Below are 57,671 nucleotides of genomic sequence, written 5' to 3'. Positions count from 1 at the left end.
ACTGTTAATCAGGGGGTGACAATCGGCGATAATACCGTGATTGGCTCGGGGAGTGTTGTCACAAAAGATCTCCCTGCCAACGTTGTGGCGGCTGGTGTCCCCTGCAAAGTAATACGTGAGATTACAGAGCAAGATAAAACAGACTATTTAAGTAGTGGGCTCCTTCATTAATCAGCTGTCTAGCGGAGGAAAGGCGATTGATCGGCAGGTGAGTGCGTTGAATGAAGGGATTCTTTGGGGGATGGTTACTTTTCCAGAGAATCGTCAAGGGCTTGCGTTTATTATGAGCGTGATTGTTTTCAAGGGGGAAATGGAGGTGAAAGGATGACCCAACTGCGTCACTTACAAAAAGAAGTTTTTCGGAATAAATGCGCCAAAGGTTTTAATACGAGCAATGTTGAAAAAGAATTATGTCTGATCCAAGGGGAGCTAGCGGAAGTTTATCAAGCTTACTTAAAAAAGGATGGGACGCTTGGGGAAGAACTAGCCGATGTTGCGATCTATCTGCTAGGATTATCTGAGATGCTTAAGATTGATTTACAAAAGGAAATTGAACAAAAAATTAGCATCAACGATCAGCGGCAATATGAGGTGATTGAGGGGGTGCTAACCCGAACCTATGAGCCAAAGCGATAATATTCTTTCCTATTTTAGGTATTGTAAGCTATAATAATTTTAGCGTATTATTTTAGAAAGTAAGAGGGAAGTCTGTGAAAAAACCAAGGAGAGTGTCATTATCGACTCAGATAGTTGAAGAGTTAATCAAGAAAATTGAGACAGGGGATTGGCCACTTCAAACTAAAATCCCAACGGAAGCTCAGCTGACGGAGCAGTTTGAAGTTAGTCGTAATACCGTCAGGGAAGCTCTTCAATCGTTAATTCAAGCGGGGTTATTAGAATCAAAAGCTGGCGATGGAACCTACGTGATTGCCACCAATAAATTTGAAGCGAACATGTATCACGAACTGGACAAGGTTGAGTATCAGGAAATTGCTGAGGCTCGTCAATTACTTGAAAAAAACTTAGCTTTTTTAGCCGCTAAAAAACGTACGGATGCTGATTTAGTCGCGATTGAAGCGGCACTCAACACGCGTAATAATCCTGAGTTTACTTTGGCTGAATTGGCATTGAAAGACATTGATTATCACATTGAAATTGCCAAAGCTGCTCATAATTCAATTATGTTGGATGTTTATCAGAGTATTTCGACTTACTTGTTTCAATTGATTTTTGATCATATGCAGCAAGATGTTACCTTTAACCACGATGATTCACAGCAACTTCACAGCGAGCTATTTGAGGCGATAAAAGCCCAAGACAGCCAGTTGGCAGAAGCAATTGTTGCTCGAATAAGTTCATACTAGTTAAAAAAGAGGCCCTAGCTTCTTTTTTTTGTCCGGAAAAGTGATAACTGAGTGAAAGATTTCTGAAAAAGGGTTTGACAAGCGGGGAGATTAGCAGTATCATTTAATTGTCCAATTGTCCTACAATTAACTTTAAAGGAGCTTTTTAAATGAATCAACAATCACGATCGAAAAAACAGTCTTGGTTATTAGTTTTAGGTGTTTTAATAATGGCGGCCAATTTACGGGCCCCTTTAACCTCGATCAGTCCTTTAGTCGGCCTTATTGGCAATGATTTAGGTTTGAGTTTAGGGACTACCGGCATGATTACCACGACGCCGTTGCTGGCTTTCGCAATTTTTTCGACGATTGCTCCAATGACTGAACGAAGATTTGGGATGGAACGCGTGATTTTCGCCTCATTAATCCTGTTAGCAAGTGGTATTTTTTTACGGTCTCAAGGAAGTCAGTGGACGCTTTTTACTGGCACGATTATTATTGGTATTGGGATTGCCCATTGTAATGTCTTGGTTCCTAGTTTAGTTAAACGTGATTTTAAACAGAATCCTGGCTTATTGACGGGGCTCTATTCTGTCACCATGAACACCTTTGGCGCGTTAGCATCTGGTATTAGTTTGCCGTTGGTGACAACTTTTGGGTTGACTTGGCAGAGCTCTCTGAGAATCTGGGGGATCTTAACTATTTTGGCATTAGCCATTTGGTCACCGCAATTGAAAAGTCATTCAACGATCAAAATTGAAACGGGATTTAAGGAAAAAAATAACTTGCTGACATCAGTTTTAGCTTGGAAAATCAGTATTTTTATGGGATTACAATCACTGTTCTTTTATGTGACCATCGCCTGGTTGCCGCAAATATTGTTGTCCAAAGGAATTGGGGAAGAAGTCTCCGGGGTTATGTTGGCGGTTATGCAGTTATTTTTAGTTCCCACGACCTTCGTTGTGTCGATTATCGCTGGCAGAGTAAAAGAGCAGGTTAACTTAACGCTTTTAGGGATCGGTATCTTGCTTACAGGGGTTTTAGGGATTAGTTTTTTTCATAGTGTGGCACTTAATTTTGTGGCAGTGAGCTTAATTGGTGCAGGTTGCGGTTTTTGTTTTAGTTTGGCCATGATGTTTTTTAATTTAAGAACGCGCACTGCTTCAGAGGCGGCTCAACTGTCTGGGATGGCCCAATCAATTGGCTATTTTTTGGCGAGTATCGGCCCTTTTCTTTTTGGGGTCATGTATGAAAAGAGTCAATCTTGGACCTCTACTTATGTGTCGTTGATTGGTTTATGCTTGATCTTATTGCTCGTCGGGATAGCCTCTGCCAAAGAGGGGAAAGTATCATAAGAAGAGGCACAGGCAGTTAAGAAACTGCCGATGCCTCTTTTTGAGCTGTCATTTAAGCGAGATGATCGTTTTTTATTTTGTTTAACACCTTAACAAATTTTTCCCGTTCTTCGATGATCGGTGTGTGTGCTGAGTGTTCAAAGGTGAAAAACGCCTTTTTAGGGGCTGACAAGGTGTCGACATAATCGCGGGCTAGTTCATAGGAAACTTGCATGTCATATTTGCCGTGGGTCACATAGACAGGGAGCGCAAAAGTCCGTGTGGTGACAGTCAAATCATCCTCGATGGTGTAAGGGAAAAGATGTTTCAGTGAAAATAGTGAGCCTCGTAAATAATTGATTTTTTCTCCCAAGGTATATCCCTTAAAGAAAAGCAGCTGTTTGAGGATCGTCATCATCGAAAAATTCTTGTGAGTAATGCCAATCCCATAACGATTCATCGCAGAACTTCGAATGCTCATGACGTAATTGAGAGAAGGGAAAGAAGGGGCACTAGGGTCAAATTTTTTTAATGCCTTCACGGTTTTGTTATCTTGAATGTTCGTTGCCTGGTCTAACAGATAGTCATAAGCCAGTCGTTCGGATAGTTTTTGCTGGCTCAATTGTCCCATGCCGATATAGGCTGCATAGTGTTCAGGCGCTTGCGCAACCGTCTTGATGCCTAAATAACTGCCCCACGAATGGCCCATTAGAAATAGTTTATCTTGGTTAAAACGTTTCTTTAAATAGTCAGTGACTTCCAGTGTATCTGCCACCAGTTGTTCCAAAGACATGGAAGCTTCTGGTGTGTGTTTAAGAGACATGCCTGCGCCTCGTTGATCCCAGTAGCAAACAGTAAAGTCTTTTTCAAGTCGGTTTGGCTCGTTTTTGGCGTAGACTAGGGGCAATTCTGGGCTTCCAGGACCACCGTGTAAAAATAATAAGACAGGGTTTTCGATGTTTTCACTGAGAATGAAAAGACCTTGTTGATGGCCGCCGATTGAAAGGAAGCATTTTTCTGATAAGCTCTTAGGGTAAGGTTTCCCTGTGGTCGTCACTAGTGGTGGTAGCTTACCGGGACTGTTGATTAACAGAAATAGGATAAAAAAGCTTAGTAGTAAAATGATGCTTAACAATAGAGTCATTCGTGTCCTCCTGGTTCTTGAGCTGGTAATAGGATGTTGGTTAATAGTTGCTGGCATTGGTATGAATGGTTATCGCTAATGGTTAAAGTGCAGGTTAATAACTGATTAAAAGCCGCAATTTTTCTGACTATCTGTTGTTTTTTCGTTGAGCTATCAGCTTGCTTTAAATCAGCAACGGAATAAAATAAGTGTTCACCAGCTTGATAGAGCACGAAAGCCAGCTCTTCTGGATAGTCTGTTTGAAAGACATTATCTGCTATCCCCCATTCTAAAATCTTTTGTAAGTAAGGGATGCCAAAACTTGCCGAAATATCTTTAATTCGGTAAGTCACAATGGAGCTCTCGGGATGCCGTTTAAACTGCGTAAATTTCTGTAAGTACTCAGAATAGTTAAGGGATGAGTTATCCAAATAAAGTGCCAATTTAGCGAAAACTGTCGGAGCGGCCATTAACTTAGCATCAAAATCTTTTAGCTCTTCTGTTAAGGCAAACTCAATGACGCCATCCAAGATCGCTTCCTTTGATTCGAAATAGTGATACATGCCACCTTTAGAAAGATTGGTGGCTTTTAAAATATGGCTAATTTTGGTCTGTTCATACCCTTGTTCGAGAAATAGGTCCAGCGCACATTTGATAATTTCCAGACGCTTGATGGGGAAGTTGGTATTTGGTCGCATGTTAAGGTTCCTTTCGTAGTTATTAGACCGTGGTCGGTTAACTAACTTTATCATTGATTATTTGAAATGTCAAAGGTTTTTAGGAGAATTTTTTTGAAGTGTGGAAAGGAGATTTTATTATGTTGAAAGATCGAAAAGCGACGGTGAATCAAGACAAAAAATAAACCGCAGGCAATAATCGCCGCCGTTTTTTGTTCAATCGTATTTAACTGCTCATTTTGGTTTATTGCCTTCTGAGCCTAGCAAGACCTAACTTGCTTACAAGGAAAATTAGTCAGTCGGTTCAGGTGTTTTTTATGGGGAACGTCAATTTCGTTATGCTAAAAATATCATTCCTCAACTGATGAGTGATGGCATCACTCATTAAATAACGCAAATTTGTTGATTATCTTCCCCTTTTTCAAAAAGGGGGGACTGTTAAAATAACGAACAAGCAGATGAGTGATCGTGTCACTCATTTGGCCATTTAATTGTCACGGCTTGTTATACATTAAACGGCTCTCTCATTGGACCTTGAACTCGAGCCGTTTATTGTCAAAATCCGTTATGCTAAAAAATATCATCCCTCAATCGCTGAGTGATGGCTTCACTCATTAAATAACTCAGATTCATTGATTAACTTTCGCTTGTTCAAGGGGTGGGAGCTGTTAAGGTAACAAACAGGCAAATGAGTGATCGTGTCACTCATTTGGCCATTTAGTTGCCACGGCTTGTTATGAATTAAGCGGTTCTCTCTTTGAAACCTGAACTCGGCACTTTTATTGTTAAAAATCCGTTATGCTAAAAATATCATTCCTCAACTGATGAGTGATGGCATCACTCATTAAATAACGTTGATCCGTTGGTTAAATTTTACTTATTCAGGGGTTGAGAATTGTTAAGGTAACGAATATACAAATGAGTGACCGTGTCACTCATTTGGCCGTTTAGTTGCTACAGCTTGTTATGGATTAAGCAGCTCTCTCATTGGACCTTGAACTCGAGCCTTTCATTGTCAAAATCCGTTATGCTAAAAAATATCATTCCTCAACTGATGAGTGATGGCATCACTCATTAAATAACATTGATCCGTTGGTTAAATTTTACTTATTCAAGGTTTGAGAGTTGTTAAGGTAACGAATATACAAATGAGTGACCGTGTCACTCATTTAGCCGTTTAGTTGCCACAGCTTGTTATGGATTAAGCAGCTCTCTCATTGGAACTTGGACTCGAATCTTTTATTGTTAAACATTCGTTATGCTAAAAAATATCATTCCTCAACTGATGAGTGATGGCATCACTCATTAAATAACGTTGATCCGTTGGTTAAATTTTACTTATTCAAGGGTTGAGAGTTGTTAAGGTAACGAATATACAAATGAGTGATCGTGTCACTCATTTGGTCATTTAGTTGCCACAGCTTGTTATGGATTAAGCAGCTCTCTCATTGGACCTTGAACTCGAGCCTTTCATTGTCAAAATCCGTTATGCTAAAAAATATCATTCCTCAACTGATGAGTGATGGCATCACTCATTAAATAACGCTAATTAGTTGGTTAGATTTCGCTTATTCAAAGGTTGAGAGTTGTTAAGGTAACAAGTATGTAAATGAGTGATGGTGTCACTTATTTAGCCATTTAATTATCACGGCTTGTTATACATTAAACGGCCCTCTCTGGGTCTTGAAGTCGAGCCTTTTATTGTCAAAAATCCGTTATGCTAAAAAATATCATTCCTCAACCGCTGAGTGATGGCATCACTCATTAAATAACTCGGATTCATTGATTAACTTTCGCTTGTTCAAGCGGTAGGAGCTGTTAAGGTAACAAACAGGCAAATGAGTGATCGTGTCACTCATTTGGTCATTTAGTTGCCACAGCTTGTTATGGATTAAGCAGCTCTCTCATTGGACCTTGAACTCGAGCCTTTTATTGTCAAAATCCGTTATGCTAAAAAATACCATTCCTCAATCGATGAGTGATAGCAAGTAATACCGACTTATTTTAATTGGTCTGTCATCTTATTTTATCTGCAGTCTCAAATCAGTGTTCTTGGCCACTGTTTTTATCAGAGTCTGATATTCTCGTATCAATCATTCGAGGATAAGCAACTTTACCAAATAAGGGCTAGGCTACTGGCAGACCTGATCAAGTGTTAAGCGCTTTCTAAGTTACCGGCTGATTGGCTCAAAAATAGCCATTAAAAGGCCACACTTTAAGATTTTATACTTTGAACATACCATACTTTAGAGGTAAAGTCAATAGTTAATTTATTGGTGAGTAGGAGTGTGGCAACTCTCAGTTTTTTCGTTGACAAATCTTGATTTATAGGGAGTTTGTTGAAAGATATGCCATGATAAACGCTCAAAATATAGAGAAATGACTATTTTAAGTGTTTAGCTAAAGACTGCTAGATAGTTCCCATTAAATAATCATCCAATGGAACTATCTGTTTGATTATTTAACAGGATGTAGATATCTCAAAAAAATCCCTTGGACTGCTAACAAGTAGCAATCAGATTAATGCAGGTATTTATCTTTGGAAGAATAAATGAGTGTATTAATTTAAAGTGGGCCCTTGATTATACTTAAGTTATCACAAGTAGGGAGGAAGACATGCATGACAAAGAGTTGGTTAAATCTGAAAGGAAAAGTGCTGATAGTCACAGGAGGATCTTCGGGAATTGGCGCTGCTGTTGTCGCCAGTCTGCTAGATCAAGGAGCGAAAGTTGTTAACGCTGATTTAAACAAGAGCGGTGAGGCGAGCGAAAATTTGCTTTTTGTGGAAACGGATATTTCTTCACCATCAGCAGTTGATCGGGCTGTGGCGGCAAGTTTATCTCATTTTGGGACGATTGATGGGTTGGTAAATAACGCCGGAATTAATTTGCCACGTTTATTAGTGGATGCTAAAGGCAGTGACAGCCATTATGAATTATCCAGTGAAACCTTTGATAAAATGGTTGGCATCAACCAAAAGGGTGTTTATCTGATGTCACAGGCTGTTGGCAGGGTCTTGGCGGCCCAAAAATCCGGTGTTATCATTAACATGTCCTCAGAAAGCGGTTTAGAAGGATCAGAAGGTCAAAGCTGTTATGCAGCGACTAAAGCTGCACTCAATAGTTTTACGCGTTCTTGGGCGAAGGAGTTAGGAAAATACAATGTCCGAGTCGTAGGAGTTGCTCCTGGCATTATGGAAGAAACAGGTTTGAGAACTGAAGCATATGAAACGGCCTTGGCGTATACGCGGGACATTACCATCGACAAACTCAGAAGTGGTTACAGCAGTACGTCAACAATTCCCTTAGGAAGGAGTGGCAAATTAACAGAGGTGGCTGATTTTGTTTGTTACTTATTATCAGAGCGGGCTAGTTATATAACTGGCGTAACATGTAATGTGGCAGGGGGGAAAACTCGCGGATAAGGACAAGACTTAAGGGGGAGTAAGATTGTCATTAGCGAATAAGTGGTATCAAATACTAAATATTTTATTGCTAAAACGCTGCATTTCTTTGGCGGAGTTAAGCAGACTGACGGGAACATCAACCCAAACATTAAAAAAGAATATTGACTTGTTAAACGAACAACTGGCAGGAACGGCGATCATTAACCTCGAAAACAAAGGGGCCGAGTTAATCATTCATCGGTTAATTGATTTTCAGGAAATTATGACCGGAAAATTAAAGCAAGATCGTGATTTTAATTCGTCAGGTAAGCGCATGGCTTATATTTTAAGAGCACTTCTGGCTCAAGCAGACTTTTTGTTAATTGACGACTTGGCGGAAGCATTGCTTGTGAGTCGGGGGACGGTCAATAAAGACATTAAATTGATTAAAGCACAACTGCTAGATTACGGCGTTAGTTTACAAGGAATTCCTAACAAGGGGTTGCAGATCGTTGGGGCAGAATATAAATTACGACTGATTATTTTGAACGCTGTCTTTGATTACTACAGTGACGACTATCAACTCAAGCAGGAAACATTGCTGGTCATAGACAAGCTAGCCAAGCATTACAAATTGGATCAGTCGACCGTCGTTTTACTAAAAAAAGTTGTGGCGGTGACCATTGGTCGAATCTTAGCTAAAAAGCCCATGAGGCAAGGAATAGCCTATTATAAAAATTTTGAATCACAGGCCCCCTTAATCGAAGAATTTATCGTGCATCTAGAAAGGGTTTACCAGTTGACATTGGGGCAATACGACCAAGATTTTATTTCTTTTCCAATCAACACGCGGACGACTGCCATGGTCTCCGATGACATGGGCCAGTTTGAACAGGGTGTGCGACTGATTTTTGATGACATGATGGAAGAGGTTGGCAATAATTTTGTGACAGAGTTTGACAGTGAGGAATTGTTTGACTTAATGAAATATCATCTAATGTTTATGTTAAATCGGGTTATTTTTCACATTGAACTGGTTGATTTATTTATGGATGAAATTCAAATGAAGTATCCTTTTTCTTACGAAGTAGCCAAAGTAGCTATTAGTGTTATTGAAACCAAGTTATTATTACCGATTAATGAAATTGAAATTAGTTATTTAACGATTTATTTTGAATTGGTGCTAAATAAGAAAAAAGGGGATGTTAAGCATCGTCAAGTCGCGATTGTCTGCAGCTCTGGACGAGGAACTGCGACGTTAATCAAACGGCAACTAGCAGAAGTCTTGGGACCGGACATCGAGCTCGTTCAGTATTCTGAACTGGAGTATCAGGATATTGATTTAGCAAATTATTTGGCGGTTTTTAGTACATTGCCACTCCCTGCTAAAGCGGGCAAACCGATCATTCAAATTACCAATCTATTCGATAATCAGCTTTTGCTTCAGGAATGGAAGCGAGTCGATGAGCCCAATATTTTAACCAGTCCGTTGCTGGATTTTTCGTTTAGTGTGTTAGACGACCAGCTGAGCTATTTGGAAAACGTCAAAGAGATGGTGACGGGATTAATCGCTAATCAGAAATTGTCTGCCAGTTTTTTGTCACTTTGGGAAGAACGAGAAAAACGACAAACGACTATCTTTGATCAGGGAATTGGTTTCCCTCATACGATTAATCAAGGTGCCAGTAAGATTGTCTTGTCCATCGGGGTTTTTAGAGAGCCGAAACAAGAGGAGCATCAGTACGTTCAATTGGTCTTTTTGGTGGGGATTCCTGAAATTATTGCAGACCCGATTGAACAGGTGTTGATGGACGTTTATGATTTTATCTTTTCAATTGGTGGCAATGAGCACTCGATTGCCGAGGTCAGTCAATTTTCTGATCGGGAGCAGATGATTGCTTTTGTCAGCAACTTAAAAAAATAGGAAGGAGCAAAAAGATGCCAATTGTATATTTATTAGGGATCCTTGCAGTTGTGGCGTATCTGATTCAAGGCCTGTTAGGGTTTAGACAAATTAAACATTTTACGGCGATTTATGGGGAAATGAAAGCCAAAGGCAGAGTGGCCATCGGTCGCAAATCAGGCAAATTTAGAGCAGGGACAATCGTCATGTTTACCATTGACGAAGGAGGTGTGATAATTGATAGCCGCAAGATTCAAGGAACCACTGTCTTAGCTAAATTTAAAGAACTAGCCGGTTTTACCGGCATTAGAATCACTGATGTGTCTGATCGAAGTCACTGTGTTCTCAAGGAAAATCGTTTGACGCAACAAACAATTTTGGATGCGGTTTCCGTCTATCAACGAGTCGCCAATGGTGAGGAAATCAAGGTGAACCAACCTCCGTTCCAATCGTTTTACGAGCAAGTTAAACTAGGTAGTTCGATTATTCAAGCAAAAATGAAAAGGAGTGTTAATAAATGAACGTCATTACAAAATTTGCTGAAGGATTTATGAATTTATTTCAAACGGGTGCTGATACGTTTATCAGTTGGGTCACTGGAATCGTACCGGTTGTCTTAATGCTGCTGGTGTTGATGAACACGTTGATCATGATGTTAGGTGAAGAACGGGTTAATAAAATCGCTCATGCCTCATCTAAAAATATTTTTACCCGCTATTTAATCTTGCCCTTTGTGGCCACCTTTATGCTGGGAAATCCAATGTCGTTTACGTTAGGCCGCTTTTTGCCTGAATATTATAAACCGAGTTTTTACGCAGTGGTCGGTCAGGCTTGTCACACGAGTAATGGTTTATTTCCACATATTAATCCTGGCGAATTATTTATCTATTTAGGTGTGGCTCAAGGGATCACTGCTTTAGGATTAAATCAGATGGATCTAGCCATTCGTTATTTGTTGGTCGGATTAGTGATGAATTTTATCGGTGGTGTGGTCACGGATTATACGACCAAATTCGTCTGCAAGCAACAAGGCATTACCTTAAGCAAAGAAGCTAAGCTAGTCGGCTAGCTAATAGTTAATTGAAAGGATGGGAGAATGATGACTAATTACCGAAGCATCACGATAAAAAAAGGATCTGGTGGTTATGGTGGACCGTTGACGATTACGCCAACCCCTGAGAAACATAAATTTATCTATGTCACAGGCGGAGGCGAGCGCCCTGAAATTGTTGATAAGATCGAAGAACTGACAGGAATGGAGTCTGTCAATGGCTTTAAAACATCCATTCCAGATGAAGAGATCGCCTTGGCGATTATCGATTGTGGGGGAACTTTACGCTGCGGTATTTACCCTCAAAAAGGCATTTACACGGTCAATATTGTGCCGACTGGCAAAAGTGGCCCATTGGCGAAATACATCAATGAAGAAATTTATGTTTCTGCCGTTGGACTTAATCAAATTCAGCTGGCAAGTGAAACGGAAGCCAACCAACCACCAGCAACAGAGCCAGTCAAAGAATTTAAGTACAGTACAGATAAAAAGATAACTGAAACAGTTGGTAAACAAAGTGTTATTGCTCGGATCGGCATGGGCGCTGGGAAAGTCGTGGCGACCTTTAATCAGGCAGCCCGTGAAGCGGTTCAAACCGTCATAACGACCATTTTGCCCTTTATGGCATTTGTAGCCTTGTTGATTGGGATTATTCAAGGGTCTGGAATCGGCGATCTCTTTGCTAAAGTCATGGCTCCCTTGGCGGGAAATATTTGGGGGCTAATCATTATCGGGTTTATTTGTTCACTGCCATTTCTATCTCCCCTTTTAGGACCAGGGGCAGTTATCGGCCAAGTGATTGGCACCTTGATCGGAGTGGAAATTGGCAAAGGGAATATTCCCCCACAGCTTGCGTTGCCGGCCCTCTTTGCTATAAATACGCAAAATGCCTGTGATTTTATTCCAGTGGGCTTAGGTTTGGAAGAAGCCGAGGCTGAAACAGTAGAGGTAGGCGTCCCTTCCGTCTTATACTCTCGCTTCTTAAATGGGGTGCCGAGAGTTATCGTGGCTTGGATTGCTAGTTTTGGATTGTATAGTTAAAATGACACGTGGAAAGTTGAGAGGATAGATGAGTATGTATCAAACAGTTGTAAAGGCAATTGGTTCAGAAGCAGGTTTGTTTAAAGAAGAGCAAATGTTAATACTATTTGGCGAAAATGCGCCAGAAACATTAAAAAATTATTGTTACAATATAGAAGTTCTGCCTGTTGAACGACCAATTGAGAAAAATATGACGTTACGTATTGGGGATGATCAGTACCGAATTACCGCAGTAGGGAATGTGGTCACCAAAAATTTACATGACTTAGGTCATCTGACCATCAAGTTTGATGGGGCGGAACAAGCTGATTTACCAGGTTCCCTTCATGTGGCCTTAGGTGAATACCCTGACATCCAATTAAATACTAAAATTACCATCAATTAAGAGCGATAACATCTCTAACATAATCCGATCAGCTAGTTCTGCTGGCTTATTCAGCTAATAACTAATCGTGATTATTTACTTGGTCCTCTATAACAGATTACTGATGAGGATGCGACGCATCAGCAAACTATTTGATTCAGTCGCTTGATCATCAAAACGAGCGAAGTCTCAGCTATATAGTTCCCATTAATTAATCATCCTTTACCGTTAAACTTTCAACCAGAAAAAAGCTGAAAGTACCACTCTTGACAGATGATTATGTGAATTAACCAATGGAACTATCTGTTTAATTATTTAACAGGATGTATATACTAAGTTAAACTGAAGATAAATGATTTGGGGGAAACGTTAAGACGTAGCAGCAAGTGGTTGAGTAAAATGAAGGAGCTAACATATGGACGCATTAATTTTTGATATGGATGGAGTGATTGTTGATTCGGAACCAATCTGGATCGCCTCTAAGCAAAAAACGTTACAAGAGCTAGGAATTAAGGTGGCGGATTCTTATCACTATCAGTTATTTGGAACAACCTTGGAACACATGTGGACTCGCATGAAAAAGGACTTTAATTTGCCTTTGAGTGTGGATCAATGTATTGCCAAAGGTGAAAAAATCCGTGGCGAGATGTTACGAACAGAACCGACTAAGGCCATCCCCGGCGCTGTTCCATTGATTAAACGGTTAAGTCAAGCAGGTGTGCCTTTAGCGATTGCTTCTTCCTCTTCCGTTGAAGATATCGAAAAAGCAGTAACGTCTTTGAAGCTGCAACCTTATTTTCAGGCGCTTGTTTCTGGGGAGACCTGTGAGCGGTCAAAACCTTTTCCAGATGTTTTCTTAAAGGCGGCTCAATCATTAGCAATTGAACCTGACAAGTGTTTGGTGATTGAAGATTCTGTCAGTGGTGTAAAGGCCGCTAAGGCGGCGGGGATGGTGTGTTTAGGTTTTGAGAATCCAGCATTTCCTAAACAGGATCTAGGTCAGGCTGACGGGCTTATTCAAGATTTTTCAACGGTGACGCTGGAAAGTTGTCACAGTTATTTTTATTCATAGTGAGGCAAGAGAGTTGGCGAATGGCTAACTCTCTTTTTGAGTGTGTTGAACATCGCTGATGCTTAGGTCCAGGGGAGATGGATGGTAAGTCAAGCAAGGCGCGCTGATCGATTTGGACATAGTCCTGTAAATTTTTGCGACCCCACAACTAATCGTGGGGCCGTCCTGATCACTATGATTGTGGATTGTCCAATAACGTGTTATTCTAATAATAAAAATGGGGGGATTTGAATAACGGTTGTTGTTATTTATCATAATCAAAATGAGCTGAAGAACGAGGTAAAACAGTAAAAAATGGCAAGAATTAGGAGTGATAGAGATGACTAAATTTTCAGCATGTTTATGGGTAGATGGGCAGATTGAAGAAATGATCGCTGTGTATCAAGAGGTGTTTGCTTCGGTTAAGCGCAAGGTCACTAATTTTTATTTAACAGATGATCATGGTGTGGTGGGAGATATTTTAACCGTGTCAATTGAGATTGATAATCAGGAATTTTTGCTTTTAAACGGTGGACCTGAATTTACCATGACTCCCGCAATTTCCTATGTAGTGGAGGCGCGAACGGCGACTGAGGCGCAAGCAATTTGGGATCGCTTAGCCCCTAAAGGGGAGGTCTTAATGGCGTTGGAAGATCAAACTATGGGTAAGTTGTTTGGTTGGCTTAATGATGAGTTTGGCGTCTCTTGGCAAATTACCGTCGGTGAGGGGCAAGAAACCATTACGCCTTGCGTGATGTTTATCCATCAATACTTTGGTATGGCTGAGGAAGCCATTGAGACTTGGGGCAACTATTTCGGTCAGTTAGAGCGCGAGGTGCTCATTAATAATCCTGATGGCACTGTTCAATTTGCTAAGTTTACCCTTGATGGTCAACCGTTTATTGTTATGGACAATGATTATGATCATCAGTTTGCGGTCACCATGGGGAATTCATTTTGTTTTTATTGTGACAATCAAGCGGAAATTGATCGTGTTTGGGAGCTAGTTACCAAAGAAGGGGCAGAAAGCCAATGCGGCTGGATGGTTGATAAATTTGGTGTTTCGTGGCAGACAACGACTCGAGATATGGATACCTTGCTTCGTTCAACCAACCCTAAAGCAGTGGAACTGACAAAAGCATTGTACAACATGAAGAAACTCGATATTAATTATTTAAGGGAGTTATCCAACAGTTAGTCTGGAAAGCCCAATAATGAGCTCTCAAAAACAGCTAGATAGTTCCCATTAAATAATCATCCAATGGAACTATCTGTTTGATTATTAAACATGAGGTATATAGCTACATCCTGTTACGATTGTTCGGAGATATTTTGAGAAAGAGAAACGTTATTTTATGGACAATAACGTTTCTCTTTTTTTATGTTGGAAGAAAGTGTCCCGGTTTTTTAAAACGATCTATTTGTGAATAGGGCAGGTTGCTTGAACCAAGCAAAGCTGCCTCGTGAAGTTGGAGCCAAATGACGATCTAGAGAACGTTTTAGATTTTCCGGTAAAATAAAAAAGCCATTGGGGAATGGCTAAAACAATTAAATCAACTTCTAGTTAACCGCTCAAATAGTGGTCCCCATAGAAATAGCAATCCGATTCCAGGCATTGATTTGGGAAATCGCTAAAACTAAATCACAATAGTCTTTTTCATCAAAATAGCGACGGACCTCATGATATAATTCGTTGGAAATGGGGTTATTTGAAATGAGGGTCATTTTTTCTGCCAATCGCAGGGCGCTTTTTTCTTTATCTGAATAAAAGCCACATTCCTCAAAGGCGCTAACGCAATTGATCCGTTGTGCTGTTTCACCAAGCTTTTGAGCGTCAGTGGTGTGCATATTTAAACAATAGGCGCAACCGTTAATTTGCGAGACTCTAATTTTAATCAGTTCTTTTAGCAAGGGATCAAGGGTCGTCTGTTCTCCGAGGTATTTTTCCATCGCCAATAAAGGCTTTAAGCCATCTGTTGCTACTTTATAATAATCAATTCGCTGTGTCATCTGCCAATCATTCCTTTCATTTGCTGACTTTTTTGAGTATACCAAGAACGTACGTTTGGTGTCAAGTGAATAACTCGCGTTTAAGCAAATTAGGAGCAACTGTTAATGGCGGGAAGTAGGATTAAAATGTTTGTCCAACTATGATGGACAAAGTTACATTTTCATATAGTTGAGTTTCCGCTTACAAACAGTATACAATAAGGATGACAACAAGTGGTTGTCCTGATAAATTGATTTGCGCAAATCAAGCCTTCACAAAGTTTTTATCACGCTAAGGCTGACGAAAAGGTCAGCAGGCAAACATGCTTGTTCTCGGAAGTCATGCGAGAAACGAGAATCAGGAGGAAATACAAATGGAGAAAAAGTCTGGAGCTAAAGTAAAGATTCAGCAATTTGGTAGTTTTCTAAGTGGGATGATTATGCCTAATATTGGCGCATTTATTGCTTGGGGGATAATCACAGCCCTCTTTATTCCCACTGGCTGGGCACCAAATGAAGCTTTGGGGTCAATGGTAGACCCGACGATTAAGTATTTATTACCAATTTTAATTGGGTTTACTGGTGGTAGTCTGATTTATGATAAACGCGGTGGTGTCGTGGGAGCGATGGTTACCATGGGTGTGATTGTTGGAACGGATATTCCGATGTTTTTAGGCGCGATGATGGTCGGACCATTAGGCGCTTGGTTGATGAAAAAATTTGATGAAGCGATTGACGGCAAAGTTCCTGCCGGTTTTGAAATGTTAGTCAATAATTTTTCTGCTGGGATTTTGAGTGCTATTTTAGCCATCTTATCTTTTTGGGCCATTGGTCCAGCAGTTGAAGCGTTAAACGGTTTCTTAGCAGCGGGAGTCGCCTTTTTAGTCGATCATTCACTGTTGCCATTGGTAAGTGTTTTTGTTGAACCAGCCAAAGTTCTGTTTCTAAATAATGCCATTAATCATGGGGTTATTGGGCCGATTGCGATTGAGCAGGCCACACAGGTGGGCAAATCAATTTTATTTTTAGTTGAAGCAAACCCTGGACCTGGTCTGGGAATATTATTAGCTTATTCACTATTCGGCAAAGGGTCTTCCAAACAGACTGCGCCTGGAGCGATCATCATTCATTTCTTCGGGGGGATTCACGAAATATATTTCCCTTATATTTTGATGAAACCAGCGTTGTTGTTAGCGGCTATTGCAGGTGGCATGACAGGGATTTTTACTTTCTCTCTGTTTAACGTCGGACTAGTTGCCCCAGCCTCACCGGGCAGTATTTTTGCTATTTTAGCAATGGCTCCAAGAGGCAATTATCTAGGATTATTTGCCGGCATTATTGCGGCAACGGCGGTTTCCTTCGTGGTTTCAGCATTGATTTTGAGGACCTCTAAAGAACCGGCAACTTCTCTAGAAGAGGCGGCTAATCAGGCTTCTTCCCTCAAAGGGAAAAAGACAATGGCCCCAACTGGTCTAGCGAGTACAGTGGCAAATGATCAGTCGTTGGCACTTGCTCAAAAAATCGTGTTTGCTTGTGATGCTGGCATGGGATCCAGTGCGATGGGCGCCTCTGTTTTACGAAATAAGGTGAAACATGCTGGTTTAGGTTTAACGGTGATTAACACGGCGATCTCGCAATTACCAGCTGATGCGGATATTATCGTCACCCATAAAGATTTAACGGATCGAGCGAAGGAAAAATTACCGAATGCTTACCATGTTTCCGTAGAGAATTTTTTAAATAGCGATCAATACGATGCGCTGGTGGAAAAGTTAGTCGTCATCAAAGGTTAATGAATCAAAAATAACTGACAAGGAGGTCTGAACAGGTATGTATTTGAGTGCACGTCCCAGATTGATTTTAGAACAACTAATGATGGCACCGCAACCGCTGCACCTAGCAGATGTGGCGGAGGAATTTGAAGTAAGTGAGCGAACCATTAGACGAGATTTGAAAGAAGTCAAGGCGACTTTGGCAACATTTAACTTGAAACTGACAAAGGAAAAGCACTATTTATCTGTTCAGGGCTCTGAAGATGATAAACAGCGATTTAAGTGGCAGTTATTAGATCTGACCTATAATGATTTTTCGCCAGAAGAACGGCAACAATATATTTTGAAGGAGCTACTAAAAACTGATGGCACCCTGAAGTTAATTGGCTTAGCCAATGATCTGAATGTGACCGTCTCAACCATCAGCAATGATTTAACTAAAATTGAAGAAGACTACTTAAATTCTAGTTTAATCAGCCGTAAAAAGGGGATGGGCATTAGTTTAAATGCTAGCGAGATGGAAAAGCGAGGAATGTTAAGTGATCTTTTTTGGAAAAAATATCCAAAGCAGCAATTTATGCGGGTGTTATTTAATCAGTTTGCTGATGAGGTTACAGAAGGTCGCTTGAACTATATTACCCAACAGGGGCATATTGAAGTGGTCGAACAAAGTTTGCGTAACATCCGGGATAGTCTAGCTTATGATATCACCGATGAATCTTATATAAATTTGGTGATTCACGTGGCCATTTCGGTTCAACGGATAACCGAAGGCAATGGCATGAAGGAGACCTTAATTAATCCTGAGGTGGTTCATTATCCAGAATTTCATTTTGCCCAGGAGTTACTGGTGACTAGTTTAGGCTTGTCCCTAGCTGAGGTGCCAATCGGCGAAGTCGAATTTGTGACCATGCACCTACGAGGAGCTAAAGCCCAAAACTATGTTGGCGACTTTAATAGCAATGAACAAGTTCAAGCGGTGACAATCGCCACCCAGTTAATCGCGAAAGTAAGTGAAAAAACTGGCAGTTCGTTGACCTCGGATTCACTGCTAAAAAGTTTAACAGCTCACCTACGGCCAGCCTTGCGCCGCTTAAATGCGGACATGAGTATTACGAATCCTTTAATTCACTCAATTAAACGGGATTATGAAGAACTCTTTGGCATTGTCCAAGCTAGCATGAAAGAAATCTACCATTATCAGCCAGTTCCAGAAGAAGAAATTGGCTATCTGGTCTTGCATTTCGGGGCAGCGCTGTTACAACAAGAAGAACAGGTGGCACTATCAGCCTTAGTAGTATGTGCCAGCGGTATTGGAACGTCGCGCATGTTAGTGACACGACTCAAACAGGCCATCCCGCAATTAAAAACCTTAAAAACGATTTCGTTGTTTGAATTGACCAAAGAGATGGAGAGTCATCCATACGATTTGCTGGTCTCAACCATTGATTTAGGCCAGGTGGATTATGAGTATTTTCATGTGACACCGATCCTAAGTGAGCGAGAAATTTCACAGATAGAAGTTTATTTGCAAAATAAACGGTCTCATTATCGCCGCAAACAAAATCGTGAAGAAAAAGAACAACAATTAACCAAGTTAGAAGCGATTCATCTGCTTGAAAATCGCCAGTTGTATACTGAGACAGTTGTCACTTTGTTGAGCAATTTCCAAGTAGTGAGAATTGATAATTCTTTGACAACTATTGAAGATACCTTGCGAGCTATTTGTACAACCTTGCTGGAACAGGATCGACGTTTGGATGTGGAAGGTTTGCTACAAAGTTTATTAGTCAGAGAAAAATGGAGTGGTTTTGGGATTGCTGAAACGGAATTGGCTTTATTTCATGCGCGGAATGCCAGTATTAGACAACCGATTTTTCAGTTATTTCCTTTAACCAATCCGATAATGATGCCGGCTATGGGAGGCGGCGAGGTTCAGGTTGCCACAATCGTCTTGCTGTTAGCTCCGGAAAAACTGGAGCAGCAAGGATTAGAGTTGATGAGTCAAATCAGTTCTTTGTTAATCGAAAGTGAGGCAACCACGGCTTGCTTGCAATCAGGTGACAGTCGGCGGATCACTCAATTTGTCGTGGAGCGATTACTGGCCTTCGCCAACAGCTATACCTAAGAAAGTGGCCAACTATCGCCCCTACTAAATAATCCCGCAGAACGCGCTAATCGGATTATTTACGGGAAACAGATTGATGGATCAGTTTTAATGATAACCTCTAGCAGAAAGTAAGTGCCTAGCAGCTAGAGAAGGATGACTAAGAAGTCGTTAACCAAGGAGGAATTAATGTGGAACATTTACAAACAAAGGCCATTTTATTAAATCAGGAATTCGCGACAAAAAAAGAAGCGATTGAAGCAACGGGACAAGCGTTACTCGAGTGCGGTTATATTCAGCCAGAATATATTGCGACAATGCATGAGAGGGATCAGTTAACGTCGACATTTATCGGGAATATGGTAGCAATTCCTCATGGAACAGACGGCTCGCAACAGTTTATTAATCAGTCAGGGCTTGTGGTGTTACAAGCACCAGCAGGCGTTAGTTTTGATGGCAATCCGGTGAAGCTATTGATCGGGATTGCGGGCGTCGATGGGCAACATTTGGCATTATTATCTAAAATCGCCATCGTTTGTTCCGAGCTGACCAATGTGGAAGCCATGGTAAAAGCGACTTCTCCTGCTGAGATAATCGCCTTATTTGAAGGAGTGGAAGAGAATGTCTAACGAAATTGCCGTACATTTTGGTGCCGGAAACATCGGTCGCGGCTTTATTGGCTGGTTGTTGGCTCAATCCGGTTATCAAGTCGTTTTTGCAGATGTTAATGATGATCTTGTCAATGAAATAAATGAAAAAGGCCGTTATCAGGTGATTTTAGCTAATGAAGAACAAGCCTCATTTTGGGTAGAAGGCGTGACCGCTTTACATAATGTCAAAGAAGAACGAGCTTTGATTGAAATGATTGGCAAGGCGGCGATTGTGACGACGGCGGTCGGGCCGACAGTCTTACCTTTATTGGCTAAAATTATCGCTGAAGGAATGGAACAGAGAGTCAGATCGAAAGAAACTTTAACGGTTATTGCCTGTGAAAATATGATTGGTGGTTCCACTATTTTACAAGAGGCAGTTTGGCCACTATTATCGGCTGAGGCCAGACTTTATGGTGAACAGTATGTGACATTTCCCAATGCGGCGGTTGATCGAATCGTCCCAAATCAAGTTCATCAGGACAAACTGACCGTCATGGTTGAACCGTTTTGTGAGTGGGTAGTGGAAATGCCTCAAGGGGCGCAATTACCAAAAGTGGCAGGGATGTTAACCGTTGCTAACTTGACACCTTATATTGAGCGGAAGTTGTTCACGGTCAATACGGGTCATGCGGTGACGGCCTACCTTGGGTATATGAAGGAGATCTCCTCAATTGAAGACGCCATCCACAACGAGCGCATTTTATTTGCCGTTAGAAGTGCCTTGGAAGAAACGGGTGCCCTATTAGAGAAAAAATTTGATTTTTCACATGAAGAACATCAAATTTACATTGATAAGATTATTGAGCGTTTTAAGAATCCTTATATTTCAGATTATGTGACGCGGGTAGGTCGCTCACCGATCCGCAAAATTGGTGAAAACGATCGTTTTGTCCAACCAGCCCGTCAGTTTGTGGAAGCCTTTAATGAAACCCCTAAAGCTCTTTCTCAGGCCATTGCCGCTGCGTTGAAGTTTAATGACCCAGAGGACGCAGAGGCCCGCCAATTACAAGCAGCCATCTTGCGAGATGGTTTAGATCAAGCTATTGAAGACTACACTGGAATTAAACCTTATACCATGTTATTTCAGCGAATTAAAGACTCGTATTACAGTCTTGTCTGATTGTTATGCTATAAAATGTCAGATAGCTGTTTTAAGCTAAAAGGGGTTCAGCGGGGTCGAGCAAACGTTTATATCGGTTATTGAAACAAGCAGCAGCTAGGTATTTTCTACCTGCTGCTTTTTTTACGTAAAAAAAACCAATCATTTACGGAGAATTTACAGGATATTTACATCTATCTTTTACAATCAACTTGTAACATACTAACTGACGAGGTGAAGAGATGAAAAGCTTTAAGAAGGTAGTAGTTGGAAGTTTATTAAGTGTGGTTGCTGTTGCAACGTTAGCTGGTTGTTCAAGTGAAAATACTGCAAAAGCGGAAAAGAACGACTCACCAGAAACCTTGGAAACAATCATCGAAGAAGCTAAAAAAGAAGGAGAAGTAGCCAGTGTAGGAATGCCTGATACTTGGGCAAACTGGGTTGGTACTTGGACTGATTTAACAAAAGAATATGGACTTAAACATCAAGATACTGATATGTCCAGTGCGGAAGAGTTAGCTAAATTTGAGTCAGAAGGTAAAAATGGCACAGCGGACATTGGGGATGTTGGGATTAGCTTTGGGCCATTAGCTGTAAGTAAGGATCTGACCTTGCCCTATAAAACAAGTTACTGGGATGAGATTCCTGAATGGGCCAAGGATCAAGACGGTCATTGGTTATTGAGTTACACGGGAACGATTGCCTTTATGACCGATAGTGACAATGTGAAAGACGCTCCCACCAGTTGGGCGGATCTTGCCAAAGGGGACTATCAGGTAGCGGTTGGCGATGTTACCAAAGCCAATCAAGCCCAATTTGCAGTTTTGGCGGCGGCCATTGCGAATGGCGGCGATGAAGGGGACATTCAACCAGGTTTGACTTATTTTAAAGACCTAGCAAAAGCAGGTAGAATCTCATCAGTTGACGCCTCTCTGGCAAATATTGAAAAAGGTGAGGTAGATGTGACCATTTTATGGGATTTTAATGCTTTGAATTACCGAGATCAACTTGATAGTGAGCGGTTTAAAGTGACTATTCCAACAGATGGATCGGTAATGAGCGGTTATACGACACTGATTAATAAAAATGCGCCACATCCCAATGCGGCTAAATTGACCCGAGAGTATATTCTATCGGATGAGGGGCAAATTAACCTAGCTAAAGGGTATGCTCGTCCCATCCGTGAAAAGGTTAAATTGCCAGCCGAGGTTGCCGACAAGCTATTGTCTGAGGATCAGTACCAAGCAGCACAACCTGTCAAATCAAATGACACCTGGGACCAAACTGCGATTGAATTACCAGAGAAATGGCAGAGTGAGGTATTGGTCAATGTTAAAAAATAAAGTCATACTGGTGATCCTTGATGGCTGTCGTTATGACACGGCAAAAGAGCAGATGGGGTTTTTGAATAGTTTGGTCACCCATCAAAAAGCTCAGCTGGCCAAGGTGATTGCGGAGATGCCCAGTAATTCAAGACCTCTTTATGAGGTCTTGATGACGGGGACGCCCATGCATCAAAATCAAATTTATACGAACTTAGCTGTGCAACGGTCGAAGGAAGTTTCACTTTTTGAGCTGGTAAAAAAGGCTGGCGGCCTCACCGCAGTGGCGGGCTATTATTGGTTAAGTGAATTATACAATCAAGCACCGTATAATATTATGACCGATCGCATTCAACATGACCAAGATAAGCTGATTCAACACGGGATTTTTTACAGTGAGGATCATTACCCTGACAGTCATGTTTTTGCTGATGGCAATGCCTTAATCAATGAGTATCAGCCTGATTTTATGGTGGTTCATTCGATGAATATTGACGATGTTGGTCATAAATATACGGCTAATTCAAAAGAGTATCTGACAGCTGTTAATTACGCTGATATTATTTTAGGTTATTTTATTCCTATTTGGCAAAAGCTAGGGTATCAACTTATTGTGACGGCGGATCACGGTATGGACCAATTTGGTCTTCATGGTGGCAGTCTTAACGAGCATCGAGAAGTTCCTTTGTTTTATTTAGGAAACGATCTTGAGCTTGGGACTGAGGACATCCCTCAGCTTAAGGTAATGCCGTTGGTTTGTGATTTATTGGGGATTCAGCAGGTGGGTCAATGAAACGAAAAAGTGGCTATCTCTTAATACCGTTAGGGTTAGTGGTCGGCTTGTTTCTCGTGATTCCTTTGCTGTACATGCTAATTGCCAGTTTTCAATTAGATGGCAGTGGTCAATGGAGTCTGGCCAACTATAGTCAAAGTTTAACCAATCCCTATTACTACCAAAGTTTTGTTAATAGCGGCATGATTGCTTTTTTTTCCAGTATGTTCGGTTTGGTGGGCGCGCTAATTTTTTGCCAAGCGCTGTTAGCTTTACCTAAGAAAGCCCAAGAGCGTTTCACTTTATTTTCTAATTTAGCCGCGAATTTCGCTGGCGTTCCTTTGGCTTTTGGATTTATTATTATGTTGGGCAATGCAGGTGTTTTGAAATTGTTATTTCCGATCTTCGCCAATTTTGATTTATATTCATGGCAAGGATTGGTTGTGACTTACGTTTATTTCCAAATTCCTTTAGCGACACTACTGCTTTATCCTGTTATAAAAAAAGTCAAGGTAGAGTGGCAAGAGAGTGCGGCGCTATTTGGGGCAAGCCCTTTTTATTATTGGCGGCGGGTAGTCCTCCCTTTTATGGCACCTAGTTTAACTGGGACGTTTGTTATTTTATTTGCTAATGGCATGGGGACTTATGAAACGGCTTATGCCTTAGTTGGTAGCAATATCAATTTAGTCACAACACGGATATCCGCGTTAGTGGCTGGCGATGTCTATGCCAAGCCTAATGTTGGCAGCGCCTTAGCTGTATTGTTTGCTTTAAGCATGATTGTTGTCATCAGTTTGTCTCAAAAAATTATGGGACGAGTGTCTCAGGAAGGAGCTTGAGCGTGAAAAACAAGAAGCTCGTCGCAAAACTTATTTTGAGTTTATTCGCCCTTTTTTATCTTTCGCCTTTTTTGATGACGGCGGTTTACGCCTTTAGTCGTGAATGGGGGAAGACGATCTTGCCTAAAGGTTGGACTGTTCATTGGTTCCAAACTCTTTTTCAAGACCCAGCATTTGCCCAAGCTGTTTTACGTTCTTTATTGTTGGCGCTGACAGTGCTAGTGATGGTGTTAATGGTGATGATTCCCAGCGTATTAGTCATCATTCTGCATTTTCCCAAACTGGATGCCTATATGCGAGGCATGTCTTTAATGCCATATGCGATTCCCGGGGTGATTTTGGTCACCGCCTTGCTTAAAACCTATGCTAAACTGGGCCTGTCAATGCTAATAGTTTTAGGTGGTGCCTTATTTATTGGCGCCTTGCCGATTATGTATCTTGGCATTCGCAACAGTCTGCTGGCGATTAATACCAAAGGGTTGATCGAAGCGGGTCAAACGTTAGGAGCAAGTCCTTTTACAATTGTTAAATTTGTTATTTTACCGAATATTCGCATCGGTGTGGTTTTATCCAGTGTGATGATTTTTTCTGGCTTGTTTGGAGAATATGTTTTAACCAACTTATTACTTGGCGGTCGTTTTGAAACACTTAGAATTTACATGTTGCGTCGAATGAATGAAAATGGTCATTTAGCAAGTGCTGTGATGGTTTTTTATTTCATGTGCATCATGTTGATTGGCCTGTTGATCAATCATCTGTCTCACCGTCAGAGACAAGGAATGTCCTTCCAGAAAAAAGGGCGCCCTCAGGCACAGGAGCAATCAATCAGTTCGACCATCAAAGAGGAGGTTGTTGAATGGCGTATTTAGAAGTTGAGAATTTGCGCGTGGCGTTCGGTCAAAAAGAGGTGTTAAAAGGCGTGTCATTAGCTGTTGAGAAAGGGGAGTTAGTGACGTTGTTAGGACCCAGCGGTTGCGGAAAATCGACGTTGTTGCGCACGATTGCGGGCTTGGAACACCCCAACTCAGGTAAGTTATTGCTAGACGGTCAAGAAATTCAGGATCGAGCAGTGAAAGAACGACAGATTGGCATGGTGTTTCAATCCTACGCCTTATTTCCCAATATGACAACTTACGAAAATATTGCATTTGGGTTACGGGTAAAAAAAATAGCCAAAAAAGAAATTGAAGAAAAAGTTCAGCAGATGTTGGCTCTGGTTGAATTGACTGAATGTCAGCATCAACTGGTGACGAGCCTGTCAGGTGGTCAACAGCAGCGAGTGGCGCTTGCCAGAGCGTTGATCATTGAACCAAAATTATTGCTATTAGATGAGCCTTTAAGTGCCCTTGATGCGCGGATTCGTAAGCAACTGCAAATTAAACTCCGACAAATTCAACAGGAATTGGGGATGACCATGATTTTTGTGACTCACGATCAGGAAGAGGCCATGCGGATTAGTGATCGTGTGCATGTGTTATCTGCTGGTGAGTTAGCCCAGGTGTCGACGCCTTATGAGCTGTATACTCAACCTCATAATCAATTTGTGGCGGAATTTATCGGCGACTATAATCGAATAGATGGACTTGAATTAAATGTGCCCCTTAATACAAAGGGAAACATGAGCTATTTTGTCAGGCCTGAGGTGATCAAATTTGTGCCAATGCCAAATAGTGTGGCCTTGGCGGTGACCTACCAAACTAAACAAGTGTTGGGCAATACCGTTCGCTATCACCTTCGAACGAAAAAGCATCAATTAATTTATGTGGACGTGTTAAACGATGGCAAGTTCATTCAATTAGCAAATCATGTGACGCTTTACATTCAGCCGACTGATATTATTGCAGTGGAAACATAGCTTTGCCCCAAAAGAATCCCCTTTAAACTAATAACGTGAACGTCTTTTAAGTCGTTTGAGTTATTAGTTTTTTTGGTGCAGCGGATTTCCTTCAAGGGTTTGGCTGTTTTTTCAAATAATGTCAAAAAATGAGGTTGTTTTCTGAAAACTTGAGACCGGTCTCCGTCCTTTTCTTTGTATACTCTAAGAGAAGTGATAAATAAACTGTCAAAACCAAAGGAGCTTGATTATGTATAAGTCATTAACTTATGGAAATGTGATTAAAGAATTACGAACAAACCGTTTTTTATCCCAAGGTGAACTGGCGGAAGATATTTGTTCTCAAGGCATGCTTAGTCGGATTGAAAATAATGACGTTGTCCCAAATGTCTTGGTTATGCAAAAAATCTGCGAAAAGTTAAACGTCTCTATTCATTATGTCTTGACTCGTGAAGAAGCGATTAAAGCACCCGTCAATCAGTGGTTGGAAAAATTAAAGCAAGACATGCATGGGAAACGATTTGATCTAATCAGAGAAACGATCGCTAAAATTGAGCAGCTAGCAGACCCTGTCTTTGTCACTAAATTGGAATTACAGGAGTATGCCTATTACCATGGGTGTGCTAAAAGTGAGGCAAACGACCAGCTAGGTGCTCTTGCCATCCTTCAAAAGGGCTTAAATTATACCTATAACCGTCAGAGTCAAACAGTCACCGATTTAGAAATCTTACTGCTAAGTGAAATTGGCTTGGTGTATTATATTCAAGGAAACTTTGAAAAAGGTTTATCATTTTTGAGGCGGAGTATTTCCCAATTTTATGCCAGCAATAAGCGAAGAACAGTTGACTTAAGTAAAATATTTTATAATATTGCCACCGTTTTTATCGATTTAAAGGCCTATAATGAAGCGCTTGAGTATCTTGAATATGGTATTTTATGGTGTCAAAAACAAAAAAGTTTTTATCGGTTAGATGATCTCTATTTGCTAAAGGCCTTGGTATTTCAAGATACCGATCGATTTGAAGAAGCAATTGAAACGGTGGAGATTGCTGAAACCTTAGAAAAATTAGTGGCCGATGCGAGTTAATTAATGAGGAAGTTAAAGGTAAGCCGACGAGTTATTTTATCTGGATTTACTAATAGTTTGAAAGACTGAAGGTCGCATCAGATTTTCAGTCTTTTTCGTTATTGAATCAATTAAAGGAGTAGGAGCATCTCATGTAGCAAAGAATTTAAACTCCGGTACAGTCACTATATTTGTAGTTAAAAAGGACACTATATACATCCTGTTAAATAATCAAACATATAGTTCCATTGGATGATTATTTAATGGGAACTATATATTAAACTTATTGCACATTATCTTGATTTATCAATCAGTAAAAAGCACTAAACTAAAATCGGTCTCAGGTCCAATAAAAAATGACCGACCAAGCCCCATAATTAAAAGAGTAGTCAGGGATACTTAAGTTATGATTCTTTTAAAAAATGGAGGAAGAATATGTCGATTATTGAGGTTAGAGATTTAAAACGGAGTTATGGCAAACAAGCCACACGTTTTGATGCCCTGAAGGGGGTTAGTTTTAGTATTGAGGAAGGGGAGTCGGTGGCGATTATTGGCAAAAGTGGTTCTGGCAAGTCCACATTGATGCATATTTTGGCATTGCTAGATCAACCAACTTCTGGCGAAGTGATTTTAAATGGTGAGAAAGCCAGCGCGATTAAGGGGCGTCGCTTGGATCAAGTTAGAAATAAAACTTTTGGCTTTGTTTTTCAGCAGTTTTTTATGAATGCTAAAGACAGTGTGATGACCAATGTGTTATTGCCGCTAAAAATAGCCGGTATCTCATCAAAAGAGCGTCGTAAAATGGCTTTAGACGCCTTAAAGGCCGTTGAATTAGATGATAAGTTAGCTAATAAAGCCAGTGATTTATCAGGAGGCCAAAAGCAGCGGGTTTGTATTGCGAGAGCTCTTGTTAACAATCCCAAAATTATTTTTGCTGACGAACCGACGGGGAACTTGGACACAGCCACTGGTGAAAAGATTGAGAAATTATTGTTTGATTTAAATCGGGATAAAGGCATCACGTTAATCATTGTGACCCATGATGACGAATTAGCCTCGCGCTGTAGTCGGCAAATTCGCATTAAAGACGGTTTGTTGATCGAAGAGGTGGCATAAGATGAAATTAAAAGATTTGTTAGTCTCTGCTTGTAGCAATTTAGGGCGGAGTAAAGGGCGAACTGCCTTAACGATTGTGGCAATAGTGATCGGGGCTTTTACGATTGCTTTGACGACGGGCATTAATATCGGGGTTAATGATTACATTGACAAGCAAATTAACGGTGTCGGTGGTGAAAGGCAGTTGATCATCTATCCCAAACAAGAGCAGTTCGGCAGCGATGATGGACCTGCTGTTTATCAAGAAGGCAAGTCAAATGCCGCTTCGACTGAACAAGCAACTTTGACGGATACTGATATTACGGCTTTAAAGGATGTAAAGGGAATAAAAAATGTCAAACCACTTATTTATGTGTCAACGGATTATATTTCTGGAGCCGCTGCAGATAAATATGTCTTTAGTTCGGCCCCTAATATGGATCAGATGAAGATTGATATCGATCAAGGGCGTCAAGCTTCTGATAAGTCGGCTGAGTATGAGGTTACCTTAGCGCCAGAATATGTCAAAGCCCTAGGCTATCACTCTAGTAAAGAGGCGGTTGGGAAACAAGTTGAGATTGGCGTAACATCTCCTGCGACTCAGGAGCAACAAGTGGTTAAGGCCACCGTCGTCGGGGTCGCTAACGACAGTTTAATCCAAGGAGGGCGTTCGTTGATAAATGTAGCCCTAGCGGATAAGTTATTGTCGATTAATCAAGCAGGTATGCCTGACACGATGAAGACGGAATACATGGCGGCCGTATCGGAGATGACAGGTGAGTTAAGTGAAGAAAGAATTGGCTCATTAAAGAAGCGAATAGACAAGATCGGCTACCAAGGTCAAACGGTTGATGATGAAATCGGGATGATCCGCAGTGTCATCAATGCCATTACAAGTGTCTTAACGATGTTTGGCGCCATCGCTTTATTTGCTGCTAGCTTCGGCATTATTAACACGCTGTATATGTCTGTGCAGGAACGAACCCGTGAAATTGGCTTGATGAAAGCCATGGGCTTAAGCGGAGGCAAAATTTTTACGATGTTTAGTTTTGAAGCCACTTTAATCGGATTATTGGGCTCTTTATTTGGGATTGGCTTAGCCGTGATGGCGGGCGGTCTGATCAATCAAATTGCCATGGAGTCGTTTTTGAGTAGTTTGACTGGTTTTACCCTGATTCAGTTTTCACTGCCAACATCCGGTGTGATTATTTTAATCATCAGCGGGATTGCGTTTCTCTCAGGAACCTTGCCAGCTAGTCGGGCTGCGAAACAAGATCCTATTGAAGCGTTGCGTTATGAATAAGCCATAAACTAAAAGACTGCTTAACTTGATTGGAAGTTGAGCAGTCTTTTGGATTTGGTGTTTGAGCTAAAACTAGCAGTGCTAAAATAACTCAAAAGGAGGAATCAAGAGAAGTTGCCTGATGTTTTTTTTCGCCGAGATAGGCAGCGCCGATCGCACCGGCGAACTGAGCGTCCGGATGGCTGCGAACGCCTACGCCAGTGTGCTGACTCAATAGCTGGCGAATAACTGAGCTTTGGGATAAGCCGCCTGAGAGAAAGAGGTCGTGGCTAGCTTTCGGTCGCACCTTTGAAAATTGATTGCTCACACGGCTGATAATCGAGTGGAGAACCCCTAGAGCAATATCTTGTCTGGCGACCCCTTGTGCAATCAGGCCAATGACTTCCGATTCGGCAAAGACCGTGCACATGCTGTTGATTTTGACGGCTGTTGCACCGGCGACAAATTGGTCCATATTTGCGATATCTTCACCTAAAATGCCCATCATCACATCGACAAAGCGACCCGTACCCGCAGCGCATTTGTCATTCATATTAAAGTCTAAAACTTTTCCTTTGCTGCTCATTTTAATCGCCTTACAATCTTGTCCACCGATATCAATCATCTGCTCAATCTCAGGGTCAAGGCGACGGACGCCTTCGGCATGACAAGTGATTTCCGTAATGACATAGTCTGCTGTTACTAAGTTTCGTCCATAACCAGTTGAAGTCAGCAGCATTTCTTGAGGGTCATAGGCCAAATTCAGCAGAATATCAGCGATCGCCTCTTGAGGGTTTCCTTTGGTCTGAATCAATTTTTTGGCGATTAGCTGACCGTCGTCAATCAGGACGCCTTTGGTTGTTGTTGAGCCGCTATCCATGCCGATTATCTTCATTCTTAAGCTCCGATCATTTCAATGAATGCGGTTACCCGAGTGTTAATTTGTTCAATGTCAGAGGTTGAATAATCGGTCTCCAAATAGATGTAAGGAATTTCTTTTTCATCTTGACAGAAGGTGCGAATTTTATTTGACTCAACGGCAAAAGGGATACAAGCTTGGAGGACCATATCGAGAACACCGTCGACTTGATATTCATCAATCATCTGATTTAATAGTTCGACTCGGTTGTTGTTAGTGGAAATACACGCACACCCGATGTTGAGGTATTTTTCGGTTAAGGCGTCGTAGACGTCAATCTCTTCGTCGACTAAGCGTTCCACTGATTTGGCGACGGTACAATTTTCAAAGGCCACCACAACTGCCCCATTGTCCTCGACGGCCCTGATGACTTTTTCAGTCACGCCGCCAATCGGACAACCAGTGATCAATATTCGTGGTTTAGCGTCTAGGCGTTTACCAGCTTGATAATCAGCTGTTACTTGAGCCGTCATGTTATCAAGTGATTGAATTAAGGCTTCTTTATTTAAGGTGAAGTTAGCGCCGTACATCACTTTGAAAATATCGGTGCCGCTTAAGGCGGGTGGGTTTAATTTTCCTAAGCCGTAAAAATTTTTACGAGCCGAGCGTTCGCGATTTTTTAGGGTTATTGCGTCTTGAATTTGTTCTTCGGTAATCGTCACGTCTAAAAAGTCTTCAAGTTTTTCTTTGTAACGAATGATTTCGTCTTTCCATAAAGCCAAACTGGCGGCAGAATCCTTTTTATTAGGTAATTGCATGACATAGGTTGGTTTGAAATCTTGCATGTATTCGTACATTTTTTTCTTACCGTCACAGGTTGTTTCGCCAACGACTAAATCTGAAAAATAAAAATAAGGGCACTTGTCCGTTTTGCCAAAGCCATAACTTGATTTGATTAAAGGGCACAAGTTCCGCGGTAAATCCTCTTCTGCCGCATTAATCGTTTCATCCGAGGTGGAACAGAGACTGATCTGTAAAGCGCCGGCAGCAATCGCTAATTCTTCTGGTAAAAAGGTGCAGTAGCCGCCGATAATCGGTGTGCCTTGTTCTTTGAGCTCCTTAACGGCTAAAAATCCTTGTTGACGTGCTTCGGCAAAGGTGTTGAAAATCAATGGTAAATCTGTGACAATCTTCATTTTTATTCCTTCTTTCCGTATTTTATGTCATAGCTGGGAAATTTCTCAGCTGTGATGATAAGTTAAGGGAGAGACAAATGGCCCTGTCGTCGGTCCTTGACCGAAGGAGGGGCGTTTTAGAAAGTAACCGCATTCAATTCTATCGATAAGGCCCTGTTTAAGGGCCAAGGGAAGACTAGTTGGATAGTACTTTCTTGATTCCGTGAATGGCGGTGTTGACTTCCTCAAAGGTGTTGTAATGAGAGAAGCTAAAGCGAACAGCTCCTTGGTTAACGGTTCCCAGAGCCTGGTGCATTAAGGGCGCGCAATGTCCGCCAGAACGCGTGGCGATCGCAAACTCCGTGTAGAGTTGATCACTGACGTCAGAGGAATCTAATTGACCGATGTTTAGGGCCACGATCGGACAACGCTCTAAAGTGCTGAAATCGCCATAGAGGGTGATTCCCGGTAACTCGTTAATCCCCTGATAAAAATGCGCCATCAGTTGTTGTTCCCGCTGATAAATCGTCGCTCTGCCGGCTTTTTCGATATACGTTAAGGCGGCGCTGAGACCCGCGATTCCATGGCTGTTAAGGGTGCCAGCCTCTAGTCGGGTTGGCAGGCTTTCAGGTTGGTCTTGATTGTAGGTTTCCACACCTGTTCCACCATAGCGAAGAGGGCGAATCTCAAGGCCTTCTCTGATGTAAAGACCACCAGTTCCTTGGGGTCCCATTAAGCTCTTGTGTCCGGTAAAACACAAAACATCGATGCCAAGAGAAGTTACGTCAATTGGCAAAACGCCGGCTGTTTGAGAGGCATCAACAATCAGCAAAAGCTTCTCTGCTTGAGCGATAGTGCTAATTTTAGTTAAATCGACCTTATTTCCAGTAAGGTTTGAAGCGTGAGTGATGACGATGGCTTTGGTATTAGGGCGGACAGCTTCGCTAATTTTTTGGTAGTCAAGGACGCCTTGATGATCGGTGGAAATGAGCGAAAGAGCAACCCCTTGCTTTTCTAAATGATAGAGAGGTCGCAGAACAGAGTTGTGTTCCATCACTGTGGTGATGACATGATCACCAGCTGTTATCAGCCCTTGAATGGCGATATTTAAACTATCAGTAGCATTCAGTGTAAAGACGATTTGACTAGGATTTGGTGCATTAAACAGGTTTGCTAACTGGCAGCGGGTGTGATAGATCAGTCGTGAAGAGTCCAAGGAACTTTCATGGCTTCCTCTGCCGGAATTTCCCATCGTCGTAAGAGCCGCTATCATGGCGTCAGTGACTTCTTGGGGTTTTTTTAGGGATGTGGCAGCATTATCAAAATAAATCATTTTTACACCTCATTCAGTCTTTATTTTTTGCTGGCGCTGACAGGCAGTTTGTGACCTGTTTCGCTTTTCAGCATACAACATTTTAACATGAGTTGAAAGTGTTGGAAAGTCTTCGGAAAGTGACTTATTATCAATAATAGTCAAAACGCTTATCTCAGCTGTGGGAATGTTTGCTGGATTGTTAGGGAGGGCTAATTTCTGATATAATCATGAGAAATTTTCATTTATGTGCAAAAAAGCGTTTTCTTGTGATAACATTAATTTGTTTAATGGGTGTTTTTGAAGATAAGATTGTCAATTTCTTAACGAACTTACCGGGTCGTCTTTTCCCACAGTTTGATATAGTATATAATAAAGGAATGGCGATCTTGGGATTATTTTCCTTTGAAGTGGTGTCTAAGAAATGCCCCTGGCTATCTGAAGAGAGCAATCTCTTTAATTAAATATATTCGAGGAGGAATTTTAGATGAATCAAGAACGTTTAAACAATGTGTTAACTGAAATGAAGCGGAGAGATGTGCCCCAGTTGTTGATTTCTGACCCGACGACAATTTTTTATTTAACGGGTCGTTGGATTCATCCAGGTGAGCGGATATTGGTTTTGGTTTTGAAAGCAGCTGGTGATCATACGCTAGTCCTGAATAAATTATTTCCGATTACTGAAGATCTTGGTGTGGAATTAGTTTATGTCGATGATATTGACGATGGTGTCAAAGTTTTACTTGATTATGTTGATCAAGACCAAATCATGGGCATTGATAAGAATTGGCCTGCTCACTTCTTATTGCATTTAATGGAGTTAACGCCAGCGGCTAAGTTTATGGTCGGGTCTGAAATTACCGACTTGGTAAGAGCGCGTAAAAGCCCTGAAGAAATTGAGTTAATGCGTGAGGTTTCTAGAGATAATGACGTGGCCATTGATCGCTTAAGGAAACTAATTCCTGAAAAGTTGACGGAATTGGAGATGACGAATCGTTTAGCCGCAATTTATGATGAGTTAGGCAATTCAGGTTTTTCATTTGATCCAATTGTGGCCTATGGCGCAAATGGAGCTGACCCTCATCATATGAACGATGACTCGATCGTCAAAGAAGGGGATAGCATTATTCTCGATATTGGCGGTGTTAAAAATGGTTACAATTCTGATATGACGCGGACCTTTTTCTATAAATCAGTGTCGGCCAAAAGCAGAGACGTGTATGAAACGGTTTTGGAAGCTAATAAGCGAGCGATTGCTATGGTCAAGCCAGGTGTTAAATTTAGCGATATTGACGCAGCGGCTAGAGATTATATTACGGAAAAAGGGTATGGCGAATACTTTACCCATCGGACAGGCCATTTTATTGGGATAGAATGTCATGAAGCAGGCGATGTTTCTGCTGCTAACCACAACCTAGTTGAACCGGGGATGATTTTTTCGATTGAACCTGGTATTTATATTTTAGGTGAAGTAGGCGTTAGAATTGAAGATTTGATTGTGGCGACTGAAGACGGTTATGAAAACTTAAATAGTTACCCTAAAGAGTTGACGATTATTGAGTAGTGCCTAAAAAACGAGTGATTGAGAGCTTGAGTTCTCAATCACTCGTTTTGCTATTTGGCAGAGGCGATAATCGGTGTGCGATTGTCAAAAACAATCACATTTTGTAAATGTTTATCAAAAAAAGCAAGTGAATAATAGTTGATTTCACGATACAGGTCAAAGGGGTCAGCAGCCGGGTCGTTAGCCAATAAAGTGGTAGCGGCTAGGTCAGTGAAACTTAGGTGATTGGCTAGCGGCAATGTCAGCGTTGGCTGTTCTCCCAGTGAGAAGCCTGCTTTTTGATGAGACAATTGAGTGAGATCAGTCAGTTGTTCCGCTGTTTTTTGGTTCGGTTTGGTAGAATCACTTTTAGAAGTGGCCATCAAAGACAAGTGGGGTTTGTTGAAGGTCTCGCTGGCCAATTGTTTCTCGAAAGGCCCATCTAAATTAATCCCCGCCCGAATCCGCGTGTCCTTTATTAAAGCTTCTGTGGCTGCCGAACCACCGCTCCCAAAGCCCATCGCACCAATCTGGTTTAAATCTGTAATGGCCGAAATAGTGACTAAGTCTGGCTGATCAGAGTTGGTTAGCTGATCTAAGACAAAACTAATGTCCTGTTGCCAATTGCTAAGCTGACTATCTGACAGTTTAAGCGCTTCGGTTGATCCGAGGAAACGATCCTTGGCTGTCTCTGCTTTGTGATTAATCGAGATCATCACAAAGCCATGACTGGCCATTTCAGCTAATTGAAAGGTGCTGCGTTGTGAGTTATTCTCAGGCTGCGAAAAAGTTATGACGGGAAATTTTTCACACTGATTGTGTGGTGCTGCGTCGAGATAGGCATTGGTTTTAATCAAGTCATAATGGGAAACTAAGGAATCAGCCAATAAGCTAGTCAGGTCACCTTTGGCGGTCGATCCGCTGCTAGCCGCGGCATAGGTTGTCATTTTTTTTGATTTGCTTTTTGCAGGATAGTAGACATTAAGTTGAATGGGGCGGTCGCCTCTCATAGAATCCGCTAACTGAAAGGAGCGCGTGCCAACGATAAAGGAGCCAGTCGGTTGGTCAAGCTGAAAAATCGGAAATAGCGTAACCGGGACGATCATGCTGATGATGACTAAAATTAACCCGATCTTCTTAATTAAGGGCTGACTGAGGCCTGCAAAAGTTGGTCTACGAGGTAATAATAGCCAAAAACTAATCAAGACAGCCATGTAAGTCGGAATCATCTGCCAGTGGCTTTTTTCAATGATCAGATGAGCCATTAGTAAGCCGCCACTGATGCCAGCTAAACTGATGCGAATTTTTTTCTCAGTAACTGGACTAAAGAACAAGAGTCCTAACAATGCTATTTGCCAAAAAATTAAAATCATATCGGTAATTCTCATGGGAACACTCCTTTAGTATCTGCCAAGGGTTTTGGCTATTGGATGGTTGCTTATTTCAAGTCGTTAGCGAGACGCTGATGAGCGAAACGATCAGCGATCAGTCACGGGGAAACGCCCCTCAGGCAACACCTTGGAACACGATATTATCAGATATTAAGAAGGAAGGACAGTAACTTGCTTCACTGGGAAAGGTCAGGTGAAGATCACGCCAAAAAAGATGAGACCGGAGTCTCATCTTCAGTGAAGTTCACGAAATCAGTTACTAAAATACTTGCTAAAAAGTCATTAAGTTTACTAAATGATCTTAATAAGCTTTTGCCCAGTGAACGATAAATTTGGCAGGTTCGCCAGTCCAAATACATTTAACGTCAGTTAAATCAGCATCGGCATCTTCAAAAGCGATCACTCGGGCCGTGGCACCAGTTTCTTCTTTGATTTGCTCTTCAACAGCTTCATCGCCATTCCACGGTGCAATAACAAAGCCACCCTCTTTAATTAACTCAATAAATTCGGCTTTATCGTGGGTACGATGTGTTTTTTCTTCTTGGCGTTTGCGAGCGGTGGCCAACATATTATCATGGATATCATCCATCAATTTTGCAAGATTACTTTCCAAATGCTCGTCAAGGGCCATTGTTTGTTTTTCTAAGGTATCGCGACGAACCACGATTACTTGATTTTTTTCCAGATCTTTTGGTCCAAACTCAACCCGAACTGGGATACCTTTCATTTCAGCATCGTTAAATTTCCAGCCAGCTTGTTTATCGGAATCATCAACCCGAACGGTGAAACGCTCAAGTAGTTTAGCTTCCAACTCATAAGCCTTATCCAAAACGCCTTCTTTATGCTGAGCAATTGGAATAATCATGATTTGAACATGGGCGATTCGTGGCGGTAAGACTAGTCCGCGATCATCACCGTGAACCATAATAATGCCCCCGATTGAGCGAGTGGTAATAGCCCATGATGTTTGATGAACGAATTGCTCTTTGCCTTCTTTATCGGCGTAAGTGATGTCAAAGGCACGGCCGAAGTTGTCACCTAGATGATGAGAGGTGGTGATTTGTAAAGCTTTGCCATCGTACATCAAAGTTTCGTTCGTATAGGTAATATCTGCTCCAGCGAATTTTTCACTTTCGGTCTTAGCGCCACCGACAACAGGGATCGCTAACATGTTTTCACAAACATCTTTGTACAATTCTAGGATTTGTAGGGCTTCATCATTAGCATCATCAAAATCAGCATGACAGGTGTGTCCTTCTTGCCAAAAGAATTCAGTGGTTCTAAGGAAAGGACGAGTTGTTTTTTCCCAACGGACAACGCTGACCCACTGGTTATATAATTTTGGTAAATCTCTGTGTGAGCGAACAATTTTTTTGAAATGCTCAGCAAAATGGACTTCTGATGTTGGGCGAATCGCTAAACGTTCAGCTAGTTCGCTATCACCGCCATGAGTGACCCAAGCCACTTCTGGTGCAAAGCCTTCAACGTGCTCAGCTTCTTTTAATAACATGTGCTCAGGGATCAACATCGGCATCATGACGTTTTCATGTTTCATGGCTTTTAAGCGCTTATCTACGACAGACTGAATATTTTCCCACAAACCAAAACCGGCTGGACGTAAAATCATACATCCTTTAACACTAGAGTAATCGCATAATTCACTTTTTAAGACAATATCTGTATACCACTTGGCAAAATCTACGTCTCGCTTAGTTATCTCTTTTACAAATTCTTTTTCTGACATGCAAAAATCCACCTTTCCATAATAAAAAATAAAAAAGCATTACTTTAATACAAGGACCAATAATTGGCGGTACCACCTTGTTTTAAAGTAATGCTAACTTTACGACTTTAATAGTTGATAACGGTCTCTCACCGAAAGAAAATTGGTAGGTTCAAGGGCGCCAGTGACGAAAATCTCTCAGCAATCGATTTTCTTTCTGTAGGTATTTGCGGATCCTTTACTAGTCCAGACTAAAACTAAAGATATTCAATTTGATAATGCCAATTATATATTAAAACAAAACTTTGTCAAATATTAATTGGTTGAAAATGAATTAAATGACAAAAATAAAGGGGAAAAAATCCTTTTATGAACCGTCGGTAATCTGTTGGTTTTTCTTTCGATACTGGTTTGGCGAGAGTCCGAAGTGCTTTTTGAACAAGCGGAAAAAATAACTTTTATCTTGATAGCCCATCTTCTCGCTAATCTCTTGTACAGAGACGGTTGAATTTTTTAAATAGTAGGAGGCTCTGTTTAAACGAACTTCTGTTAAATGCTCTGAAAAGTTCTTTCCTGTCTGTTTTTTGATCATCGAAGACAGTGAATTTGGGTGTAAATTATAGAGAGTTGCCAGTTCATTTAACGAAACTTCGTCATAATGATGATTGATGTGTTTAAGGATTTCGCCAATAAATAAATTAGAGGGCAAGGTTGATTTCTCCAGCACCAAGGTTTTATCTTTGTTATCGTCTAATTCGGAAAGTAGCAAGAACAAGGCTGGATGTTTAACAGATTTGTTCGGGTTGTTCAAAATGGTTTCTTTAAATAGAAACAATAACAAGTAATGGCTAAAATTTTCAAGTGATTGTTGAAAGAAAAAATAATTGCTTTTTTGGTAGTTGCTATCTAGTCCCTGCATGACAAAGTCGTAAAACAGAGGCAGATCGACTAAATCGCTTAAGAAGAGGTTGCTAAAAAAATCGGGCTTAAAAATGATCGTCGCAACTTCGGTATTGCTGCTCATTCCCCGGTAGATAATGTGGGAGTTTGGGTTTGCTAAAATAACGCCACCTTCAAAAAAGTCGAGTTCCTTCTGGTCGACTGAAATGCCGATCGATCCTTTCAACACATAGAGCAACCTAAAATAGGGGACGCGATAGGTCAGCTTAATGGGGTTATCTGAAATAAAAGCAGTTGACGTTAGGTGAGAGTTATTTTCGAATGATTGGATGTACGATTCGATGCTAGACTCTTTTTTTAAATGAAACCTTTTTTCTTCCAGATTGTAAAAAAAACCGTTTAAATAATTTGTGTTGTTGAAGTTCAATTGAATTTCCTCCTTTATAAACGTTATTTAGACACCGTCACATTAGAAAAAACCACTTTTGGGTTTTTGTGAAAAATAACACTATAGAGCTTGTTTTGATGCGTTATTCTTCGTTAGATATAGTCACGTTTGACTTTGAATAGGTCACTTTATTTTCTGAAATTTTTAAAGTGAATTAGGCTGTGCAACTTTGAATACCCTTGTGGCAGTAGCGATTGTGGTGCTTTGTTCTTTAAGATTACCATGGGCTATATAAAATGTCAATTAGTGGGAGAGAAATATAACAGGAAATGTAACCGATTTTTTAACAAACTCTTCTTTTTGTGAAAAGTGTTAACAAATACGCCAGAAACTAATGCATTCTGTTTTTTATTGTGTTAATATATAGGGGAATTAGACACGTTTTACGTCTGATTTAATTAAGCGATAAAAGGAGGTGAAAATAACATGGTAAATATTCAAATTCCATTAAAACAACATGTCGGTGCTCCTTGTGAAGCGGTTGTGTCAATCGGTGAACAAGTTAAACGTGGGCAACTTATTGCTAAACCAACAGGACTTGGCGCCAACATTCATGCAAGTATCAATGGTGAGGTTGTCAATATCAATGCGACTGGGATTGTCATTAATATGTCTGGCGATCAAAATCAGGATTTTGTTCCGATAAAAGCCGCAACACCCATAGAGATGGTTGAAGAAGCGGGAATAGTTGGTGCTGGTGGTGCTGGTTTCCCGACTCATGTGAAATTAGCTTCAAGCATTAAAGGCGGGTATTTAATTGCCAATGCTGCTGAATGTGAGCCGCTATTAGCACATAATATTCGTTTGATTGAAGAGGAAGCCGATCGTTTGGTTGAAGGCCTAAAGATTATGCAGGAGATCACCCAAGCATCAGAAGTGTATATAGCCATTAAGCGCAAGTACAAACGAGCTGTCAGTAGCTTGGAAGCAGCTGTTAAAAACGAATCAAACATTCACGTAAAGTTTTTATCAGATATGTATCCAGCTGGCGACGAGCGGGTTGTCGTTCGGGAATTAGTCGGAGTGACGTTGGAACCAGGACAATTGCCGATTGAGGCAAATACGATTGTTTCCAATATTGAAACGGTTAAGCATGTGGCTGAAGCAGTTCTTTTAAGGAAACCTTTTATTGATAAAGATTTAACGGTTTCTGGAAGAGTGGTTAAAGGAACGCAAGTGTTTAAGGATATTCCAATCGGCACTCCTGCCGTGACTTTGATCGATGCCACAGGCGGTTATATTGAGCCTCATGGTGAAATCGTTCTCGGAGGACCTTTTACAGGTGCCAGTGGTACCGAAATGAGTCCTGTCACAAAAACGACCGGTGGCTTTATCGTTGCGATGCCTTACCCTCAAGAAAAACGTAATATTGGTATTTTGATTTGCGAGTGTGGTGGCGGTGAAGATCGTTTAACTGAAATCGCGCATAATATGGGTGCTAAAGTTGTTGCAGCTGAACGTTGCAAACGCATGGTGGAAGTTAATGGAAGATATAGATGTGACTTGCCGGGCATTTGTCCAGGTCAAGCAGAAAAAGTATTAAAAATGAAAAAGGCTGGTGCTGAGGTTATCTTAACTGGCACGTGTCAGGATTGAACGAACACCGTCATGGGTGTTGCTCCTAGGTTAGGAGTTCCAGTGTATCATCATACGGATCATGTGCTTCGTGCTGCAGGTCACAAACTATACAGAAAATTACCCACCGATGATTAAAAAATAGTTAATGGGAGGTTTTGACAAAATGTCAATTACTGTAGAAACTGCACAAGAGCATGCAAAAGATCCAGCCGTACTTTGTTGTCGAACAGAATCAGGAAAAGTAATTGGACCAGGAGATTTAGAAGATCCAGTGATTTTTCCAGACTTAGAAGATTCTGGTTTATTAACGCTTGGAGACGAGACGTTGACGATCGGTGAAGTATTAGGTGCAACATTATTAAAAACAACGGATGCGTTAGTTCCTTTAACCGCTGATTTACTTGAAGGAATTACCAAAGTTGAAGAAAAAACTTCTACAAAAGCAGAAGCCATCGTGGAAACACCGGTTGCTCCGCAACCGATTACCCCAACTAGTGCACCGTTGAGTGCCGCTGGTCAGATGGTGAAAATTCACATTGCTGAAGGAAAAGGAATTGATTTAGAGATTCCGCTAACCTTAGCAGGTGCGATGGGTGCTGTTCCAGAAGCGGCTCCCGCTGTCCCGCAAGTGATTGCTGAGACCAGCGCGCCTGAAGCAGTTGCTGAATCAAAGGAAGTCCGTTCCTTTGTTCGCAAGCACTTTAAAGTTGATAAGGTTGAGTTTGGTGAAGCAACCCAGCTTGAAGGCACAACGTTAACGATTCGCAATGCTGCTGAAATCTGTAATGAGTCAGTTGAATTGCAAGAGTTAGTAGAAGATATGAAAGTGGAAATTATTACACCGGATAAATATGAAGTTTACAGCGAAACGATTATGGATGTTCAACCGATTGCCACAAAAGAAGAAGGCGATATCGGTCACGGTATTACGCGTATTTTAGATGGCGTCGTCATTGTGTTAACTGGGACAGATGCAAATGGGGTGCAAATTGGTGAATTTGGTTCCTCAGAAGGTGAACTTGATCGTAACATTATGTGGGGACGCCCTGGGGCACCTGATAAAGGCGATATCTTCATCAAAGTAGAAGTAACGGTTAAGGCAGGAACGAATATGGAACGTAGTGGTCCATTGGCGGCTCATAAGTCTGCGGATCACATTACCGAAGAAATTCGCAAGGCCATGAAAGAAGCTGATGAGGCTCTTGTCGTCGAATCAGAAGAGATTGTTCAATACCGTCGACCAGGTAAGAAACGCGTGTTGATTGTTAAGGAAATCATGGGACAAGGTGCCATGCACGATAACTTGATCATGCCAGTTGAACCAGTTGGTGTTCTTGGAGCAAAACCAAACGTTGATTTAGGTAACTTGCCAGTTATTTTAGCCCCGACAGAAGTTTTAGATGGTGGTATTCATGCTTTAACCTGTATTGGACCAGCTTCTAAAGAAACCTCACGTCATTATTTCAGAGAGCCACTTGTCAAAGCGGCGATGGAAGATGAAGAGATCGATTTAGTTGGTGTGATGTTTGTGGGGTCGCCACAGGCTAACTCAGAGAAGTTTTATGTGTCCAAACGTCTGGGGATGACCATTGAAGCCATGGGAATTGATGGCGCGATTGTCACCACAGAAGGATTTGGTAACAACCACATTGATTTCGCGTCTCACATTGAAGAAATTGGCAAACGTGGTGTTCACGTTGTGGGTGAAACTTACAGTGCGGTTCAAGGGGCGTTAGTTGTCGGTAATAAATACATGAATGCTATGGTTGATAACAATAAATCAATGCAAGGGATTGAAAATGAAATCTTATCAAATAATACCTTATGTCCAGAAGATGCTGTTAGAGCATTGGCGATGGTTAAAACCTTGATGGGTGGCGGCACAATTGAAAAAGCCGAACGTAAATGGAACCCTAATGTTAAACAGAACAACGTCGAAGCGATTGAAGCACAATCAGGTACCAAGGTTGAGCTAGTTGACAATGAGCAAGCTTTACCAAAGAGTAAGAAACGTTTGGAAATCTACGAACAAGAATAATCAAAAAAACTTTATTTGAAGGTGTATGTATGGATAGATTAAAATATATTTCAACTGAACGAATGTACGAAGGTATTTTGGTAGAGCTTACCGATGCCGGTGTTACCATAGATTTAAAAGGTCGACTAGGCCAAATCAAAATTCCGAAACGAATGCTGATTTCACAAAATGAACTTCAAGTCGGACAAGTTGTTGGGTTTATGATGTCTTATCCCGAGGTTCTGGATCCAGAACCTGATGAAAAGTACGTATATGCCATCGAACAAAACAAGAAACGAATGGAAGAAATTAAGAGTCGATATCAAGAGAAGTCTGAAAACTAACCTATTGAAGGGAGTCAATTAGAATGTCATTAACAGTATTTGATGGATTGCAATCTGAGATTTTTGTGCCAATCACACCTAAATCGATTTTTACACCTGTAACCAAAGAACTAAAAGAGATGCGCATTGCCATGGCGACTGCTGCCGGTGTTCATCTGAAAAGTGATAAACGATTTAATTTAGCGGGGGATACAACGTATCGTGAAATTCCTAGTGACGCTGATGTCAATGATTTAATGGTGTCACATGGTGGGTACGATAATGCGGATGTTAACAAAGATGTTAACTGCATGTTCCCGATTGAGCGTTTAAGAGAGCTCGCTGAGGAAGGGTTTATTAAAGAATGTGCGCCAGTTCACTTTGGCTTTATGGGTGGCGGTGGTGACCAAGATGCGTTTATTAACCGCACTGGTCCGGAAATTGCACAAAAATTAGTGGAAGAAGAAGTCGACGCTGTCGTCTTAACCGCTGGTTGAGGAACCTGTCATAGAACTGCCGTGATCGTGCAGAGAGCTATTGAGGAAGCGGGAATTCCTACAATTTTAATTGCAGCATTACCACCTGTCGTCAGACAAAATGGGTCACCAAGAGCTGTAGCCCCACTTGTACCAATGGGAGCTAATGCGGGTGAGCCTCATAATATTGACATGCAAACTCATATATTAAAAGATACCTTAACTGAGTTGGTCGCGATTCAAACACCGGGCAAGATTGTGCCGTTGCCGTATGAATACATCGCTCATGTATAAATGAGAATTGAATGAAATTCTAATTAAGGTGCTTTAAATTAATTGCACTTCTGATGGAAGAAGTGCAAACGTAATTATCTTTTGACGGTTGTTTAATGAGCGACTAGTGATAGAAACATCCAGAGTTTTGGGAGAGGAGTCTGTCTTGACTCTCTCCTAATGTCTGTGATGGTGACAGAAGAGGTGAGACGATGAGTAAGCATTCTACCTTAAAAATTAAAGTATTTCATGTGGAGCAGGTCTCCCTAGGAGATGCTTATGGGTTTAAAGAAAAACAATTATCACTACCACTAACTAATGAACAATCTCATGGTTTTGAGAAAGTGACCATTAACATTATTGAACCATTTCAGCATGATGTTGAAATTAACACGATTATGGATGTTTTGCCTATTTCGACGAAAGTCTTAGGTCAGCTTGGTGATGGGATAACCCATACCCTGACTGGCGTTTACGTGTTAATGACTGGCAAAATTAAAAATGGTGCGCAGATGCATGAATTTGGTTCATCAAATGGCAAGCTAGCTAACCAGATGGTTTTTGGTAAAAATGGCACACCGGCTAAAAGTGATTATTTGATTCATATTGATTTAATTGCTAAAGAAGGGGCTATTTTAGAGCGAAAACTCTGTTTGGAAATGTTTGCTTATGTTGACGAGATGATTCAGCCAATCCGCGATTTATTGAAAATGGCCGATGGTCGATACGCAGATGAAACTCACGAGTATCGCGAGTTACAGTCAACGGGTAAACCTAAAGTAGCGATTGTCAAGCAAGTCGCTGGGCAAGGGGCTATGTATGATAATTTACTCTTTCCTAATGAACCAAGTGGGTTTGTAGGGGGTGTCTCGATTATCGATACGAACAACATGCCTGTGTTACTAAGTCCGAACGAATATCGCGATGGTGCGATACGTGCCATGGTCTGAGAGCAACCATCATTCAGAAAGCGAGTGATCATCATGGGAATTGGTCCTTCGACAAAAGAAACGTCTTTGCATCATTTTAAAGATCCTTTACTAGCCGTTTTTGCTAGTGACCCAGACATTGATTTGCAAGGGGTGATTATCGTTGGGACGCCTCAAGATAATAAGATGAAGTACCTTGTAGGGCAAAGAACGGCCAAGTGGCTGGCGGGAATGCGTTGTGATGGCGCTATTCTGTCTTCAGATGGCTGGGGAAATTCAGATGTGGATTTTGCCAATACGATGGAACAAATTGGTGAAAGCGGAATGAGTGTGGTCGGGTTAAAATTTATCGGTCAGCAAGCTAAATTCGTGGTTGAAAATGACTATACGGATTTGGTTATCGATATCAATAAATCAACGACTGGCACCGAAACCGAAATCGTAGGCGAAAACACACTTGACGAGGGCGATGCTAAAAAAGCTTTGGCATTTTTAAAATTGAAGATGCGTAAAGATGGGAAGTAGGTAGTTTAGTTATTCTTGCTCATTTGTTAACATGAAAAAACTTAAGGAGGCAATATTAATGAAAGTATCAAAAATGATTTCAGCAATTGACACGCATACAGCTGGTGAAGCCGCTCGTTTAATTACTGGTGGTATCCCTAAATTTCCTGGGAAAACCATGGCTGATAAAAAACAATATTTAATTGACCATTCTGATTACTTAAGAACGGCGTTAATGCATGAACCTCGAGGCCATAATGAGATGTTTGGTGCCTTTATTTTAGAACCAACAGTTGAAGAAGCCGATTTTGGTATTATCTTTATGGATGCTGGTGGCTATTTGAATATGTGTGGCCACAATACGATTGCGGCTGTGACGGCTGCAGTTGAAACCGGGATGGTGGAATCCGATCCTGATGCCAAGGAAACAAAAGTCGTCTTGGAAACGCCTGCGGGAATTGTCAGGGCGGTGGCTCATCATGGGACAAGTGGTTCCGTGGAAGAGGTATCATTTGATAACGTGGAAGCGTTTCTCTATAAAAAAGATCAGACAATTGACCTAGAAGGTTTTGGTAAAGTCACCTTCGATATTTCCTTTGGGGGAAGTTTCTTTGCGATTATTCGCTCAAGTGAAATTGGGTTAACGATTGAACCGAAAAATGCTTCTAAGTTTTCTAAAATTGGCATTCAATTACGGGATGCCATCAATGAGCAAATCGAGATTCAACATCCAACGATGGCTCATATTAAAACCGTCGACTTAGTTGAATTTTACGATGCCCCAAGCCACCCGGAGGCAACTTATAAAAATGTGGTTATTTTTGGAGATGGGCAAGTTGACCGCTCGCCTTGTGGAACGGGAACCAGCGCCAAACTAGCGACGTTATATGCCAGAGGAGAACTTAAAATTGGTGAAGCCTTTGTCTATGAAAGTATCTTAGGAACCTTGTTTAAAGGGAAAGTGGTCAAAGAAGCAAAAGTGGCTGATTTTGATGCGGTTATTCCAAATGTCAGTGGGTCAGCTTATATCACTGGTTTTAATAGTTTCTTAATCGATCCCGAAGACCCCCTTAAACACGGATTTGTTTTGCAATAGGCAAAGGAAAGAGGAGAAAAAACAATGGTAACTATTTTATTAACGGGCTTAGGGCTCTTGTTGGCGTATTACCTGGTTATTTTCGGGAAAGATATTTACGAGCATCGAGCTGATTTAGGAGAAGGCAACTTTGTCATTTCAGCAGGTATTGGATTTGTAACGGATTTTCTGGACACGCTTGGTATTGGTAGTTTTGCTCCCACCACCTTGTTGTTTAAAATATTTAAGTCTTTGAAATCAGACGATTTGTTACCGGGAACTTTAAATGTTTCTCATACGATTCCAGTTATGATTGAAGCCTTTATCTTTATTACAGTCGTAAAAGTTGAACCATTGACGTTGTTTTCATTGATTGTGGCGGCGATTGTTGGGTCTTGGATTGGTTCTAAGACGGTTACTAAATTGCCAGAGCGCAATATTCAATTAGTCATGGGAATTGCTTTAGTTGTAACAGCTATCTTGATGGCTTTGAAACAATTAGGTATGTTAGCGATGTTAGGTGAAGGGAATACTGCCCTTGGTCTATCTGGTGGCGCTTTGATTATCGGAATTGTCGGTAATTTTATTTTTGGTGCTTTGATGACCGTTGGTGTTGGGTTGTATGCTCCTTGTATGGCCATGGTTTACATGTTAGGGATGAGTCCAATTGTGGCTATGCCAATCATGATGGGCTCTTGTGCTGGTCTGATGCCAGTAGCAAGTGGTGAATTCGTTAAAGCCGGTAAATATTCTCGGAAAACTTCCCTTGGGATCATCGTTGGTGGTACAATAGGGGTAATAATTGCAGCTAAATTTGTAACAGGTTTAAACTTAGATGTGCTAACTTGGATTATTGTTGCAGTCGTTATGTATACAGGGGTTTCAATGTTCCTAAAAGCATTGAAAACCAAACCGGTTTTAGCTGAAAGTTAATGATAGCGTCTAGCCTCCGCTTTTTATCGTTTGTGAAAATGACCAAAAGCGGAGAGCTGGATCCAATGCAGCTTCGCAAGTCAGCCTGAACCTTGAGTGCTAGGCTGATTTGCGAAGCTTTTATTTTGGAAAAAAAGGGGAGTAGGTGACAACGATGACACATCTGGTAGTCGGAACAGCCGGTCATATTGATCATGGAAAAACCACCTTGATTAAGGCTTTGACTGGAATTGAAACAGATACAACTAAAGAGGAACGAAAAAGAGGGCTATCCATTAATTTGGGGTTCGCTTATTTGGATTTGCCGAATCAACAGCGGGTTGGTGTGGTTGATGTGCCTGGTCATGAAAAATTCGTTAAAAATATGATTGCGGGCTTGCCGGGCATCAATTTGGTTTTATTGGTGATTGATGCTAATGAAGGGATTATGCCTCAGACCAAAGAACACATTGATATTTTGACTTTATTAGGGATTACGGAGTTTATTATCGTTTTAACGAAGGTAGCAACCGTTGAAGAAGAGATGAAAGAGTTGGTTGTTGCTGATATTAGAGAACAGCTGAGTGGCACTCCCTTGGAGGAGGCGGAGATCATTGAAACAGATGCCTTATCTGGCGTTGGGATTGAGGCATTAAAGCTTGCCATTGAAACCATGGCTCAGCAGGTCAATTTTAATAAACAGTCCCTTCCAGCTCGTTTGAATGTGGATCGGGTATTCTCTGTTAAGGGATTTGGAACGGTGGTAACTGGAACCTTAATTGAAGGAAGCTTAGCTACCGGGGATGAACTGCTGTGTTTGCCTAGCTATCAAAAAGTTAAAATTCGAAACATTCAGGTTCATGAGCAAGACGTTAAATCAGCCGTAGCTGGTCAACGGACAGCTTTAAATTTAAGTAACTTGAAAGTGACTGATATTAGTCGAGGAGACGTTTTGACAGTTGCCGATAATTTGAGTTTGGCTTGGATGCTTGATGGTAAAGTTAAGTGCTTGGAACGACATGAAGCAGGGATTGGACTGTGGGAGCGGGTGCGCCTTTTAATTGGAACTCAAGAAGTTATGGCGCGGATTGTCCCGATCGGGATCGAGGCCCTTCAAGCTGGAGCCGAAGGGTTTGTCCAGTTTCGTTTGGAAGAACAGTTAGCTGTCAAGCAAGGGGATCGTTTTATCATTAGAGGGTATTCGCCAGTTGTGACGATTGGTGGTGGTGTGGTTTTGGATAGCAACCCGCAAAAGCATCGACGCTTCAAAGATGAAGTGGTGGAGAGCCTGACGATCAAGGACCAAGGGAGTTTACAGGACTTAGTTCTGGATTTCCTTAATAATAAACAAGAGCCACTAACAAAAGTGAGTGAGATCAGTCAGTATTTATCACTGGAAGAATCAAACGTCACCCAATTACTGGAAGAGTTAGTCAAGGGAGAATTGGTTATCCAAATAGGAGACTTTTACCTTACCACAAGCAGTTTTACAAAGGTAGCGAGCCTAGCTTTGGATGTTTTGACACGCTATCACAAAGATAACCGCCTTCGTCGTTGGATGCCTCTTGAAGAGTTTCGTTCTAAGATTCAGCTTGCTGTCAATCATCGCCAATTAGATTTGCTGTTGGGCGAGTTGACAAATAGACAGAAAATCATCTTATCGGAACACGGTATTGGAGATCCCAATTTTGAAATTGTCTTAAATTCTTATCACCAAAAGGAGAAAGAACGGATTTTAGCGGCGGTGCTCAAAAGTCAATTTGTGCCTTTAAAAGCAGCAGAACTTCTTGAGGGCAATCAAAATGCCCAAGAGGTGATGGAATTATTAGTAGATTCTGAGGTTGTATATTTAACTCATGAATATGTTATCGCTAAAACTTATTTGGACCAAGCTTACCAAATTGTCAAAGAAATAATCGATGATCAGGGTGAAATGACTTTAGCTGATTTTAGAAATCAGACAGAATCTAGTCGTAAAGCTTCTATGTTAATTTTAGAATATTTTGATAAGCAATTATTGACTAAAAGGGTAGAAAGTGTCAGAGTATTGAGTGACCGTTAATTGGTGATCTTCATTGAAGGTGTACCAGAGGGTGATTCGTTTAAATGCTTATTTATGACAGTCCATTTATAAGTAAGAAAAACTGAACGAGGCGTGAAGCTGGATCCAATCTACGATATAGAGAAAGTTTTATGCTTTCCTATAGAGCGAAAAAACGTCCTCCAGTCATGGAGGAACGTCTTAATTTGAATTATTGACATGATTCGTTTTGGTTTGGCGCCAAAAGATTGATCATTTATTATCAATTGGCGGGAATGTGTGGGAATCGAACCCACCTAAGAAGCTACTAACCCCTCAAAACGGTTTTGAAGACCGCAAGGAACACCAGAACCCATCCACTCCCACAAATATATTAGCATAGATGATGGGGAGGAGTCAATTGGCTATTTCTATTTCTTGGGAAATAAACAGGTCAATTGAGAATCTAAAGGCGGTTTTAGCCGCTAGTTGATCAAGTTTGAACAAAGAATTTACACCAAATATGGTGTTGTAATAAATATAGAGGTGAAAAGAATGGCAAATGAAGAATTTGGTAAATTATTTATCTGTGGCGGCTGTAACGCTAAAATCGGGCCTGGGAATCTTTCCGGTTTGTTGGGAAAATTACCTAAAAACGAGGATCCGCGGCTGTTGGTTGGTTTTGATTCAACAGATGACGCGGGGGTTATTAAGATCAGTGATGAGATGGCGCTCATTCAGACGTTGGATTTTTTCCCGACAATGGTCAGCGACCCTTATCTTTTTGGCAAAATTGCGGCGACAAATGCCTTAAGTGATGTATATGCAATGGGTGGCGATGTTTTGTCAGCCATGAACATCGTCTGTTTTCCTGAAGAGTTGGATATTGAGATATTAGGTGAAATTTTACGAGGTGGGTCAGAAAAGGTCGCTGAAGCTGGGGCTATTTTAGTAGGTGGTCATTCCATTCATGATTCAACACCTAAATATGGTTTGTCTGTCACGGGAACGGTCCATCCGGATAAAATTCTCAAAAATAATGAGTCTCAGGTCGGTGATGTTTTGGTGTTGACTAAACCACTTGGCGTTGGGATCATCACCACGGCTTTTAGTGTGGCTGAAACGACGGAAAGTGCCTTTCAAGAAGCGGTTGAATCGATGACGACGCTCAACAAAAAGGCCGCAGAGCTGATCCGCCAACGGGAAGTTCACGGTTGTACAGATGTGACGGGCTTCGGTTTGTTGGGGCATTTGGTTGAAATGATGAATGAAGCGTGTTCGGCTGTGATAGAGGTGTCCCAATTACCATATATCGAAGAGGCTTACCGTTGCGCAAAAGAGTTTTTGATCACGGCTGGTGGTCAACGAAATCGTAATTATTTGAGCGATCAACTTGAGTTTCAGTGTGATGATTTTGCGCTTGAAGAAATTTTGTTTGATCCCCAGACCTCTGGTGGGTTGCTCGTCAGCTTGCCTGCCGATGAAGCGGCGCAGTTAGTGGCTGAAATGGCTCAAAATGGGCTTAAGGGAGCGATTATCGGGAAAGTGATTGAGCGTCAGGCAAAGACGATTTATATTAAGTAGAATAAGATTGGGAGGAATAGACATGGAAAAAATAAATGCATTAGGCGAGGCTTGCCCACTGCCTGTCATTAAGGCAAAAAAAGCCTTGGCTGAACATGATACGATTGAAATTAAAGTCGACAATGAGATCGCCACTCAAAACTTAAAGAAAATGGCAGAGCAAAAAGGGTATGGCTATTTCACTAAACAACTGGCACCCCAAGAGTATTCAGTTGTGATTAGCAAGACTGACCTTAATCCTAAGTCGATGAATGATCAAGGTGCCTCATTAGAGGAAGAGGCTTATATCGTGGTGATTGATGCAAATGTCATGGGGCGTGGTGATGATCAGTTAGGAGCAACCTTACTGAAAGGCTTCATATACGCCTTGACGGAACAAGATCGTTTGCCGAGTCGCGTGATTATGTATAACGGTGGTGTTCAATTCGCCGTGCCAACATCAGAATCTTTTGAAGATTTAACCATCTTGGCTAAGGCTGGTGTTGAAGTTTATGCTTGTGGCGCTTGTACTGATTATTATGGTCTGACGGATCAAGTTGGCGTTGGCGAGATCACCAATATGTATCGGATCATTGAGATGATGCGTGAAGCGTCACGGATAGTTAAGCCGTAGAGGAAGGAGAATGGAAGATGGACTACCTTGTCGCTTTTAATTCGACACATCAAGCGATGGAAGTGGAATTGTGGATTAAAGAAGCCCAGTTAAATGCCCGTTTGATCCCAACGCCTGAGTCGATTGCTGCTAGCTGTGGTCTAGCGTTAAAATTTAATGAAAGCTCTCTTGCGAGCATTGTTCAGCATCTTAGGAAGAATAATCAGCAGGTTGATATGTATCAAATCGTGATCGATCAACAGAAGCTTAAAACATATGTACGCTGTCAGATGGAAGGAGTCCTTAATGAATAAAACCAGTTTAAGTCGCCTGCCCAAAATAGATTTGCTTTTGTCAGCTGACGAGTTGCAAGAGGTCATTAGTAGCTATGGTAGAACTTTAGTTAAACAAGCGGCCCAGACAGAGATTGACCATCGCCGTCAGTTGCTACTGTCAGGTGTTGAAGGCGTTGAGGTCGGAAGTGCGAGTTTTATCCTGCCGATCAAAGAACGCTGTCAGAAAGCTCAGGCCCCCCATTTACGAGGGGTGATCAATGGCACAGGGGTTGTGCTTCACACTAATTTAGGACGGGCGCAGTTGGCGCCAGTTATTCAGAATCAGTTGACTGAGATAGCTTTTGGCTACTCCAATTTGGAGTATGATTTAGCCAAGGGCTCTCGTGGGTCACGCTATCAACATTTAGAAAGAGATCTATTAAAATTGACGGGAGCTGAAGCGGCCTTAGTGGTCAATAATAATGCGGCAGCTGTTCTCTTGGCTTTGCAGACATTTATTCAAGGAAAAGAAATCATCATTTCCCGAGGAGAGTTGGTTGAAATTGGCGGCTCTTTTAGAATTCCTGACATTATTGCCTTAAGTGGTGGCATTATCCGTGAGGTAGGCACGACCAATAAAACTCATTTACGAGATTATGAGCAGGCGATCAATGAAAATACTGGGGCGATTCTTAAAGTCCATACTAGCAATTATAAGGTAATCGGTTTCACGGAGACTGTTTCCATGGAAGAATTGGCAAAATTAGGAGCGGCTCACGAGATTCCTGTGATGAACGATTTGGGCAGTGGTTTATTGGTGGATTTGACCTCTTTGGGTTTTCCCTATGAACCAACTGTAATGTCCTGTGTTCAAGCTGGCTGTGATATTATTACGTTTAGTGGTGATAAGTTGTTAGGAGGGCCCCAAGCGGGCATTATCGTCGGTAAAAAAGAGTATATTGAGCGGATGAAAACGAACCAATTGACGCGTGCTTTGCGGGTGGATAAAATGACGCTTAGCGCCTTAGAATTGACAATTAAGGAATACTTAAAACCAGAGTCATTGATGAAAACTATTCCGACATTACGCCTGCTGAGTCTTTCGCCAGAAGCGTTAGAAAGCAAAGCGTTTGACTTGGTTCAGACATTGGAAGCGTGTGAATTGCCTTTAGAAATTGGTGTTGAAGCGGGTTTTTCTCAGGTAGGAGGTGGCTCGTATCCGGGAGTTAAATTGGCGACCAAGCTGGTCAGCTGTAAGAGCTCTCAACTATCAGCTGAGAAACTGGAACAAGCTTTGAGAGCTTTCCAGAGGCCTGTGATCGTTAGGATAAAAGAGGATCAGGTTCAACTAGATGTGCGAACAATTGCTGAAGCTGAAATGCCTCTTATTGGGGCAGCCTTTGCTGCCTGTTTAAGGGCTTAATTTGCTCAGAAAACGAGGGTGGGACGATCGTCCCACCCTCGTTTAGTTTTCATAAATATGAGACATTAGACGTGTCTCCTCCGATGAGCTAAACGGCTTGTTTGCGTTTAGTGAAGGAGGTGACCGTTAAACATGATCAAGCGGTCAACTGGTTTGCGCGCTATCACCTCAGCACTTGCAGCGGCGTCAATAAAAATAAAATCAGCCTTATCACCAACTAAGGGCCAAGTGAGTTCGCCCTTGGTTAGCAATGGTCTGTCAGTGATTAAGGAAAGTGAATCGGCTAACTGATCTTCTGTTATTTTTCCGGTAAGCTCGCAAAAGGTCGTCAGTTTTTCTAAGAGATCGCTGGAAACGTAAGAGCTCCATGAATCGTAAAACCCGTCGCATCCCAAGTGGACGTTTACCCCTGCTTGGCGCAAACGATCAATTGGTGGTATTTGGTGAGACTGGCCGAAAGGAATAGTAGACATAATGGCCACTTCTTGTTCTTTGAGGCGAGCGATTAATTCATCTTGTTCAGTGAGACTAACATCTCCTAAAGAAAACCCGTGACTGATGGCGGTCCGACCTTGATAGTGGTTATCGGCGACCACATCCAACCACTTACTGTAAGTGTAGGTTCCTAAATGTCCGCGGTCGTGAAGGTGAATATCGACATCAGCATCAAATAGCGTTGCCAGTGACATGATTTCATCCAACGAACGCTCAACCGCCTTGTCAATACCACCAGGGTCCAGTCCTCCGACCATTGTAGCCCCTGATCGCAAGGCCTCACGCATTAATTGGGGGACACCCTCTCGCAATAGACCGTGTTGCGGAAAGGCGACAATCTCATAGGTGATATATTTATCGTATTTTTGAAGGGCTTTTTGGACGCCTTCTAAGTTCTCCAGTCCAATATATGGGTCGATATTGACATGGGAACGAATGTGGTTAATGCCGCGTTTCATCAAACTTTCAATCATTGCGCTAGCACGACGCTCAGTTGAAGGGGCTAAAAGTGGTAATTCACTGGCTTCGGCAGCCAATCGTTCTGGAAAACTCCCGACAGGTAAAGCGGCCCGCCAACCAACCGTCATATAGGTTTTATCGAGATGATTGTGCATCTCCTTAAAAGGTGGGAGAGCTAGGCGCCCCTTTATGTCAATGGTGGTGCCGTTAAAGTTGGGTGCTTGTTCTTCAGGATAGATTCCTGTGATCAGCTGATCTGCTAAATCAATGGTATAGCAAGCCGTTGTGGTCATCGTCCGCCCTTGATTTAGGCGACGACCAGTTTCAAGTTTAACATTTTTTAAACGTTTGGTTATCATTAGTTACTCCCCCTGATCGATTGGATTAGATTGCTGATAGGCACAAATGCCGTTAGTTATGACATGGGTGATCGGGCGTTTACGGGCGATCGCGTGAGCCGAAGATTCAGCCGCCACCAGGATGGCATTGGCGGCTGCTCCGATGTAAGGCCAGGTTTGTTGACCGGATTCATCGAGAGGAGATAGACCACCTGCTCCATATTGCCAAATACGGCTAAGACGCAATTCATCGCTTAGACCAAAGCGTTGGGCTAAGACATTCATCTTATCGATCGTATTACCGGTGCCAAATGGCGACCAGTGGTCCGTTAAACTATCATGACCGAGGGATACTTTTAGGCCTTGTGAGACAAGGTAGGGGATCGGCATCGTCGGCCGATTGATCGGGACGGTTGTGGTCACATCAATGCCGACACTGATTAACGTCTCAAGCATGTTTTCTAAGGCTTCTCCAGCTAAATCGCCAAGCGCCATCCCGTGACTGATGGTCACTTGATGGTGTTTGTTGGCTTGTTTGGTATAATCAGCTAATTTGTAAAATTCGTATTCACCTAAAGAATCACGGTTGTGAAGGTGAACGTCAACCCCTGCATCGAATTCAACAGCCAGCTCAAGAATAGTGGCCAATGAGCGGTCAACATCGCGGTCGACAGTCGAAGGATCAACACCGCCAACGTGAGTGGCCCCCATTGATAAAGCTTCTTTCATTAAAGGCAGGACTTGAGAGCGCAATAGGCCGTGCTGGGGAAAGGCGACAATCTCGTAAGTTAAGTAGTCTTGATAAGTCTCCAGGGCTTTTTTTGTCAATTCAATGTGCTTAGTGCCAATATAAGGATCGACGTTACAATGACTGCGAATATGATGATGCCCTTGAGCTAGGTAATGCTCGATGACGTGACATGCTCGTTCGTAAGCTGTGTCCAACTGATTAGGCAGCAGTGTTCGTTCTTCTTCAAAACGAGTGAAAATCCCGTTGGTAATTGGCGTACAAGCTTGCCAAGGGCCACCAAAATAGGTTTTGTCAATGTGGATATGCATCTCTTTTAAGGCTGGCAATAACAGAGCGTGTTGAGCATCAATCACCATCATTTCAGGCGTAGTCGGAATCTCCTTGGCAATGTTAGAAATAATGCCATCGGCGATCAACACGTCATATCTTTCAGTTTTAGTACTGACAACTTGCTGATTGACAACATTGAAGCCAGTTTCTAAGGTACAGTTTTGGATTAGTAAGGTCATATGGCAACTCCTTTGGTTGACTATTATAGGTGATCATTTCCCAGAGGTCTGTCTAATATTCCTCTGGACAATGGCTGATTATTGACGGAAGGCCCATTTTAAACTGTAGCTAGGACCAAAGGGATGCCAATACATGTCTTGAATGTCAGGGTTACTTAAAATGGCTAAAGAGCGATTGTAAATAGGGGCCAACATGACATCTTGATTTAAGAGAATATTTTCAGCTTCAATAAAGTTTTCGATCCGTTTAGAATTATTTTTGGCGTCGGTCGTACGAGAAGCATCGATCAACGCGTCATAGTCTGGGTTTGCATAGGTAATGCCACCCGTTGGGTTGTTGGAAGTGAAGATTCGCATGACGGTTAAAGGATCGCGATAATCAGTTCCCCAACCACTTAGTTGGATCTCAAAGTCTTGTTTTTGATCGCGTTCCACACGAATTGGAAAAGGCACTTGAACAATTTTTACTGTTAGACCGGGCAAGTTAGTTTCTAGTTGATCGGCAAAAAATTCGGCAGAGGTTTTGGCTGCGTCGGTATCATCCGTTAAAAATTCGACTGACACCGTCTTTCCTAGTGTTTCTTGCGCTTTTTCCCATGATTTTTGAGCTTCTTCTGGATTGTAGTCAAAATAATCATAGGCGTCGCTTGCTGCATCAGTAAAGTCGCTTTTGCCGTCAGGACTCGGTGTTTGTCCTTTCGGAATTAAGTGATTAGTAGGAGTTGAACCGTCGCCCAAAATATTTTCCACGAATTTCTGTTTGTCAAAGGCTTGGGCAATCGCTTTACGTAAGTCCAAGTTCGCTAAGGGGGTTTCTTTGTCCCCGCGTTTAGGATTCATTTTTAAGAAGAAGGTGACATATTGTTTAACAGGTAAAAAACTGTCATCTTCGCGATAATTTTTTGCAAATTCAGAGGTTAATTTATTTACGACATTAACTTCCCCAGTTGTAAACAGATTGACAGCCGTTGAAGGGGATTTAATTACTGACACTTTGGCTTCAGCTAATTGTACCTTATCGTGGTCCCAGTATTCAGGATTTTTTTCATAGGTCCATTCATCGGCAAAGGAATCCCATTTTTTCAGGACAAAAGGCCCGTTGTAAATTAAATGTTCGCCGCTGGTGCCGTAATCCTGTCCTTGACTTTCAATAAATGCTTGGTTTTTAGGGTAGAAAATGGCGAATGTCAATAAGGATTTTAAATAGGGGATCGGCTGTTCCAACGTGACTTCTAATGTGTAATCATCAAGAGCTTTGACTCCTAGGGTTTCAGGGTCCGCTCCTTCTGTATAAATGGCTTTGGCGTTTTTTATCACGCCTAGCAACACATCCGTATTGGGTGAGCCCGTTGTTGGGTCTGCAATCAGTCGCCAAGCGTAAACAAAGTCGTGAGCGGTGACAGGTTCCCCATTTGACCATTTGGCATCTTCTCTTAGTGAGAAGGTATACGTTAATTGGTCGTCAGACACTTCTGGTTCCTCAGCTGCGGCTCCTAAGACAAATTCATCGTCTTTACCGATAATGTAGAGCCCTTCATAGACCTGATTCATTGCTAAAGTTGAGGTCGTGTCTGCTGCCAGTGCAGGATCCATAGTTGAAATTTGCGCCTCCGACGTAATGTTAAGAGTTTGTTCTGGTGTTGCTGTGCTTTGCTTGTTATCCGCTGAGTCACCACAGCCACTTAATAGGGCGGTGAGTGTTAGCGTCAACAGTGTTATCCCGAGTTTCTTTTTCATAGTTCCTCCTTTTCCATTCTAAGTGAGCGATTTTCTTAGAACTTGTCCACTGGACGATTTTTAAGAAAGGCGTCAGTTCGTCAGGTCATGAGATCATTTTTAAGTCAAGGGATTTTCCTTCATTAAAATCTGCTTGACTTAATTTCCAATATAGGGGAAACTATTTAAAAAAAGCGACGTTAACTGATACATTGAATCACTCTTTTTAAGAATAGTCGGAAATAGTGTTATTTTCTGATGATACCTTACTGATCTGTGGCTTTCTTAAATTATAGATAGTTTAGCATATAGGCTATCAGTTGAATAATATCTATAATATTGGTTAGCCATACTTTCTGAATATAGTTACGCTTCTTTTAATAGAAGCAAGGACTAGTTAATCGGTGATATCGTCAGAATATTCTATTCCTTTCAGAGGTGTTAAAATAGGAAAAGAAATTTCTTACTTTCACAAAGTTTGATTGTTGGATAGCGAGCCCAGTGTTAACATAAAGGTGTAGGTAGCGTTTTCTTTTTTAGGAATAGGAGGAATTGACATGATATTATTCGAAGAAATGAGTATCGGCGATTATGAACAAGTGGTTTTTTGTCAGGACAAAGCATCTGGTTTAAAGGCGATTATTGCCATTCATGATACGACCTTAGGTCCAGCTTTAGGAGGATGTCGCATGTGGCCGTATGAAAGCGAAGAAGCTGCTTTGCGCGATGTCTTGCGTCTATCTCGTGGCATGACGTATAAAAATGCAGCAGCTGGCTTGAATATTGGTGGTGGGAAATCGGTTATTATTGGCAATCCGAAAACTGATAAAAGTGAAGCGTTATTTAGAGCGATGGGGCGCTATGTGGAAAGCTTAAATGGCCGTTATATCATTGCGGAGGATGTGGGGACCAATGAGTATGACATGAATAACATCTATTTGGAAACAGATTATGTCACAGGGAGTACGG

Annotated in this window: 50 protein-coding genes, 1 tRNA gene and 1 pseudogene (2 of these 52 cut by a window edge); 39 read left to right on the top strand and 13 right to left on the bottom strand. The window is 41.6% G+C overall.

Annotated features, from left to right (window positions below):
- The 4 genes from I6N95_RS05995 to I6N95_RS05980 all read left to right on the top strand — a co-directional run.
- On the top strand, window positions 1–171 hold the 3' end of the coding sequence (locus tag I6N95_RS05995) for a sugar O-acetyltransferase (RefSeq protein WP_209525633.1). Its footprint begins 435 nt before the window's first position; the window shows 171 of its 606 coding nt (coding positions 436–606); its start codon lies off the left edge, out of view; the stop codon is at window positions 169–171.
- A gap of 153 nt (window positions 172–324) precedes the next feature.
- Entirely contained in the window at window positions 325–636 is a 312-nt protein-coding gene (locus I6N95_RS05990; protein ID WP_209525631.1) for a nucleoside triphosphate pyrophosphohydrolase family protein, read from the top strand.
- 74 nt (window positions 637–710) lie between these two features.
- The gene (locus I6N95_RS27655; RefSeq protein ID WP_209525628.1) at window positions 711–1,364 is read left to right on the top strand and encodes a FadR/GntR family transcriptional regulator; all 654 of its coding nucleotides are present in this window, start codon (window positions 711–713) and stop codon (window positions 1,362–1,364) included.
- Window positions 1,365–1,513: 149 nt separating this feature from the next.
- Window positions 1,514–2,698 (top strand): CynX/NimT family MFS transporter, encoded by a 1,185-nt coding sequence (locus tag I6N95_RS05980; protein WP_209525626.1) that lies wholly within the window; start codon window positions 1,514–1,516, stop codon window positions 2,696–2,698.
- 52 nt (window positions 2,699–2,750) lie between these two features.
- Here I6N95_RS05980 and I6N95_RS05975 read toward each other — a convergent pair whose 3' ends face one another.
- Together I6N95_RS05975 and I6N95_RS05970 are read right to left on the bottom strand one after the other, a co-directional pair.
- Window positions 2,751–3,821 (bottom strand): alpha/beta fold hydrolase, encoded by a 1,071-nt coding sequence (locus I6N95_RS05975; protein WP_209525624.1) that lies wholly within the window; start codon window positions 3,819–3,821, stop codon window positions 2,751–2,753.
- A complete protein-coding gene (locus I6N95_RS05970) occupies window positions 3,818–4,498 on the bottom strand; it encodes a TetR/AcrR family transcriptional regulator (protein ID WP_209525622.1) in 681 nt (226 codons plus the stop codon). Before I6N95_RS05970 ends, I6N95_RS05975 begins: the two co-directional genes overlap by 4 nt.
- Before the next feature lie 2,599 nt (window positions 4,499–7,097).
- Here I6N95_RS05970 and I6N95_RS05965 point away from each other — a divergent pair.
- The 8 genes from I6N95_RS05965 to I6N95_RS05930 all read left to right on the top strand — a co-directional run bounded on the left by I6N95_RS05965 (window position 7,098) and on the right by I6N95_RS05930 (window position 14,470).
- Complete coding sequence (locus I6N95_RS05965; RefSeq protein WP_209525620.1) at window positions 7,098–7,901, top strand: SDR family oxidoreductase; 804 nt, start codon at window positions 7,098–7,100, stop codon at window positions 7,899–7,901.
- A gap of 25 nt (window positions 7,902–7,926) precedes the next feature.
- The gene (locus I6N95_RS05960; RefSeq protein WP_209525617.1) at window positions 7,927–9,786 is read left to right on the top strand and encodes a BglG family transcription antiterminator; all 1,860 of its coding nucleotides are present in this window, start codon (window positions 7,927–7,929) and stop codon (window positions 9,784–9,786) included.
- A 14-nt stretch (window positions 9,787–9,800) separates the two neighbouring features.
- On the top strand, window positions 9,801–10,286 hold the full coding sequence (locus tag I6N95_RS05955; protein WP_209525615.1) for a transcriptional regulator GutM: 486 nt from the start codon (window positions 9,801–9,803) through the stop codon (window positions 10,284–10,286).
- Entirely contained in the window at window positions 10,283–10,834 is a 552-nt protein-coding gene (srlA, locus tag I6N95_RS05950) for a PTS glucitol/sorbitol transporter subunit IIC (RefSeq protein ID WP_209525612.1), read from the top strand. Before I6N95_RS05955 ends, srlA begins: the two co-directional genes overlap by 4 nt.
- 30 nt (window positions 10,835–10,864) lie before the next feature.
- Window positions 10,865–11,857 (top strand): PTS glucitol/sorbitol transporter subunit IIB, encoded by a 993-nt coding sequence (gene srlE / locus I6N95_RS05945; protein WP_209525610.1) that lies wholly within the window; start codon window positions 10,865–10,867, stop codon window positions 11,855–11,857.
- Window positions 11,858–11,885: 28 nt separating this feature from the next.
- Window positions 11,886–12,242 (top strand): PTS glucitol/sorbitol transporter subunit IIA, encoded by a 357-nt coding sequence (locus I6N95_RS05940; protein ID WP_209525608.1) that lies wholly within the window; start codon window positions 11,886–11,888, stop codon window positions 12,240–12,242.
- A 394-nt stretch (window positions 12,243–12,636) separates the two neighbouring features.
- On the top strand, window positions 12,637–13,293 hold the full coding sequence (locus I6N95_RS05935; RefSeq protein WP_209525606.1) for an HAD family hydrolase: 657 nt from the start codon (window positions 12,637–12,639) through the stop codon (window positions 13,291–13,293).
- A 319-nt stretch (window positions 13,294–13,612) separates the two neighbouring features.
- Window positions 13,613–14,470, top strand: coding sequence for a VOC family protein (locus I6N95_RS05930; RefSeq protein ID WP_209525604.1), 858 nt, complete (start codon window positions 13,613–13,615; stop codon window positions 14,468–14,470).
- A 374-nt stretch (window positions 14,471–14,844) separates the two neighbouring features.
- On the opposite strand, the gene I6N95_RS05925 is transcribed toward I6N95_RS05930, so the two are convergent.
- The gene (locus I6N95_RS05925) at window positions 14,845–15,282 is read right to left on the bottom strand and encodes a carboxymuconolactone decarboxylase family protein (RefSeq protein WP_209525602.1); all 438 of its coding nucleotides are present in this window, start codon (window positions 15,280–15,282) and stop codon (window positions 14,845–14,847) included.
- Between the two features lie 353 nt (window positions 15,283–15,635).
- Between I6N95_RS05925 and I6N95_RS05920 the strand changes: the two genes are divergently transcribed.
- The 12 genes from I6N95_RS05920 (at window position 15,636) to I6N95_RS05865 (ending at window position 29,123) form a co-directional block, all read left to right on the top strand.
- The gene (locus tag I6N95_RS05920) at window positions 15,636–17,054 is read left to right on the top strand and encodes a PTS mannitol transporter subunit IIBC (protein ID WP_209525600.1); all 1,419 of its coding nucleotides are present in this window, start codon (window positions 15,636–15,638) and stop codon (window positions 17,052–17,054) included.
- 37 nt (window positions 17,055–17,091) lie between these two features.
- Entirely contained in the window at window positions 17,092–19,161 is a 2,070-nt protein-coding gene (locus I6N95_RS05915; RefSeq protein WP_209525598.1) for a BglG family transcription antiterminator, read from the top strand.
- A 170-nt stretch (window positions 19,162–19,331) separates the two neighbouring features.
- Window positions 19,332–19,769 carry a PTS mannitol transporter subunit IIA gene (locus I6N95_RS05910; protein ID WP_209525596.1) on the top strand — a complete coding sequence of 146 codons (438 nt, stop codon included), beginning with the start codon at window positions 19,332–19,334 and terminating at the stop codon, window positions 19,767–19,769.
- Window positions 19,762–20,913 carry a mannitol-1-phosphate 5-dehydrogenase gene (locus tag I6N95_RS05905; RefSeq protein ID WP_209525594.1) on the top strand — a complete coding sequence of 384 codons (1,152 nt, stop codon included), beginning with the start codon at window positions 19,762–19,764 and terminating at the stop codon, window positions 20,911–20,913. The genes I6N95_RS05910 and I6N95_RS05905 overlap by 8 nt, the downstream gene beginning before the upstream one ends.
- 221 nt (window positions 20,914–21,134) lie before the next feature.
- Window positions 21,135–22,235 (top strand): ABC transporter substrate-binding protein, encoded by a 1,101-nt coding sequence (locus I6N95_RS05900; RefSeq protein ID WP_209525592.1) that lies wholly within the window; start codon window positions 21,135–21,137, stop codon window positions 22,233–22,235.
- Entirely contained in the window at window positions 22,222–23,007 is a 786-nt protein-coding gene (locus I6N95_RS05895) for an alkaline phosphatase family protein (RefSeq protein WP_209525590.1), read from the top strand. The genes I6N95_RS05900 and I6N95_RS05895 overlap by 14 nt, the downstream gene beginning before the upstream one ends.
- On the top strand, window positions 23,004–23,825 hold the full coding sequence (locus tag I6N95_RS05890; RefSeq protein WP_209525588.1) for an ABC transporter permease: 822 nt from the start codon (window positions 23,004–23,006) through the stop codon (window positions 23,823–23,825). The genes I6N95_RS05895 and I6N95_RS05890 overlap by 4 nt, the downstream gene beginning before the upstream one ends.
- Before the next feature lie 2 nt (window positions 23,826–23,827).
- On the top strand, window positions 23,828–24,694 hold the full coding sequence (locus I6N95_RS05885; protein ID WP_347340532.1) for an ABC transporter permease: 867 nt from the start codon (window positions 23,828–23,830) through the stop codon (window positions 24,692–24,694).
- Window positions 24,682–25,680 carry an ABC transporter ATP-binding protein gene (locus I6N95_RS05880; RefSeq protein WP_209525586.1) on the top strand — a complete coding sequence of 333 codons (999 nt, stop codon included), beginning with the start codon at window positions 24,682–24,684 and terminating at the stop codon, window positions 25,678–25,680. The genes I6N95_RS05885 and I6N95_RS05880 overlap by 13 nt, the downstream gene beginning before the upstream one ends.
- 229 nt (window positions 25,681–25,909) lie before the next feature.
- Window positions 25,910–26,746 carry a helix-turn-helix domain-containing protein gene (locus I6N95_RS05875; protein ID WP_209525584.1) on the top strand — a complete coding sequence of 279 codons (837 nt, stop codon included), beginning with the start codon at window positions 25,910–25,912 and terminating at the stop codon, window positions 26,744–26,746.
- Between the two features lie 414 nt (window positions 26,747–27,160).
- Window positions 27,161–27,841 carry an ABC transporter ATP-binding protein gene (locus tag I6N95_RS05870; protein ID WP_209525582.1) on the top strand — a complete coding sequence of 227 codons (681 nt, stop codon included), beginning with the start codon at window positions 27,161–27,163 and terminating at the stop codon, window positions 27,839–27,841.
- A 1-nt stretch (window position 27,842) separates the two neighbouring features.
- Complete coding sequence (locus I6N95_RS05865; RefSeq protein WP_209525579.1) at window positions 27,843–29,123, top strand: ABC transporter permease; 1,281 nt, start codon at window positions 27,843–27,845, stop codon at window positions 29,121–29,123.
- 91 nt (window positions 29,124–29,214) lie between these two features.
- Here the strand turns inward: I6N95_RS05865 and I6N95_RS05860 are convergent, their stop codons facing one another.
- The 3 genes from I6N95_RS05860 to I6N95_RS05850 form a co-directional block, all read right to left on the bottom strand.
- Window positions 29,215–29,997: an acyl-CoA dehydratase activase gene (locus I6N95_RS05860; RefSeq protein ID WP_209525577.1), complete on the bottom strand. Its 783-nt coding sequence runs from the start codon at window positions 29,995–29,997 to the stop codon at window positions 29,215–29,217.
- 2 nt (window positions 29,998–29,999) lie between these two features.
- Complete coding sequence (locus I6N95_RS05855; RefSeq protein ID WP_209525574.1) at window positions 30,000–31,157, bottom strand: double-cubane-cluster-containing anaerobic reductase; 1,158 nt, start codon at window positions 31,155–31,157, stop codon at window positions 30,000–30,002.
- Between the two features lie 175 nt (window positions 31,158–31,332).
- The gene (locus I6N95_RS05850) at window positions 31,333–32,469 is read right to left on the bottom strand and encodes an aminotransferase class V-fold PLP-dependent enzyme (protein WP_209525572.1); all 1,137 of its coding nucleotides are present in this window, start codon (window positions 32,467–32,469) and stop codon (window positions 31,333–31,335) included.
- Between the two features lie 466 nt (window positions 32,470–32,935).
- Between I6N95_RS05850 and I6N95_RS05845 the strand changes: the two genes are divergently transcribed.
- Window positions 32,936–34,012 (top strand): M24 family metallopeptidase, encoded by a 1,077-nt coding sequence (locus I6N95_RS05845; protein WP_209525569.1) that lies wholly within the window; start codon window positions 32,936–32,938, stop codon window positions 34,010–34,012.
- 50 nt (window positions 34,013–34,062) lie between these two features.
- On the opposite strand, the gene I6N95_RS05840 is transcribed toward I6N95_RS05845, so the two are convergent.
- The 3 genes from I6N95_RS05840 to I6N95_RS05830 form a co-directional block, all read right to left on the bottom strand.
- Complete coding sequence (locus tag I6N95_RS05840) at window positions 34,063–35,379, bottom strand: alpha/beta hydrolase family protein (protein WP_209525567.1); 1,317 nt, start codon at window positions 35,377–35,379, stop codon at window positions 34,063–34,065.
- A 304-nt stretch (window positions 35,380–35,683) separates the two neighbouring features.
- Window positions 35,684–37,126, bottom strand: a complete 1,443-nt coding sequence (gene proS, locus I6N95_RS05835; protein ID WP_209525565.1) for a proline--tRNA ligase — start codon at window positions 37,124–37,126, stop codon at window positions 35,684–35,686.
- Window positions 37,127–37,472: 346 nt separating this feature from the next.
- Complete coding sequence (locus tag I6N95_RS05830; RefSeq protein WP_209525563.1) at window positions 37,473–38,432, bottom strand: helix-turn-helix domain-containing protein; 960 nt, start codon at window positions 38,430–38,432, stop codon at window positions 37,473–37,475.
- A 447-nt stretch (window positions 38,433–38,879) separates the two neighbouring features.
- Between I6N95_RS05830 and prdC the strand changes: the two genes are divergently transcribed.
- The 9 genes and pseudogenes from prdC (at window position 38,880) to selB (ending at window position 48,602) form a co-directional block, all read left to right on the top strand.
- Window positions 38,880–40,166, top strand: a complete 1,287-nt coding sequence (prdC, locus tag I6N95_RS05825; protein WP_283808928.1) for a proline reductase-associated electron transfer protein PrdC — start codon at window positions 38,880–38,882, stop codon at window positions 40,164–40,166.
- A 28-nt stretch (window positions 40,167–40,194) separates the two neighbouring features.
- Window positions 40,195–42,069, top strand: a complete 1,875-nt coding sequence (gene prdA / locus I6N95_RS05820; protein WP_209525557.1) for a D-proline reductase (dithiol) proprotein PrdA — start codon at window positions 40,195–40,197, stop codon at window positions 42,067–42,069.
- A 29-nt stretch (window positions 42,070–42,098) separates the two neighbouring features.
- Entirely contained in the window at window positions 42,099–42,392 is a 294-nt protein-coding gene (locus tag I6N95_RS05815; RefSeq protein ID WP_209525554.1) for a CBO2463/CBO2479 domain-containing protein, read from the top strand.
- A gap of 23 nt (window positions 42,393–42,415) precedes the next feature.
- Window positions 42,416–42,868: a glycine/sarcosine/betaine reductase selenoprotein B family protein gene (locus tag I6N95_RS27895; RefSeq protein ID WP_209525552.1), complete on the top strand. Its 453-nt coding sequence runs from the start codon at window positions 42,416–42,418 to the stop codon at window positions 42,866–42,868.
- 27 nt (window positions 42,869–42,895) lie between these two features.
- Window positions 42,896–43,141 carry a hypothetical protein gene (locus I6N95_RS27890; protein ID WP_209525549.1) on the top strand — a complete coding sequence of 82 codons (246 nt, stop codon included), beginning with the start codon at window positions 42,896–42,898 and terminating at the stop codon, window positions 43,139–43,141.
- A gap of 191 nt (window positions 43,142–43,332) precedes the next feature.
- A pseudogene (prdD, locus tag I6N95_RS26950) lies at window positions 43,333–44,574 on the top strand (proline reductase cluster protein PrdD).
- 58 nt (window positions 44,575–44,632) lie between these two features.
- Window positions 44,633–45,649, top strand: coding sequence for a proline racemase family protein (locus I6N95_RS05790; protein ID WP_209525541.1), 1,017 nt, complete (start codon window positions 44,633–44,635; stop codon window positions 45,647–45,649).
- A gap of 24 nt (window positions 45,650–45,673) precedes the next feature.
- Window positions 45,674–46,561, top strand: a complete 888-nt coding sequence (locus I6N95_RS05785; protein WP_209525538.1) for a sulfite exporter TauE/SafE family protein — start codon at window positions 45,674–45,676, stop codon at window positions 46,559–46,561.
- A 154-nt stretch (window positions 46,562–46,715) separates the two neighbouring features.
- A complete protein-coding gene (selB, locus tag I6N95_RS05780) occupies window positions 46,716–48,602 on the top strand; it encodes a selenocysteine-specific translation elongation factor (protein ID WP_209525536.1) in 1,887 nt (628 codons plus the stop codon).
- A 246-nt stretch (window positions 48,603–48,848) separates the two neighbouring features.
- Here the strand turns inward: selB and I6N95_RS05775 are convergent.
- Window positions 48,849–48,945: transfer RNA gene (locus I6N95_RS05775), tRNA-Sec, on the bottom strand.
- A 170-nt stretch (window positions 48,946–49,115) separates the two neighbouring features.
- Between I6N95_RS05775 and selD the strand changes: the two genes are divergently transcribed.
- The 4 genes from selD to selA are packed head-to-tail and all read left to right on the top strand — an operon-like array spanning window position 49,116 to window position 52,434.
- Entirely contained in the window at window positions 49,116–50,144 is a 1,029-nt protein-coding gene (gene selD, locus I6N95_RS05770) for a selenide, water dikinase SelD (RefSeq protein ID WP_209525534.1), read from the top strand.
- 22 nt (window positions 50,145–50,166) lie between these two features.
- Window positions 50,167–50,757, top strand: coding sequence for a sulfurtransferase-like selenium metabolism protein YedF (gene yedF / locus I6N95_RS05765; RefSeq protein WP_209525531.1), 591 nt, complete (start codon window positions 50,167–50,169; stop codon window positions 50,755–50,757).
- Between the two features lie 17 nt (window positions 50,758–50,774).
- The gene (locus tag I6N95_RS05760; RefSeq protein ID WP_209525529.1) at window positions 50,775–51,050 is read left to right on the top strand and encodes a putative Se/S carrier protein; all 276 of its coding nucleotides are present in this window, start codon (window positions 50,775–50,777) and stop codon (window positions 51,048–51,050) included.
- Window positions 51,043–52,434, top strand: coding sequence for an L-seryl-tRNA(Sec) selenium transferase (gene selA, locus I6N95_RS05755; RefSeq protein WP_209525527.1), 1,392 nt, complete (start codon window positions 51,043–51,045; stop codon window positions 52,432–52,434). The genes I6N95_RS05760 and selA overlap by 8 nt, the downstream gene beginning before the upstream one ends.
- A 107-nt stretch (window positions 52,435–52,541) precedes the next feature.
- Here the strand turns inward: selA and I6N95_RS05750 are convergent, their stop codons facing one another.
- The 3 genes from I6N95_RS05750 to I6N95_RS05740 form a co-directional block, all read right to left on the bottom strand.
- Window positions 52,542–53,747, bottom strand: a complete 1,206-nt coding sequence (locus I6N95_RS05750) for an amidohydrolase (RefSeq protein WP_209525525.1) — start codon at window positions 53,745–53,747, stop codon at window positions 52,542–52,544.
- Window positions 53,748–53,750: 3 nt separating this feature from the next.
- Complete coding sequence (locus tag I6N95_RS05745; RefSeq protein ID WP_209525523.1) at window positions 53,751–54,986, bottom strand: amidohydrolase; 1,236 nt, start codon at window positions 54,984–54,986, stop codon at window positions 53,751–53,753.
- A 78-nt stretch (window positions 54,987–55,064) separates the two neighbouring features.
- Window positions 55,065–56,723, bottom strand: a complete 1,659-nt coding sequence (locus I6N95_RS05740) for a peptide ABC transporter substrate-binding protein (protein WP_209525521.1) — start codon at window positions 56,721–56,723, stop codon at window positions 55,065–55,067.
- A gap of 536 nt (window positions 56,724–57,259) precedes the next feature.
- On the opposite strand from I6N95_RS05740, the gene I6N95_RS05735 reads away from it, so the two are divergent.
- Window positions 57,260–57,671 carry the 5' end (the start) of a Glu/Leu/Phe/Val dehydrogenase dimerization domain-containing protein gene (locus I6N95_RS05735; protein WP_209525518.1) on the top strand. 686 nt of this gene lie beyond the right edge of the window, so 412 of the gene's 1,098 nt are visible here — the first part of the coding sequence; it begins with the start codon at window positions 57,260–57,262; the stop codon falls past the right edge of the window.

This window comes from Vagococcus allomyrinae (assembly GCF_017829975.1).
Lineage (GTDB): Bacteria > Bacillota > Bacilli > Lactobacillales > Vagococcaceae > Vagococcus_D > Vagococcus_D allomyrinae.
The sequence above is the reverse complement of the archived record's forward strand: the minus strand, read 5'-3'. Positions and strand labels throughout refer to the sequence as shown.

Coding starts and splice junctions, on each gene's coding strand:
- I6N95_RS05990 (WP_209525631.1), top strand. CDS start 325: ATGACCCAACTGCGTCACTTACAAAAAGAAGTTTTTCGGAATAAATGC.
- I6N95_RS05980 (WP_209525626.1), top strand. CDS start 1,514: ATGAATCAACAATCACGATCGAAAAAACAGTCTTGGTTATTAGTTTTA.
- I6N95_RS05975 (WP_209525624.1), bottom strand. CDS start 3,821: ATGACTCTATTGTTAAGCATCATTTTACTACTAAGCTTTTTTATCCTA.
- I6N95_RS05970 (WP_209525622.1), bottom strand. CDS start 4,498: ATGCGACCAAATACCAACTTCCCCATCAAGCGTCTGGAAATTATCAAA.
- I6N95_RS05965 (WP_209525620.1), top strand. CDS start 7,098: ATGACAAAGAGTTGGTTAAATCTGAAAGGAAAAGTGCTGATAGTCACA.
- I6N95_RS05955 (WP_209525615.1), top strand. CDS start 9,801: ATGCCAATTGTATATTTATTAGGGATCCTTGCAGTTGTGGCGTATCTG.
- srlA (WP_209525612.1), top strand. CDS start 10,283: ATGAACGTCATTACAAAATTTGCTGAAGGATTTATGAATTTATTTCAA.
- srlE (WP_209525610.1), top strand. CDS start 10,865: ATGACTAATTACCGAAGCATCACGATAAAAAAAGGATCTGGTGGTTAT.
- I6N95_RS05940 (WP_209525608.1), top strand. CDS start 11,886: ATGAGTATGTATCAAACAGTTGTAAAGGCAATTGGTTCAGAAGCAGGT.
- I6N95_RS05935 (WP_209525606.1), top strand. CDS start 12,637: ATGGACGCATTAATTTTTGATATGGATGGAGTGATTGTTGATTCGGAA.
- I6N95_RS05930 (WP_209525604.1), top strand. CDS start 13,613: ATGACTAAATTTTCAGCATGTTTATGGGTAGATGGGCAGATTGAAGAA.
- I6N95_RS05925 (WP_209525602.1), bottom strand. CDS start 15,282: ATGACACAGCGAATTGATTATTATAAAGTAGCAACAGATGGCTTAAAG.
- I6N95_RS05920 (WP_209525600.1), top strand. CDS start 15,636: ATGGAGAAAAAGTCTGGAGCTAAAGTAAAGATTCAGCAATTTGGTAGT.
- I6N95_RS05915 (WP_209525598.1), top strand. CDS start 17,092: ATGTATTTGAGTGCACGTCCCAGATTGATTTTAGAACAACTAATGATG.
- I6N95_RS05905 (WP_209525594.1), top strand. CDS start 19,762: ATGTCTAACGAAATTGCCGTACATTTTGGTGCCGGAAACATCGGTCGC.
- I6N95_RS05900 (WP_209525592.1), top strand. CDS start 21,135: ATGAAAAGCTTTAAGAAGGTAGTAGTTGGAAGTTTATTAAGTGTGGTT.
- I6N95_RS05895 (WP_209525590.1), top strand. CDS start 22,222: ATGTTAAAAAATAAAGTCATACTGGTGATCCTTGATGGCTGTCGTTAT.
- I6N95_RS05890 (WP_209525588.1), top strand. CDS start 23,004: ATGAAACGAAAAAGTGGCTATCTCTTAATACCGTTAGGGTTAGTGGTC.
- I6N95_RS05880 (WP_209525586.1), top strand. CDS start 24,682: ATGGCGTATTTAGAAGTTGAGAATTTGCGCGTGGCGTTCGGTCAAAAA.
- I6N95_RS05875 (WP_209525584.1), top strand. CDS start 25,910: ATGTATAAGTCATTAACTTATGGAAATGTGATTAAAGAATTACGAACA.
- I6N95_RS05870 (WP_209525582.1), top strand. CDS start 27,161: ATGTCGATTATTGAGGTTAGAGATTTAAAACGGAGTTATGGCAAACAA.
- I6N95_RS05865 (WP_209525579.1), top strand. CDS start 27,843: ATGAAATTAAAAGATTTGTTAGTCTCTGCTTGTAGCAATTTAGGGCGG.
- I6N95_RS05860 (WP_209525577.1), bottom strand. CDS start 29,997: ATGAAGATAATCGGCATGGATAGCGGCTCAACAACAACCAAAGGCGTC.
- I6N95_RS05855 (WP_209525574.1), bottom strand. CDS start 31,157: ATGAAGATTGTCACAGATTTACCATTGATTTTCAACACCTTTGCCGAA.
- I6N95_RS05850 (WP_209525572.1), bottom strand. CDS start 32,469: ATGATTTATTTTGATAATGCTGCCACATCCCTAAAAAAACCCCAAGAA.
- I6N95_RS05845 (WP_209525569.1), top strand. CDS start 32,936: ATGAATCAAGAACGTTTAAACAATGTGTTAACTGAAATGAAGCGGAGA.
- I6N95_RS05840 (WP_209525567.1), bottom strand. CDS start 35,379: ATGAGAATTACCGATATGATTTTAATTTTTTGGCAAATAGCATTGTTA.
- proS (WP_209525565.1), bottom strand. CDS start 37,126: ATGTCAGAAAAAGAATTTGTAAAAGAGATAACTAAGCGAGACGTAGAT.
- prdA (WP_209525557.1), top strand. CDS start 40,195: ATGTCAATTACTGTAGAAACTGCACAAGAGCATGCAAAAGATCCAGCC.
- I6N95_RS05815 (WP_209525554.1), top strand. CDS start 42,099: ATGGATAGATTAAAATATATTTCAACTGAACGAATGTACGAAGGTATT.
- I6N95_RS27895 (WP_209525552.1), top strand. CDS start 42,416: ATGTCATTAACAGTATTTGATGGATTGCAATCTGAGATTTTTGTGCCA.
- I6N95_RS05790 (WP_209525541.1), top strand. CDS start 44,633: ATGAAAGTATCAAAAATGATTTCAGCAATTGACACGCATACAGCTGGT.
- I6N95_RS05785 (WP_209525538.1), top strand. CDS start 45,674: ATGGTAACTATTTTATTAACGGGCTTAGGGCTCTTGTTGGCGTATTAC.
- selB (WP_209525536.1), top strand. CDS start 46,716: ATGACACATCTGGTAGTCGGAACAGCCGGTCATATTGATCATGGAAAA.
- selD (WP_209525534.1), top strand. CDS start 49,116: ATGGCAAATGAAGAATTTGGTAAATTATTTATCTGTGGCGGCTGTAAC.
- yedF (WP_209525531.1), top strand. CDS start 50,167: ATGGAAAAAATAAATGCATTAGGCGAGGCTTGCCCACTGCCTGTCATT.
- I6N95_RS05760 (WP_209525529.1), top strand. CDS start 50,775: ATGGACTACCTTGTCGCTTTTAATTCGACACATCAAGCGATGGAAGTG.
- selA (WP_209525527.1), top strand. CDS start 51,043: ATGAATAAAACCAGTTTAAGTCGCCTGCCCAAAATAGATTTGCTTTTG.
- I6N95_RS05750 (WP_209525525.1), bottom strand. CDS start 53,747: ATGATAACCAAACGTTTAAAAAATGTTAAACTTGAAACTGGTCGTCGC.
- I6N95_RS05745 (WP_209525523.1), bottom strand. CDS start 54,986: ATGACCTTACTAATCCAAAACTGTACCTTAGAAACTGGCTTCAATGTT.
- I6N95_RS05740 (WP_209525521.1), bottom strand. CDS start 56,723: ATGAAAAAGAAACTCGGGATAACACTGTTGACGCTAACACTCACCGCC.